This window comes from Streptomyces sp. NPDC001070 (assembly GCF_053598835.1).
In genome coordinates this window covers 1-48,392 of record NZ_JBSFLB010000047.1, presented here as the reverse complement: position 1 = coordinate 48,392, position 48,392 = coordinate 1, and the positions used below count along the sequence as shown (strand labels likewise).

The window sequence follows — 48,392 nt, the reverse complement described above, 5'->3', positions numbered from 1 at the left end:
CGGCGGTCAGCCGCAGGGCGGAGGTCAGGGGCGCCGAGTCGAACGCCGCGCGCTGCCCGGGGAAGTCCAGGGTCTGCGACAGCCCCTGGCCGAACATGGCGCGGTGGTTCCCGCCCCCGGCCCCCCCGGCGCTCGGCGAGCGCCCCGCAGACCGCGCGGCGGGTCAGCGGCCCCGGCCGCGACCCGGGCGCGGCCGGGGGCGGGGGCGGGGGCGGAGGGCGGTCTCCAGGTCGGCCAGGGTCTCCAGGAGCAGCTCGGCGCTGCGCCGCACGATGCGGTCGGCCTCCGAGGGCGGCCAGTCGTCGAGCGTCGCGCGGAGGGGGGAGAAGTCCGGCGGGCGGCGTTCCCGGACCGCGGTCGCCGCCTCCACCGTGCTCGTGCGCAGGTGGTGGGCGAAGGGCGCGGCCGCCGGGACGGGAGGGGCGTCGGGGGCCGGGAGGTGGGCCTCCATCAGCATGGGGACGCGGCCCATGGCCGACAGGGCCGCGTCCGCGCCGTCCGCCGCGCGGCGGGAGAGGCCGCGGCCCCGTACGGGTTCGGCGTCGGCGCGGGCGACCGCCTGGTCCCAGGCGACGGCGGCCGCGCGGGCGTCCAGCAGGGCCGCCCGCACGGCCTCGCGGCGGCCCTTGGCCGGGGCGGCGTGGGCCTCCATCGCCGCGGCGGCGTAACGCCCGGTGGCCTCGATGCGCTCGGCCAGCCGGTTCCGCAGCCGCGGGGTCTCCCAGGCGGGGAACACGGCGTACGCGACCATTGCCAGCACCCCGCCGAGCAGGGTCAGCAGCACCCGCTCGGGCACCGTCTGCGTCCAGCTGGAGCCGGCCATGCCGAGCAGGAAGACCACGTACGCCGACACCGCCACCTGGGAGACCAGGTACCCGGTGCGCATGAGCAGGTACATCAGGGCGACCGAGACCACCGCCAGCACCGCGCAGGGGTACGGCCCCGGCGTCAGGGACTGCATCACGGCGGTCGCCACGATGACGCCGGCGAGGGTGCCGACGAAGCGGGCCACGCCGCGCGCGTACGTCTGCGAGAAGTCAGGGCGCATCACCATGACCGAGGTCAGCGGCGCCCAGTAGCCGTGGCCGAGCGGAAGCGCCGCTCCGAGCGCGTAGCCCGCGGGGGTGACCGCGGCCAGCCGCAGCGCGTGCCGGAAGACGGGCGAGTCGAAGCGGACCTCCCGCCGCACGGTGCGCGCCGTGAGCGGCAGGAGTTCGGCCAGGCTCGGGCGGCGCAGGTGAGCGGTGTCGGCACTGACGGAGCCGCCGCGGCCGGTGGCGGCGGAGACCGCCTCACTGAGCAGCGCGACGAGCCGCAGCGCGGTGCGCCGCGCGGGCCCGGTCAGGCGGTCCTCCGGATCGGGTTCGAGGAGGACCACGGCCTCCGCCTCCGGCGGTACGCGCACCGGCTCGGCCTCGCGCACCGCGCGCGCCACCGCGTCCAGCACGGCGGCCGCCGCGGCCAGGAGTTCGCGGGCCCGGTCGCGTTCCGGGCCCTCGGCGGCGGCGCCGACCGCGGGATCGGCCAGGGAGGCCAGCACCGGGCGGATCCGCTCGGCCAGCACCCGCTTGCCGCGCAGCGCGGCGGGGCGCCGCCGCGCCTGCCGGTCGGTGATCACGGCGGCGCTGCGCGCGGTCATCAGCGGTTCGGGGTCGAACGGCGCCACCGGGTCGTGCCGCAGCCGCCGCGCGTAGTCCGCCTCCGCCGCGAAGGCGTCGGCCAGCGCGTCGCGTTGCCGTCCCCAGCGGCGCACCGGGAAGAGCAGGATCAGTGCCGCCTGCACGACCCCGCCGCCCGCGATCACGACGGCATGGCCGAACGCGCCCAGAACCGACGTCGGCAGCGTGATCACGACCAGCATCACGGCGACGGTCAGGGACGAGACGATGCCGGCCGCGGCCCCCAGGGCCCAGGCCATGCCGGCCAGGAACGCCCAGACCGCCAGCAGTGCCACGAACAGCACTCCGTGCGACCCCGCGAGGTAGCCCAGGAAGGTGCTGACCGCGAGACCCCCGCCGGCGACCAGCGCCAGCACCGGCCGGGGCCGCCAGCTGCGCTGGAAGGTGGCCATGCCCGAGGCGAAGGCGCCGAAGGCGGAGGAGGCGGCCACCGCGGGGGAGGCCAGCCACAGCGAGAGGCCGATGACGATCGCGACGCCCGCCGCGGCACGCAACGCCACCAGCGGCTCCAGCCTGGCGCGCTCGATCCGCAGCCCTTCCCGGGCGCTGCGGCGCAGGGCGCGCAACCAGGTCATGAGCCAGAGGATAGGACGGGTAGGACGGGGAGGTCCGGGTAAGCGCAGCGCAAGATCCGTTCCGGTGAGTCCCGAGGAGGCAGACCGTCATGACCGTTCCAGCGCGCCGCGCCACCGTGCCGCCCGTGCCCCCCGCCCCGAGCCCGGTGCCGCCCTTCCCGCCCGACCCCGTGCCGCCCGCCCCGCACCCCGTACCCGGTCCGACCCCCGACCCCATGCCGGTGCCGCCCCCGCAGCCGGAGCCCGAGCCGGAACCCCAGCCGGAGCCGCAACCGCTGTAGCCCGTCCCGGTGAGGGCGCTCGGGACGCCCTCTCTGTCCCGGCGGGCGCCGCGTCTGGTTCAATGGGTGCCATGGCCAGCCTCACTGACACCGCGACGGGTCGCAGCGACCTCGAGCCGTTCTGGCCGTCCAGGCAGGAGTACCAGTTCGACCGGGAGTGTTGTCGCGCGGTCCCCGCGCGGACCCCGGCCCACAGCTGACGTCGTCCCTCTCCGTCGCCGCCCGCTGCCGGCCTCCCGGCGGTCCCGCGCAATACGTCGTCCCACGACCCTTCGCGCGAGAGCCGAGTCCTCCATGTCCTCCAGCACCCAGCCGTTGTCCCTGCCCGCCGTCAACCGCCAGCACCTGCGCGCCGTTCGGGCCGGTGACGTCCCGCCGGTACCGGACTTCCTGCCGCCCGGCGCGACCTGGCTGCCCGCCCCCGGCCACCTGATGCCCACCGGGTTGGGCGGGCCGCCGATGGTGGGCTACCTCGTGCTCGTCCCCGTCGAGGGCCGGGCGGTGCCCGAGTCCCCGGTGGCCGCCGCCGATGTGCCGGTCAGCATCGACACCGAACGCCGCGTCGCCCAGGTGTGGGGCCGCACGCTCGACCTCACCTACCTCGAGTTCGAACTGCTCGCCCACCTGGTCGCGCACCCGCACCGGGTGCACACACGCGACCAGCTCGTCACCACGGTCTGGGGATACGGCCATGTCGGTGACGGACGTACCGTCGACGTGCACGTCGCCCGGCTGCGCCGCAAACTCGGTCCCGAACACCGAGGCAGCATCGTCACCGTGCGCCGGGTGGGCTACAAGTACGCGCCGCCGGCGGCCCGCTGAGCCGTAGGACGGCGGAAGGAGGGGCGGGCGGCCGCCGGGAGGGAGCGTCCCGGAACCCGGCGGAAGCCCGCCTTCCCCATGCGTCACGTCTGTAGCATGTCCCCCCACCGGTCTATGGGTACGCTGTCCCCATTCCGGTGCGGCTCGGCGCGGCGGAGGCAGGTCCGGAGGGCGTGATGGCTGATTCTCGTCAGTGGACGCCTCCTGCGCCCGCCCCGGTCGCCTGGCCGGCTCCCGCCGCCGCCCACATGTCGCTCAACGACGTAGGCGGCTTCGACTGGGACCTCGACCGCGACCGCATGCACCTGGACGACCACGCCCTGCGGACCGTCGACCTGCGCCCCCAGGAGTTCGACGGCGACCCAAAGGCGCTGTTCTCCCGGCTGGCGCCCGACGAGGCCGCCGCCGTCACCCGCACCGTCACGCAGGCCCTCGGCGAGGGCCACTCCTCCTTCCGCGCCTTCAGCCGGCTCACCCGGCGCGACGGCCGCCGCGGCTGGATCCGCTTCCAGGGCCGCATCGTGCGCGACGCCACGGGCCGGGCCGGCCGGGTGATCGGCATAGTCAGCGACGCCACCGACGAGCTCGCCCAGGCCGCCGAGTGCCTGCGCGAGGACGAGGACCGCCCGACCGAGAGCAACCTCGTCATGGAGGTCACCGCGTCGCTGGCCAGGGCCGTGACCGTACGCGACGTCACCGCCGCCCTCACCGGCAACCGCAGGATGGACCGGCTCGGCATAGCCAGCCTCTTCCTCGGCCAGGTCGAGGCCGGCCGGGTCCACGTGGTGAGCGACGCCAAGGCCACCAGCTGGGTCCCGTCACTGCAGTACACCCGCATCGACGACGACTTCCCGATGAGCGAGGTGGTGCGGACCCTCGTCCCGCGCTTCATCACCTCCCCCGAGGAGTTCGCCCGGCGCTACCCCAAGCTGTGGCCGCACATCGAGCCCCTGGGAGCCTCCGCCGCCGCGTACCTCCCGCTGATCGCCCAGGGCAAGCCCATCGGCGCCCTGGGCCTGCTCTACCGGCACAAGCAGGGCTTCTCCCCGCAGGAGCGCAATCTGCTGATCGCGCTCGGCGGCAGCATCGCCCAGAGCCTGCAGCGCGCCATCCTGTTCGACCAGGAGCACGACATCGCGCAGGGACTGCAGACCGCGATGCTGCCCCGCACGATCCCGCGGATCCCCGGTGCCGAGATCGCCGTGCGCTACCGCTCGGCCCGGCTGGCCAGGGACATCGGCGGCGACTGGTACGACGTCGTCGCGATGCCCGGCGGCCGGGTCGCCGTCATCATCGGCGACGTCCAGGGCCACGACACCCACGCCACGGCCGTGATGGGCCAGCTGCGCATTGCGCTGCGCGCCTACGCGGGCGAGGGCCATCCGCCCGCCAGCGTCATGGCCCGGGCCTCCGCCTTCCTGTACGAGCTGGACACCGACCGCTTCGCCACCTGCCTGTACGCCCAGGTCGACCCCTCCACCGGTTCCGCCCTCCTCGTCCGGGCCGGCCACATCGATCCGCTGGTCCGGCAGGCCGACGGCACCGTCCGCGTGCTCCCCACCGCGGGCGGCCTCCCGCTCGGCCTGTCCGCCCAGTTCGGCAGGCCCGACTACCCCGTCACGCCCGCCGAACTAGAGCCCGGCGAGACCCTCCTGATGTTCAGTGACGGACTCGTGGAACGACCGGGCGCCGACCTCGACGACGGCGTACGGCGGCTGTCCGAGGCCCTGCGCGACGGCCCGCGCGGGGTCCAGAACCTCGCCGACCACCTCACCACCGTCATGGGTGAGCAGGCCACCGACGACGACATGGCCCTGCTGCTGCTCCGGCGCGACACCGACGCGTCCCCGCACCCGGCGCGCCGGCTGCACCAGCACATCGCCCCCGGCGACCCCAGGGCGCTGTCCGAGGCCCGGGCCATGGTCCGCGACGCCATGGCGGGCTGGGGCATGCGCGACCGGGTCGACGAGGCCGAACTCGCCGCCGACGAGCTGATCACCAACGCGCTGGTGCACACCGACGCCGGCGCCGTGCTGACCCTGCGCATGCTCCCCGACCCGTCCCTGGCCCATGTCACGCCGGACTCCACCCGGCGGCTGCGGATCGAGGTGCACGACCTCGCCGCGAACTGGCCGCGCCGCCGCCAGCCCGGCGAGCGCGAGGTGTCCGGACGGGGTCTGCTCCTGGTCGACCGGCTCGCGGACGCCTGGGGCGTGGAACCGCACGGTTCGGGCAAGGCAGTGTGGTGCGAATTCCGCGACCGCAGGAGCGGTACGGAGCCCACCCGGCACTGACCGCCGGGGTCGCTCGTCATGCCGTTCCCGCCGGTCACGCACCGTGGATTCACCCGGACGGCTCACCCGCCACGACACACCGCCCGATCGGACGCAGGCTGTTCGGTGAGGAGCCAAGAAGGAACTCTGCTCACATGCTGGCCGCGCCGGCACCGGGGAGGTCTGCGATGCCGACGGTGTCTACGAGCGTGATCGTCACCCGTACCGTGGAAGAGGTCTTCGACTTCCTGGCCGACCCCCGCAATCTCGCGTCGTGGAGCTCCGGGATCGCCGCCGTGGCGGCGGACTCCGTGGCCCCCGGCGAGCGGGCCGTCTACCGCTACCACTATCCGGGCCGCCACCGGGAACACCGGCTGGTCTGCTCGGTCTACCAGCCCTGCCGGCGGATCACCTACCGCGGCCGGCGGATGTGGAGCCCACTGGGCACCCAGACCCCCGAGTTCGCGTTCCGGATGCTGCCGCACTCGCGCGGAGCGTTCGTCCAGCTCCAGGTCACCTGCACGCTCGGCGGCGGCATGCTGCTGCTGGGCCCCTTCCTGGGCTGGGCCTGGCGCCGCGACCTCCCGGAGGACGCGCGGCGGCTGCGCGAGGCCCTCGGCGACCCCATGGTGGCGCCGCCGCTCCCGCCCCCGCCCGCGCCGCCCCCCGCGGGGCCGCTCAGGCCGGCCCAGGCCCAGGCCCGGGCCCCGGCCCAGGCGACCGACGTCGTCGGAGCCGTCCCCGCGCCGCCGGGCGGGCCACTGCGCGGCGGGGTGCCCCGTGTAGCAGGTCAGGGCCGCATAGGCACGGGCACCTGACGGATCCGGCCGAAATTCCGGCCGCCCGGCCGCTTCGCTGAGAGGCTGGACGCCGTACGTGCCCCCCGCACCACAGAACAGAGAGGAACCGCAGATGGCGGAGCAGGCCCGCATCGGCGTCACAGGACTCGCGGTCATGGGCCGCAACCTGGCCCGGAACCTCGCGCGGCACGGCCACCCGGTGGCCCTGTACAACCGCACCCCGGCCAGGACGCGTTCCCTGGTGGAGCAGTTCGGCGGCGAGGGGGAATTCCATCCGGCGGAGTCTCTCAAGGAGTTCGTCGACTCACTCGAACGGCCCAGGCGCATCATCATCATGGTCAAGGCCGGTGCCCCCACCGACGCCGTGATCGACGAGCTGGTACCGCTCCTCGAGCCCGGCGACATGGTCGTCGACGGTGGGAACGCCGACTACCGCGACACCCGGCGCCGTGAGAAGGCCCTGCGCGAACAGGGACTGCACTTCGTCGGCAGCGGCATCTCCGGTGGTGAGGAGGGCGCCCTCAACGGCCCGTCGATCATGCCGGGGGGCTCGGCCGAGTCGTACGAGTCCCTCGGCCCGATCCTGGAGGACATCGCCGCCAAGGTCGACGGGGTGCCCTGCTGCACCCACGTCGGCCCCGACGGTGCCGGACACTTCGTCAAGATGGTCCACAACGGCATCGAGTACTCCGACATGCAGCTCATCGCCGAGGCCTACGACCTGCTGCGGCACGCCGCGGGCAAGCGGCCGGGCGAGATCGCGGAGATCTTCCGCACCTGGAACTCCGGTCGCCTGGAGTCGTATCTCGTCGAGATCACCGCGGAGGTGCTCGCCCACACGGACGCCGAGACCGGCAAGCCGTTCGTCGACGTGGTGCTGGACCAGGCCGGCCAGAAGGGCACCGGCAGCTGGACCGTGCAGAACGCCCTGGAGTTCGGCGTCCCCGTCTCGGGCATCGCCGAGGCCGTCTTCGCACGCTCGCTGTCCGGCAGCGCGGAGCTGCGCGAGGCCTCCCGCGGCCTGCCCGGACCGGCGGAGACCTGGCTGGACAGCGCGGCGAGCGACCGTTTCGCCGACGACGTGGAGCAGGCGCTGTACGCCTCGAAGATCGTCGCCTACGCCCAGGGGTTCAACCTGATCCAGGCGGGCAGCGCGGAGTTCGGCTGGGAGGTCGACCCCGGTGCGATGGCCACGATCTGGCGCGGCGGCTGCATCATCCGGGCGCGGTTCCTCAACCGCATCAAGGAGGCCTACGACTCCGATCCGGGCCGTGCCACCCTGCTGACGGACGACCACTTCGCCGAAGCGCTCGGTTCCGCCCAGGCGGCATGGCGGCGGGTCGTCTCCACCGCGGCGCAACTGGGGGTCCCCGCGCCCGGGTTCTCCGCGGCGCTGGCGTACTACGACGCCCTGCGCGCGGAGCGGCTGCCCGCCGCGCTGATCCAGGGGCAGCGCGACTTCTTCGGTGCGCACACCTACAAGCGGGTGGACAAGCCGGGCTCCTTCCACACGCTCTGGGGCGGTGACCGCACCGAGATCCCCGCGGACTGACGCCGGCCGGGCGGGTGGCGAGGGCGTCGTCCCCGTCACCCGCCCGGCAGGCTAGGCGGCGGCCGGCGGGGTGATGGCCTGCTCCGCCCAGACCGTCTTGCCCGTGGCCGTGTACCGGGTGCCCTGGGCCTCGGTCAGCTGGGCGACGATCGACAGCCCCCGGCCGTCCTGGTCGCTCGGCGCCGCGTGGCGCGGATGCGGGGCGGCGCTGCAGGAGTCCGACACCTCGCAGACCAGGGCCCGGTCGCGAATGAGCCTCAGCTGGATCGGCCCGGTGGAGTACCGGATCGCGTTGGTGACGAGCTCGCTGACGACGAGGGTGGTGGTGAAGACCAGCTCCGGGAGCTTCCAGTCGGCCAGCAGGCGGTCCGTCCAGGCGCGCGCGTCGGCGACGGCCGCGGGGTCGTTGGGCACCTCGCGGGTGGCGACGTCGGTGACGTCCAGGGCGCGGGTGCGGGCCGCGAGGAGCACCGGTTCCGAGCCGGGCGCGGCGGAGCGCAGGACGCCGTCCAGTACCGTCGCCGCGTCGGCGTCGGCGTCGCCGGTCACGACGCGGAGCCCGGTGGCCTGACCGGCGCCCTCCTCCGCGGGCCGGTCCTCGTCCGTGCCGCAGCTCAGCAGCAGCACGCTGCCCGGCGGTACGTCGATGTCGGTGACCACGGGCTCGCCACGCCGGAGGGCGTCCTCGTCCCCCGCCTCCGGCGGCGCGGGCAGGGTCGCGACCGCGGCGGAGTACGCGGCGCACGCCGTGGTGCAGCGGCAGTTCACCGGGTCGTAGACGACGATCAGGCACTGATCGGCCTCGTCGCCGACGGGGGGCGCGGTGGGGCGGTGGAGGCGGGCGATCACCTCTGCGGGGCTCATGTCCAGCAGCACCAGTGCCCGGACCGCGGCCTTGAGCTGACTCATCGCCGTCGCGGCGGCGAGGCCCTGGCCGCCCGCCGAACCCGCCACCAGGGCCACCCGGGCGCTGGGGAGCGGAATGACGTCCACCCAGGCCCCCGGGACGGCCGACCGCGGCAGATGCCCCCGGGCGTCCTCGATCGCGTTGACCGGCGGGCCCTGCGGCGCCAGCAAGGCCTCCTGCAGGATGCGGCCGGCGGCGTTCTCGACGAGACGCCGGCGGGCGCCGTCCAGCAACCGGGCGGCCCTGCGGGCCAGGCGGCCGGCCGCCACCAGGTCGGCCCGGGAGAAGGCGGGGGAGCCGGCCGTCCGGTAGAAGGCCGCGACCCCGAGGACCACGCCGCCCACGTCCAGCGGTACCACGAGCAGGGAGTGCGTCCCGGTGATCCGCATCAGGGGGGCGCGCACCGGGTCGCGGGTCAGCCACCCCGTCTGCGGGCGCAGGTTGAGCACCAGATGCGGCCGCAGGTCGATCAGCGACGCGTGGTACGGCGTCCTGGCAGGCAGACTGCTGATGTCGCCGACCTCGTAGGCACGCGGGATCGCGGCTCCCCGGGCGGCCCGGAAGGCCCCCCGGCGGAAGGCGAGCCCGGTGGCGGGGAGCCCGGACATGGCGGCCTGCTCGGTGACGGTGGCGTCCGAGACCTCGACCGCGGCGAAGTCGGCCACGGCCGGCACGGCGGAATCCACGAGCTGCTGGGCCGCGTCGTAGGACCACGGCCGGTCCACAGGGGCGGCCTGGGGCGGGAGGGTGGCACTGAGCATGGCGGTCGCCTCGGGTGAGGTGTACGGGTCATCGGTCTTTAGTGGGGATTTCAAACACTTTCTTCGAGCGTGCCTTCCCGGCGCAGGGATCGCATCCCCGCGGATCCGCAGAGGCCATCAGGGGTTTACCGCAGATGGGACTGCGGGTTTCCCGCAACAGTGGCGACGCGGGCTGCCCGGCGCGCGCGTCGGATCTACCGTGGCAGCTATGGAGGTCCTCAGCCGTACCCACGGAAGGCAGCCGCACCCGGCCATCACGGTCGTGCTCGCCGACGACCACCTGGTGGTGCGGGCGGGCATGCGGCTGCTGATGGCCGCCGATCCGGCCTTCGAGATCGTCGCCGAGACGTCCACCGTCCCCGAGACCCTCGACGCCGTCCGGCGGCACCACCCGCGGGTGCTCGTCCTCGACCTGACCATGTCCGGCCGGTCGAGTCTGCCGACCCTCCCGGCGCTGCTGACCGAGTCGCCCAGGACGCGCATCCTGGTGCTCACCATGCAGGAGGACCCGGCCTTCGCCCGGGAGGCACTGCGCACGGGCGCGGCCGGCTACCTGCTGAAGGAGGCCGCGGCCGAGGAACTGCTCGCCGCCGCCCGCCAGGTCGCCGGGGGCGCCACCTACGTCCAGCCCTCGCTGGGGGCCCGGTTGGCCGTCGAGGACCTGGGCCTGGCCGAGCGGCACCACGAGGAGCCGCTCACCGACCGCGAGGCCCAGGTGCTGACCCTGCTGGCCCTGGGGCACACCAATCAGGAGATCGCCCGCCGGCTGTTCGTCTCCGTCCGGACCGTCGAGACCCACCGGTCGCGGCTGCGCGACAAACTCGGCAAGGAGAGCCGGGCCGAGCTGATCGCGGCGGCCCGAGAGCGCGGACTGGTGGCATGACGGCGTCCGGCCCTGGACGGACCGGGACGCGCCTGGTTCTCGAGGGGCTCGGCACCTGCCTCCTGGCGGCCGCCGTCGTCATGGAGGTCACCGACCGCTCGCAGAGCTGGGAGCTCGTCCTCGCCCTCGCCGCAGCCGTGTGCTACCTGCTGCTCACCCCTCTGGTGGCGCCGCGGCAGCGGCTCTGGCTCGTGGTGGCCATCGCCGTCTCCCTGATGCTGACCGTGGCCGGGACGGTGCGCGTCGCCCAGCAGCCGTCGCTCAACGTCCTGCATGTGCTGCCGCTGCTGCTGGTCGCCTACGCCCTCTTCGCCGTCCGTTCGGCCTCGCGCAGGGAGGCGCGGCTGCGCCGGGAGCGCGTCAGGGCCCGGCACGACGGCGAGGAGCGCGAGCGCCGTCGCTGGGCGCGCGAACTGCACGACGACACCCTGCAGGAGCTGGGTGCGGTCCAGGTGGTGCTCTCCACCGCCGCGGCGGACGGCCGGCCCGAGGCGATGCGGGAGGCCATCGACCAGGCGCGCGGTCTGGTCGGCAACCAGATCGTCTCGCTGCGGCACCTGATCGTCGACCTGCGCCCTGTGGTGCTGGACGAACTCGGGCTGAGCCCGGCGCTGCAGGCGCTGTGCCGGCGCACCTTCGAGACGTACGGCATCCGCACCGAGCTGCGGCTCGGCCCGCACGCCGACGCCCTCGGCCGGCAGCTCACCCCCGAGACGCAGGCGCAGATGTACCGGATCGTCCAGGAGGCGATCACCAACGCGGTCAAGCACGCCGAGCCGACCCGTGTCGTGGTGAGCCTGGAGACCGATCCGCGGTCCGTGCACGTGTCGATCACCGACAACGGGCACGGCATGGCCCCGGCGACCGCCGCGGGCCGGGGCACGTTCCGCGCGGCCGAACCGCCCTCCCCGCAGACCCGGGGCATGGGCCTGTCCGCGATGCGCGAGCGCGCCGGGCTCATCGACGCGCGGCTCACCGTCCGCAGCGCCCCCGGCGAGGGCACGACCGTCGACCTGCGGGTGCCGTGCCCGCCCTGCGACGGCGCCGGCGGGGAGTAGCCGCGGACCGCCCGTCGCGGGCCGTGTGCCGCGGCGAGGGCCGCCTGCGCGGGCGGAGATCCCGGCGGGCAGTATGGAGGGCGTGCGACTGACCCCTGTGACCTGGGAACGGCTGACCGAGGCCGTCGCGGACCGCGTGGTGGAACTGAAACCGGGCGGCGGCGGGGAACGCCCACGGGTGGCGATCGACGGGGCACCCGCCGCGCGTCCCGGCGCACTGGGGGAGGCGCTCGCGGAGGCGCTGCGGCTGAGGGGCCGTCCGGTCGTACGGGTGCGGGCGGAGACCTACTGGCGGCCCGCCTCGCAGCGGTACGAGCTGGGGCGCCGGGACCCGGACGCGTACTACGAGCGCTGGCTGGACACCGGGGCCCTGTGGCGGGAGGTGTTGGACCCGCTCGCCTCCGGGGGGAGCGGGCGCGTGCTGCCGTCGCTGTGGGACCCGGCGACCGACCGCGCGACGCGGGCGGAGTACCGGGAACTGCCGCCCGGGGGCGTGCTGTTGCTGGAGGGCGCGCTGCTGCAGGGCTACGGCTTCCCCTTCGACCTCTGCGTCCACCTGCGGATGTCGCGGGCGGCACTCGCCCGCCGCACCCCGGAGGAGGAGCGCTGGACGCTCCCGGCGTACGCCCGCTACGAGGACGAGACGGCACCCGGGGATACCGCGGACATCCTCGTGCATACCGACGACCCGCGGCACCCGGCTTGGACGGGCTGACCCGGCGGCGCTTGCCGCCGCCCCGCCGGGACCGTTAGCGTCGCGGTCCACCATGACTGTCGCCATCGCTCCGCTGACCACCGAGCACGTACCCGAGGCAGCGGCCCTCCTCGACCGCTGGCACACCAGGGCCCGCAAGGCCCTGCCCCACCAGTCGGGCCGGACCACCGCCCCGCCGGCGGGGGAGGAGCTGCTGAGCGGGATCCTGGCCGAGCCGCGCGTGGAGGCGGTGCTCGCCCGGGGTGGGGACGGGGCGCTCACGGGCTATCTCGCCGCGACCCCGCTCGACCTCGCCGACGACGACCGGGCGGTGCTGCGCGCCCATCCGCGCTCCGCGCTGGTGTCGTACGGCGGGCACGCCCTGCGTGGCGGACGCGAGGGTGTGCGGGAGGACGTGCTGCGGGGCCTGTACGCGGCGGTGGCCGGACGCCTGGTCGCGGAGCGGCGGCCGGTGCACTACGTGGACCTGCCCGCCGACGAGGACGTCGCGTCGGCCTGGTTCCGCACCGGTTTCGGCCTGGAGCGGGTGCGGGGACTGATGGCGGTGCGCCCGCGCGGCCGGCAGCCGCGCGGTGTGGACGCGCTGTCGGTCCGCCGGGCCGGGCCCGGTGACCTGGACAGGATCGGGCGGATGGCGGTCGAGGCGGCCCGCGCCGACCGGGGGACGGCGGTGTTCCGGCCGCAGCCCGAGGAGGCGCTGGCGCGCCTGCGCACGCACTACGCGGGCGCCCTGGCCGACGCGCGCTGCGGGGCGTGGGTCGCGGCCCGGCGGGGCGAGGAGATCGGCATGGTGGTGCTGACCCCGGCGGCGCCGGGTCCGGTCCTGCCCGACGGGTGCGTTGAGCTGGTCGAGGCGTACGTGACCCAGGCCGCGCGCGGCGAGGGGATCAGCCGGGTGCTGCTCGCGACGGCGCTTGCGTGGGCGTACGACAACGGCTACCGGCACATCACGGCCAGCTGGCCCGCGGGTTCGCCGGTGGCGGCGGGGCACTGGCCGGCGGTGGGCTTCCGGCCGGTGGCCTACCGGTTGCAGCGGGTGCTGGACCCCCGCTTGTGCGGGATGCCACAGCGCGGACGGGTTTGAGTGGCGCGAAGCACTCCTCATTCACTGTTAAACTAAATTCAGATCGCCCGGCGGACCCAGGAGCGTCCGCGGCGAACTCCCTTGCTGCCCCGGCCAGATCCCCCCGTCCTGGCCGGGGCTTCTCCTTTGTTTGGTCTAGACATGACCAACTCATGCGAGTACCTTCGCTGTTGGTCTAGACCTAGTGCCTGCAGGCTGCGCACTGCTCTCAGAACTCCCCCACGTTCTCCGAGGGGCGAAGCATGCACAGGAGATTCGGCGCCGCCGTGGTCGGCCTGGGCCTCGCCGGGTTCTTGGTGCTCGGCACCGGCAGCGCCTGGAGTCACCGCTACACCGACGCCCCCATCAGCCGCCAGAAGCTGTGTGCCAACGGCACCGTGGCCAACTGCGGCGACATCCAGTGGGAGCCCCAGAGCGTCGAGGACCCCAAGGGCTTCCCGTCCTCCGGTCCCTCCGACGGCACCATCTGCGCCGGCGGCAACAGCCGGTTCGCCCAGCTCGACGACCCGCGCGGCGGCGCGGGCTGGCCGGCTACGAAGGTGACGGGCGGCCAGAGCCACAGCTTCCGCCGGCAGTTCACCGCGCCGCACGCGACGAGCGACTTCACGTACTACATCACCAAGCAGGGCTTCGACCCGAGCCGGCCGCTCACCCGCTCCGCGCTCACCCTGACGCCCTTCCTGACGGTCGACTACAACGGCGCCAGGCCGCCGGCCACCGTCACCCACCAGGGCACCATGCCCACCGGCCGGACCGGGCGGCACATCATCCTGGCCGTCTGGAGCGTCGCGGACACGGGCAACGCCCTCTACGCCTGCTCCGACGTGCAGCTCTGACCACCCGGGTCGGGTCCGCGGGCGAGCAGGCGCTCGCGTACGGCGTCGGTGACCGTTCCCTCCGCACCGGCCGGGCGGGCGGCGCGGACCCGGGTCCCGCCGTCCACCACCAGCTCGGTGCCCGTGATCCACGCCGCCTCGTCCGAGACGAGCCAGCGCACGGCCCGGGCCACGTCGCCGGGCTCGCCGATCCGTCCCATCGGCAGTCCGGCGGCGATCGCGCCCTCCGCGTCCTGCCACACGAAGCGCGCCATCTCGGTGCGCACCAGGCCGGGGGAGACCGCGTTGACCCGTACGGCGGGGGCGAGCTCGCCCGCGAGCTGCATCGTCAGGTGCAGCAGGGCCGCCTTGCTCGTGCCGTAGGCGCCGACGTTCGGCCCGACATGCGCGGCGCCCTCGGTGCAGATGTTGACGATCGCGCCTCCGTGCCTGCGCATCCAGGCCCGCCACGCCAGCTGGGCCAGCCGCAGCGGCGCCTCGACGTTGACCGTGAAGGCCGTGCGCCACAGGTCGGGGTCGATCTCGGCGAGCGGGCCGTACGGGGCGTTGGTGGCCGCGTTGTTGACGAGGATGTCGAGGCCGCCCAGCTCGTGTACGGCCGTCGCCACGCACTCCGCGAGATGGCCGGGATCGGCGACGGTCCCGGCCAGCGCGGCCACCGTGTGCCCGGCGGCCCGCAGCCGGGCGGCGGCCGCGTCGAGCCGGACGGGGTCGCGGGCGGTGAGCAGCGTGCGCGCGCCGGCGGCGGCGAGTTCCCGGGCGACGGCGAGGCCGATCCCGCCGGACGCGCCGGTGACCAGCGCCGCGCGTCCGGCGAGGGGGAGGGGTTCCGTCATGGCGTGACGGTCTCATGACGAGCCGTCAGTCACCAGGCACCCCGGCATTGTCACCCGAAGTCGCCGGAGACCGGGCGCCGGGGGAATCAGGGTGTCAGCGTCCACTTCTGGTTGGCGGCGCCCGTGCAGGTCCACAGCTGCAGCCGGGTGCCGTTGGCCGAGTTGTTGCCGGTGACGTCCAGGCACTTGTTCGCCTGCGGGTTGACGATGTCGCGGGCCCCGGTCAGGACCCACTTCTGGTTGGTGCTTCCCGCGCAGTCCCACAGCTGGAGCTGGGAGCCGTCGGCGGTGCCGAAGTCCTTGACGTCCAGGCACTTGCCCAGGGCGCGCAGGGTGCCGTCGGAGGCCGCGGTCCACTGCTGGGCGGCGGTGCCGTTGCAGTCGTAGAGCTGGACGGGGGTGCCGTTGGCGGGGTTGGCGCCGGCGACGTCGACGCACTTGCCGGCCAGACCGGTGATGCGGCCCGTCGTACCACCGCCCCCGCCTCCGTCGGAGGTGGTGACGCGGACGTAGTCGACGACCAGCTGCTGCGGGAAGGAGGTGCTGGCGTCGGGGTCGCCCGGCCAGTAGCCGCCCACCGCGAGGTTGAGGATGACGAAGAACGGCTTGTTGAACACCCACTGGAGACCGCCGAGGTCGGCGGGGGTGCGCCGCTGGTAGACGGTGCCGTCGACGGACCAGCTGATGGAGTCCGGGCTCCAGTCGACGGCGAAGGTGTGGAAGGCGTCGGCGAAGGCCTGGCCGCCCGGGAGGGTGTAGCCGGCGCCGATGCCCCCGGAGCCGGAGTAGCCGGGGCCGTGGAGCGTGCCGTGGACGGTGCCGGGCTCGAAGCCGACGTTCTCCATGATGTCGATCTCGCCGCTGGCGGGCCAGCCGATGTCGCCGATGTCGTTGCCCAGCATCCAGAAGGCGGGCCACATGCCCTGGCCCCGTGGGATCTTCATCCGGGTCTCGACGTGGCCGTAGGTGGTGGTGAAGCGGCCGGCGGTGTTGAGGCGGGCGGAGGTGTACTGGCAGCTGCCGTACCAGCACTGGTATCCGGCGGGGTTCTCCTTGCGGGCGGTGATGACGAGGTGGCCCTGGCCGTCGAGGGCCGCGTTGCGGTTGCCTGCGGTGTAGTACTGCCGCTCGTGGTTGTTGACGTTGTCGCCGGTCTCGATCTGCCACTTGCCGCCGTCGACGGCGCTGCCGGCCGGGCCGTCGAACTCGTCCGCGAAGGTGGTGACGGCGGCGGTGGCGGCGGGGGCCGCGGGGAGGGGGCTGCCGGCGGGTGCCGCGGTGGTGAGCGCGGCGAGGGCGAGGAGTCCTGCGGCGCCGGCGGCGAGCAGGCCGCGGGCGCGGAGACGTGGGCGAGGACGTGGGGGGAGTGCCTTCACAGGGCGCTGCCTTTCGGGGCGGTCGTGGGGATGCGAAGGTCATGCACCTGACATAAACGGGAGGCGCGGCTGTGGGGTGCGAAGATCCCACCCGTCTTTGTTCAAGGCTTAGTTCACGCCGTGATTGAACTGCCGCCCCTCGACCCCGTCAAGAGGTCTGGACCAAGAGAAGGGCGGGCCCCCGCGGAATTCCGCCCGGGCCCGCCCGCACCTGCCCGCGCCGCGGCGCGTCACGTACCGGGCTTGCGTCCGTACACGTACACGTCGTCACCGTTCTTCAGCAGGTTCCAGTACGTCTTGGCGTCCCCGCTGCGCATGTTCACGCAGCCGTGCGAGCCCGGCGGCGACCACACGCTGCCCGCGATCGAGTGGAACGCCTGCCCCCCGTCGAAGAACTGGCTGTAGGGCATGGCCACGTTGTAGAGCGTCGACCAGTGGTCCTTGTGGCGCCAGTAGATCTTCTTGGCGCCGGTGCGCGTCTCATAGCCGTTGCGGCCCGTCCGCACCGGGACCGGGCCGAACTTCAGCGTCTTTCCGTCCTGTATCCAGCTCAGCTGCCGCGTCAGGTCCACGCACGCGATCCGCCCCTTGTTCGTGGGGCACTTGCCGGCCTTGTTGGGATTGCTGCCCGCGGCCTTCTGGGCGTTCATGATCTTCATGACGCCCCAGGTCACGGGCCCCGCGTAGCCCGCGTTCGGGGATATCCCGTACTTCGTCTGGAAGGCGCGTATCGCCTTGCAGTCGGCCGTCGACTGCTTCCCGTCCACCGGCCGTCCCAGGAAGTTCTCCACTTGCTTCTGGTACGGCCCCGTGCCCGCCGTGCACGCCGACGCGGCCTGCGCCGTGCCGCCCCCCGCGACGACCGGTGTCACGGCCATCACGGCCACCGCGAGGGCGGCCCCCGCCCGTCGTCCCGCTGACGCTCCCGCTCTCATCGCATCCCCTTCCCCGATGAGGCCGTCGAATGACGGCCTCACCCCCTAGGACAACCGGGAGCCACCGGAGGTTGCGGAACAGGGGGCACGGGAAAGCGAAATGGCGACTCGTCAGGAACGCGGGGCCGCCGCTTGGCGGCGGCAGCGGGACGAACCGTCGGGAGCGCTGCGCCCCGTCAGCCGAGCGGCGCGGCGCCCAGGGTGTCGCGGACGATGCGCACCGCCGCCTCCGTGTCGGCGCGCGACACATCCACGTGGAAGACGAACCGCAGCCGCCCCGGGTAGCCGGCGCAGCGCAGCCCGCGCCGCTCGAGCCGTTCCTGCACCTCCTCGGCGGACAGCCCCGGCGCCGGTTCCGCGAAGACCATGTTGGTCCGGGAGCCGCCCACGACCAGCCCGGGCACGTCCTTGATCCCCTCCGCGAACAGCGCGGCGTTGGCGTGGTCCTCGGCGAGCCGCGCCACCTGGTGCTCCAGCGCGTACAGCGCCCCCGCCGCCAGGATCCCCGCCTGCCGCATGCCGCCGCCGAGCGCCTTGCGCCAGCGCAGCGCCCGCGCCACGAACTCCCGCGTGCCCAGGAGCGCGGAGCCGACCGGGGCGCCCAGGCCCTTGCTGAAGCAGACCGAGACGCTGTCGAAGTGACCGGCGATCAGCCGCGCCTGCTCGTACGGGTCGCCGCCCGCGGCCACCGCCGCGTTGAACAGCCGGGCCCCGTCGAGGTGCGTGGCCAGCCCGTGCTCGCGCGCCAGACCGGTCGCGGTCCGCAGGTAGTCCACGGGGACGACGCGGCCGCCGATGGTGTTCTCCAGGCACAGCAGCCGGGTGCGCGGGAAGTGCGGGTCGTCGGGCTTCACCGCCGCCGCGATCTCGGCCGGGTCCAAGGTGCCGTCCGCCCGGTGCGGCAGCGGCTGCGGCTGGATCCCGCCGAGCACGGCCCCGCCGCCGCCCTCCCAGCGGTACACATGGGCCGACTGCCCGGCGATGTACTCGTCCCCGCGGCCGCAGTGGGTCAGCAGCGCGCACAGGTTGCTCTGCGTCCCCGACGAGACGAACAGCGCGGCCTCGAAGCCGAGCCGCTCCGCGATCCGGTCCTGGAGGGCGTTGACCGTGGGGTCGTCGGCGAAGACGTCGTCGCCCACCTCGGCCTCCGCCATGGCGCGGCGCATGGCCGCCCCGGGCCGGGTGACGGTGTCGCTGCGCAGGTCGATGATCCGCCCGGGGTGCTCATCGGTGACATCAGAGATCGGCATGCGTTCACCCTGCCATGCCCCGCCGGCGGTAGGATCGTCGGGTGAATTCCTGCTGGCACGTCGTTCTGCCGCCGCTGTGCGCCTGACCGGGCGCACTCACTGACGGCTCAGACCCCCGCCCCCGGCAGGCCGCCCGGCCGCCCGGGGTTGTTGCGGTGCGCCCGTTCCGGATCCGCTTCTTCCGATTCGTAACGAAAGGCCGCCCTCGTGCCGGAACGCACTCCCGCCCTCGCCTCCGCACGCCCGCTCGCGCCCGAACCCGTCGCCCCCCGGCCGCGGTTCGCGCACGGCGCGCTGCCGATCCTCGCCGCCGCCCTGCTGTGGGGCACCACCGGCACCGCCGCCTCATTCGCGCCCGCCGGGGCGCCGCCCGCCGCGGTCGGCGGCGCCGGACTGCTGCTCGGCGGGCTCCTGCTGCTGGCCTGCGCGCGGGGCGTGCCGGCCCTGCTGCGCCCGGCCGGCCGTGCCGGCCGGCCGCTGCTGGCGGTCGGCGCCCTCGCCGTCGCGGGATATCCGCTCTCCTTCTACCCGGCGGTCTCCCGTACCGGCGTCGCGGTCGCCACCGTCATCGCGCTGGGCAGCGCGCCGGTGTTCACCGGGCTGCTGGCCTGGGCGGCGGGCCTGCACCGCCCGAGCCGCCGGTGGGCCGCCGCCACCGCCGTGGCCGTCCTCGGCTGCGGGCTGCTCGCGCTCGGCGGCGCGGACGCGGGTCCCGCGGCGCGCACGGACGCCGCGGGCGTGGGGCTCGCGGCGCTGGCCGGGCTCTCGTACGCCGTGTACTCCCTGGTCGGCGCTCACTTCATCGGCCGCGGGCAGGCGCCGGGCGCCGTGATGGGGGTGCTCTTCGGCGCCGCGGGACTGCTGACCCTGCCCGTGCTCCTCGCGACCGGCGTGACGTGGCTCGGGACGGTGCGGGGAGCCGGGGTGGTCCTGCACCTCGCGGTGCTGACGACCTTTCTGGCGTACCGGCTGTTCGGCCGCGGCCTGCGGCACACGCCCGCCTCGGTCGCCACCACGCTGACCCTCGCCGAACCGGCGATGGCCGCGCTGCTCGGGGTCGCCGTCCTCGGGGAGCGGCCCTCGCCGCTGTCGTGGGGCGGTCTGGCCGTACTCGCCCTGGCCCTGGCGGTGCTGTCCCGCAGGGATCACTGAGGGCCGGACGGGCGCGGCCGTCCGGTCACCGGGTCACAGGGCCACCGGGTCACTGGGGCGGGATCTCGTCCGTGCGCTCGCCCTCCGCCTGGGACGGGGTCGTGCGGGGCACGTCCGGGTGGATCTCCATCGTGCTGCGCTCGGTGGCGTCGTAGATCCGCTCGCCCTCCGCCTGGGAGGGGGTTTCCGCGTAGAGGTACGGATCGGCGTCCGAGTCCTTCGACTTCATGGCGGACCTCCTACGGTCGCTGCCTCCATGGTGCGCCTTCAGGCCCGGCGGGGCGAGACCAGCAGGAAGGCCCGCCGCCTGCGGTCGTGATGGAGCGTGCACTGCCAGCCGTGCGCCTCCAGCACGGCCTGGCACCCGGCCAGCGCGGACTCGGCGGCGCCCGGTGCCGCGCCGGCGGGGACGTGCCAGGAGACCTCGGCGACCCCGCTCTGGGCGGAGGGTGTGACGGCGTACCCGATGACCGACGGACGCCCGGCCGCGTCGCGCGCGGACGGGGGCCGGCAGGCGGCCTCCAGGGCCAGCGCGACGGCGTGGACGTACCGTTCGCGCTCCCAGGGTGCCGGCCGCGTCGCGTCGCCGTCCTGCAGGACGCGGCGGATCTCCAGCAGGCCCGACCAGGCGGCGGCGACCTCGTCGGCGCGGCCCCGGGGCGCCGTCCCCGTGCCGCGGCCGTCGTCGGCCGCGAAACCGCGCTCCGGGGCGGGTGGGGGCGAGGGTGAGGGTGCGGCCGGTTCCGGGCGCTCCGGGTGGGCGGGTTCGATCCGGGCCAGGTCGGTGCGGACCCGGCGGCCCTCCTGGGTGAGGTAGTAGCCGCCGGCGCGCCCGTACCGCACCGCGAGGCCCTGCCGGGCCAGCGCGGCGCAGGTCGCCTCGCGCGCGTTCAGCTGACCGGTGTTCGCGTCGGACTCCAGAAGGGCTCGGCGTTGCACGGCGGTCAGGGTCATGCGACGCACCCTATGAGCCGGACGCGGGGCCCCGGAATGCCCTACACTCGAATTCGAGCAGTTGTTCGAACAAAGGTGGAGGCGGGCAGACCATGGTCGAGGCCGAGCCGCACCAGGACCCCGGGCCCTGCGTGCTCTACATCCGCTGCGGCGGGACCGATCCGGCGACGCTCGCCGCGCTGGCCGGGCTCGTCGGCCAGTTCACCCCCGTCGTACGCGCCGAGCCGCCGGACGCGGTCGTGGCCGACGTGCGCTCCGCGGTGAGCTTCTACGGGCTGCTGCCCGAGCAGCTCGCCCTGATGATCAGCACCCGGGCCTCGGCCCTGTACGACGTGAGCCTCACGATCGGAGTCGCGGGCAGCCGGACGGTCGCCGCCATGGCTTCGTACGACGTCCTCGTCGGCCGCATCCGCGCCGTCGACGCGCACCCGCGGGCCGTCGCCGACTTCCTGCGCGCCAAGCCGGTCGCGGCCCTCCCCGGGATCACCCCGGAGGCCGTCCGCGCGCTGGTCGCGGCCGGGCTGGAGACCGCCGGCAAGGTCGCCGCCGCCCCCCTGCCCGACATCCAGGCGATCCTCGGCGCCGCCCCCGGGCGCGGTGTCTGGGAGCGCGCGCACGGCCTCGACCCCGCCCCGATCACCCCCGAGCATCCACCGGGCTCGCTCGCCGCCGACCGCCTCTTCACCGCGGACGCCACCGACCGGGGCGCGCTGAGCCGCGCCGTCCTCGAACTCGGCCTCGGCCTCGGCGACCGGCTGCGCAGCACCGGCCGGACGGCGAGCGGCCTCACCCTGACCATCCGGCTCGCCGGAGGGTCGTCCGTCAGCCGCAGCCGGACCCTGCCGGAGCCCACCTCGGACCCGGGCGAGCTCGCCGAGGCCGCCTATGCGATGCACGAGGCCCTCGGTCCGCACGGCGCCCCCGTGCGGGCCGTGGCCCTGCGCGCCGAGGGGCTGTCCGCCGCCGACCCGCACCGGGCCCGTTCCGTGCCGGTCGGGGCGGGCCGCGCCCGGGCCGTGTTCCCCTCGACCTTCGCCGATCCGCCCGCCCCCGCTCAGGAGGAGCGGCGGCTGTCCTCGTGAAGCGCCTCCAGTACGGCGGCCATCACCTCCCCGCCGTCCAACGGACGCGGCAGCGGGCCGCGCCGGGCCCGCGCCATGTCCGCGAAGCACGCGTCGCACACGGCGAGCGGGAGATGGCGAATGCCGCAGTCGCGGACGGTCTCGTCCTCCCGCCCGCAGACATCGCAACCCGAGGATGGCGCCATGTGTTCGATGGTGCCCCGTTCCGGCCTTTCGCGACAGGGCGCGACCGGTTCACGACGCGCCGTCAACACCCCTTGTGCCGCCGCAGGTCGGCGACGGCCGGGCGTACCCCTCCGGCCGTCCCCCGGTACGCGGAGCGTCTGCGCCCGGAGCGCGCACGCCTCCAGGCCCCCGCGGGTGCGCCGCGGGTGCGGCTCCGTCGCCCGATGCCGCGTGGAGATCAGGTCGACGGTGCGGTACGCCGTCTCCTCGTCCTCCGCCGCGATGCACACCAGCACCGTGCCGCCGTCCGCCACCGGCGCGCTGTCCGCTCCCTCGGCCATGGGTGCCTCCTCCGTCGTACGGCCGTCCCCGTGGACGCGGCGGAAGACAGCGCGGCGCCCGCGGCGGTTCTGCCGCGGGCGGCCTTTCACCCGCACGAAGCAGTGCTGGGTGCGCCGGGCTTACGATGAGTGGCCGGCAGCCCGTACCCGGAGGAAGCCTTGGCCAAGCAACGGATTCCGGTCGTCGTCCTCGCGGGATTCCTGGGCTCGGGAAAGACCACGCTCCTCAACCACCTGCTGCGCAACAGCGGTGGCACCCGCATCGGCGCGATCGTCAACGACTTCGGCAGCATCAACATCGACGCGCTGTCCGTGGCCGGCCAGGTCGATTCCATGGTCGCCCTCGACAACGGCTGCCTGTGCTGCGCGGTGGACGCCACCGAGATGGACGACATGCTCGCCCGGCTCTCCCGGCCGCAGGCGCGGATCGACGTCATCGTCATCGAGGCGAGCGGTCTGGCCGAACCCCAGGGCATGATCCGGCTGCTGCTGGCCAGCACCAACACCGCCATCACCTACGGCGGGCTCGTCGAGGTCGTCGACGCCGCCGAGTTCGAGGCCGTCCGCGCCCGGCACCCCGAACTCGACCGCCATGTGCGTGCCGCCGACCTCGTCGTCCTCAACAAGACCGACCGGGTCGGCGCCGTCGCCCGCGACCGGGTCCGCGGCGCACTGGCGGCCATCGCCCCCGGCACCCCCCTTGTCGAGGCCGCCCACGGGTGCGTCGACCCCGCCCTCCTCTTCGACCCCCGGCCGCGCCCGGCGGACGACGCGGCCGCCCGCCAGCTGTCGTTCGAGGAGCTGTACGCGGACGACGACCACGAGCACGAGGACGACCACGGCCAGGAGCACGACCACGGGGCCGGAGACCACTCCGGCCACCTCCACGCGGCCTACGAGAGCGTCGAGTTCACCTCCGCCGCGCCGCTGCACCCGCGCCGGCTGATGGACTTCCTCGACAGCCGGCCCGCCGGGCTCTACCGGATGAAGGGCTTCATCCGCTTCGCCGCCCCCGCCCACCGGCAGAAGTACACCCTGCACGCAGTCGGGGGCTTCCTGCGCTTCCTGCCCTCCGTCTGGGCCCGCGGCGATTCCCGCGCCACCCGGCTGGTCATGATCGGTTCCGGGCTCGACGCGGACGCCCTGCGCAAACAGCTCGACGCCTGCGTCGCCGACCCGGAGGACGACCTCCCCGAGAACGCCATGCTCGGCGTCCTGCGCTACGTCCGCCCCTGACGCGCCGCGCCGCGTGCCCCGCCACGCGCCGCTCCGCGCGCCCGCCGGACGGCGGCACAGCCGCACACCACGGCCGTGGTGAACGGCACCAGCACGGCGAGGACCGCCGTCGCCCGGGCCCCGGAACCCCGGTCCGTCGCCATGTACGTTCCCCACGCCGTCCGTACCACGTCCACCACCTGCCCCGGCCTGCCCGCGTACCGCACGGTCACCGGGTCCGGCGACGGATCCCGCGCCGCCGCGGCGCCCAGCGGCCGTCCCGTGCACTGCATGGGGGCGCGACCGCGTTCGGGGTGTTCGTCGCACTCGGTGAGCAGGACCCGCGCCTCACGGCCGATCACCCCGGTCTCGTACGCGCCGTGAGCCGCGGTGAACGCGGTCACCGCCAGCAGGAACACCGCCAGCAGCGACCACGCCACGGCCGGGACCGCGGCCGCGGGACCGTGCCGCTGGGTGATCACACCCTCAGCGTAGGACGCCCCGGCGTCAGTCGAAGGCCACGACCAGCCGGACCCCGTCCGCGCCGAAGCGGCCCGCGAGGGCTTCCATGACGGCGAACACATGCGGCCAGTGCGTGCCCTCGCCGAGGACACTCCCCGCGGTCAGCGGCTCGTACCGCCGTTCCCCATCAGGGGTGGACCAGGTGAAGGGCCGGGCGGCGCTGTCGAGTTCCGCCGGCCGCGGCCCCACCGCCGCGACCACCTCCGGGGGCCACACGGCCGGTACGAGGCACTGCCGCAGCAGGCTCGGTCTCGACGGCCGGGACCAGGTCAGCCGCCCGACGAAGTGCGCGGGGGCGGAGGCGGGGTCGAGGGCGGAGAGCTCGGCCCAGCCGACCCAGCTCGCCCCGTTCATGTGCCCGGCGGCCACCGGCTCCGCCAGGTGCTCCCGGAGCCCGCCGGACAGGTCCGGCGGCAGGCCACGGCCCGCCGCCAGGGGCCGGAACCCGGCGTCGTTGCGCACCCCGAACAGACAGCCGAACGCCGCGTAGTCGGTCTCGTCGTACAGCGGCCACAGGTCCATCGCCGCGATCCACGGTTCGCCGTCGTAGAACTCCGTACCGGCGAGCGGATGCCGGAACTCGATGCCGCCGTAGATGTCCGTGCCCACGGTCCCGCACCGTACAGGCGGGCCCGTGGGAACCGCGCGTCAGCAACCGCCGCATTCGGCGGGCTACCGGCCGCGCAGGGCGCCGGCGGTCGTGCCCGCGCGGTCGCGGAGCAGGACGCGCAGGGTGTTGGCGTGCTCGTAGCCGACGCGCCGGGCGACGACCTCGACCGGGAGGTCGGTGGTGCGCAGCAGGTGCGTGGCCTGTTCCACGCGCAGGTCCTGTACGAAGCGGACCGGGGAGACACCTAGGACCCGCCGCACCGCGCGCTGCAGGGTGCGCTCGCCGACGCCCAGGGCGCGGGCGGCCTCCGCGATGCTGAGCGGCTCCTCCAGGCGCAGCCGCACCCACCGCTCGAAGGCGGCCACCGTCGGATCGCTCTGCGCCAGCGCGCTGGGGATGGTGTACGCCGACTGCGACGGGCGCTCGTCGACGACCAGGTAGCGGGCGACGAGATCGGCCAGTGCCGGGCTCGTCATACGGACCACCGCCAGGGCGAGGTCGACGTGGCCGAAGGCAGCGCCCGCCGTCGTGACGCCGTCGCAGCTGGTGACCATGCGGGTCTCGTCGACCGTGACGGCCGGGTAGCGCTGCCGGAAGACCGGGGCCAGCCACCAGCTGGTCGTCGCGCGCCGTCCGTCCAGCACGCCGGACTCCGCGAGCAGGAAGGTGCCCGTGCAGGCCGAGGCGACCGGCGTGCCGCGCTCGCGGGTGGCCGCGACCAGACGCCGCACAGCGGCCGTCTCGCGGCCCGACACCCGTTCGACGAGGGCGTCCGGCCGCCGCTCCGCGAGGGCCGGGACGAGCACCAGGTCCGCGCCCTCGGCCTCCGCGACGGGAGCCGCCGCCACGAGGTGCCCGGCACCGGTGCGGACCCGGCGGCGCGGGCCGACCGTCGTGACGTTCCAGGCGGGCGGGGGCTGCGGGAGCTCACCGCGCATGGCGTTCGCCGCCTCGACCACGTCGAGGACCGCCGAGAGACCCGAGTCGAACACACCGTCGTAGGCCACCACCGCGATATCCATGACGGAAACGGTATCCAACGTGTCGTTTCCGACGCTGGGGGGAGGGCCGTCGCGCCGCATAGGTTTCCGGTGTCAGGACGGATCACACCCACCACCACACGGAGCACACACGATGACGAAGATCGGCCTGCTGGCCCGCATCGAGGCCAAGCCCGAGCACGCCGAGGAGGTCGCGGCCATGCTGCGCGACGCGCTGGCGGCGGCCCGCGAGGAGGAGCACACGGTCACCTGGTTCGCGTTCCGCGAGGACGCCACCACCTTCGGCGTCTTCGACACCTTCGAGGACGAGGCGGGCCGCACCGGCCACCTGCGGGGCCGCATCGCCGCCGCCCTGATGGCGGCGGCCGCGACGATGCTCCGGACGCCGCCGGACATCCGTCCCGTCGACGTGCTCGCGGCAAAGCTCCCCTGACGGCTGTCGGAGCCCCGGACCCGGGAAGGAAGAGGGCATGAGCCAGACCCAGGACAGGACCACCGTCGTCAATCTGAAGGGTCACCGCGACGACCCCGAGTACGCGGACGTCGTCTACGTGGGCCGCCCGATGCACCGCGGCGGATGGCACCTGGCCGGCTCCCCGCTGGCCAGCCCTTACCGGCCCGGGCCCGACGGCACCCGTCAGGAGGTCCTCGACAAGTACCGCGAGCACCTCCTGGGCCGCCCCGACCTGCTCGCCATGCTGCCCGGACTGCGCGGCCGCAGACTGGGCTGCTGGTGCGTGCCCGAACTGTGCCACGCACAGGTCATCGCGGAACTCGCCGACGAGTCCTGAGCCCGCCCCGCCGGAGACGGCCGGGCGCGTGTCCCGTTCCGAGGGCCCCGCGTCCGTCCGGCATCCGGCGGGGCCCGCGGCCACGCCCGAGGATGGGTCCATCGGTGCCGGGCGCCCGTCCGGGCGCCGGCGGAATCCGGAGAATCCGTCAGGAGATTCGACGTGGCTGAAATCATCGCGGACATCGAGGTACCCCAGACCCGGCTCGTGGCGGAGGCCACCGCACTGGTGCGCAAGGCCGCCGACGACGTGGTCTTCCACCACTCCCGCCGGGTGTTCTTCTGGGCGTCGATACGCGGCCGCAACCGCGGCTGGGACTACGATCCGGAGCTGCTGTACGTCGGCGCCCTCTTCCACGATCTGGGGCTGACCGAGGGCTACGCCCGGACGGACCAGCGCTTCGAGATCGACGGCGCCGACGAGGCCCGCCGCTTCCTGCTGGACCACGGCGTGCCGGAGGACGGGGCCCGGCTGGTGTGGGAGGCGATCGCCCTGCACACCACGCCGGAGATCCCGTGGCACATGGCGCCCGAGATCGCGCTGGTCACCTCCGGTGTCGAGGTCGACGTCCTCGGCTTCGGGTACGACGAGATCACCCCGGAGCAGCGGGAGGCGGTCGTCGCGGTCCACCCCCGGCCCGACTTCAAGAACAACATCCTCAAGGAGTTCACCCACGGCATCGCGCCGCGCCCCGACACCACGTTCGGCAACGTCAAGGCCGACGTCCTGGAGCGCTTCGTGCCGGGATTCGTCCGCGGGAACTTCGTCGACACCATCCTCCGGTCCCCCTGGGCGGAGTAGTCCCCGGTGGTCCCGCGCCCGGTCCCCCGCCCCGCCCCGTCACTCCGCGGGGGTGCCGTGCGGCCGGGTGGTGCGGAAGCGGTCCCGGTACGCGCCCGGGCTGACGCCCAGCCGGCGCCGGAAGGCCCGCCGCATGGTCTCCTCCGAGCCGAAGCCGCTGCGCCGTGCCACCGTGTCGAGGGCGTCGTTGCCGGCCTCGAGCAGCGCCTGTGCGGCCTCGACCCGGATGCGTTCGACGTATTCGGCGGCCGTGCCGCCCGTCTCGGTGCGGAAGAGCCGGGTCAGGTGGCGTGAACTCACCCCCGCCCGGGCCGCCAGGGCGGGCAGGCTGTGGTCCCCCGACGGCTCGGCGGTCACCTGGTCGAGCACCTCGCGCAGCACCGAGTGCGCGGGGTGCTTCGGGCTCTGCCGCACGCTGAACTGCGACTGCCCGCCCGGCCGGGCCATGAAGACGACCAGGAACTTGGCGGCCTTCCGCGCGACGTCCGGTCCGAGGTCGGACTCGACGAGGGACAGCGTCAGGTCGATGCCCGCGCTGATGCCCGCCGAGGTGATGAAGCGGCCGTCCCGTACGAAGATCGCGTCGCAGTCCACCTCCACCTCGGGGTAGCGGGCGGCGAGATCGTCCGCCAGCCGCCAGTGCGTCGCGGCCCGCCGCCCGTTCAGCAGTCCCGTGGCGGCCAGCGGGAAGGCGCCCGCGCAGACCGAGGCGACGGTGCGGGAGCGGTCGGCCAGGCGGGTGATGCCCTCGACGAGCGCGGTGTCGGAGACCGCCGCCCACCAGTCGGGGCGCCCGGGGATGACGAGGGTGTCGACGGCGAAGTCCACCTCGTCCAGCGCCAGGTCCGGCACCAGCCGCAGCCCCGCGGTGGTGGTGACGGGCTGCCCGTCCGGCGAGACGGTGTTCATCACGTAGTTCGCGCCGTACTCGTTGGCCGCCGCGTACACGTCCAGCGGACCTGTCACGTCCATCAGCTGCAGCCCTTCGAACAGCAGGACCAGGACGCGGTGCGGCGGTACGGAGGGGGAGGTGCCGGAGGGCTTGTGGGGGTTCACGCGGAGGGTCACTCTCATTCCTTCGTTCCGGCGGCCGTGACCGGCCGTACGCGCAGGGACAGCCAGGTGGACACGAGCGGCGCGCCGAAGGCGAGCGCTCCCGTCCCGCCGGCGATCGCCAGGTAGGCGAGCGCCGGCACGTGCGGCACCGGCGAGCCGGTCAGCGCGTAGGAGACCAGGACCAGAGGCAGCGCGGCGGCCGCGGTGCCCAGGCCGACACCGGTGAGGACGACGGCCCCGCTCTCCCAGCGCATCATGCGCCGCACCTGCCCGGGGGTACCGCCCACCAGTCGCAGCAGCGCGAATTCGCGGCGGCGGACCGAGGTGTTCATGGCCAGAGTGTTCACCACGGTGATGCCCGTGTAGACGATCACCATGCCGGCCAGCAGGTAGTTCACCCACGCGTTCGCCTCCTGCTCCTCCAGCCGGTCGTGGAGGGCGAGCCTGTCCTGGACGCCGGTGCCGGGATAGCGCCCGGCGAGCGCGGCCAGCTCCGCCGCGAGCCGGGTGCCGGACACGCCGGGGGCGCCGCGTACCAGGACGGACTCGTCCATGCCCGCGGTGGTGTGGGGGAGCAGCTGCTCATGGGCGAGGGTGAGGTCGGCGAAGCCGAGGCCGCGGCCGTACACCGCCACGACCTTCGCCTTCACGGGCGTGCCGTCGCCGAGCCGCAGCTCGGCGGTGTCGCCGAGGCCCAGGCCCAGCCACGAGGCGGCGGTGGTGCTCATGGCCACGGTGCCGGGGCCCAGGCGCGTTGTGCCGCCCTCGCGGACGTCCAGGTCGAGCGTGTGACGCAGCCCCCGCGGCGATACGCCCTGCGCGGACAGCGAGATCGCCGACTCGCTGCCCAGCTGCCTGCTCCGGGCGACGACCTTGGACCGTACGAGGGCGGTGGCGGCCTCCACACCGGGCAGCCGGCGGGCCCGCTCGGCCACCTCGGGCGGGAGCCCGTGCGGCGAGGTGACGACGTGGTCGGCGACCGTGCCCGCGCGGGTCTGCCGGGCGGCCGCGTCCAGCGCGGTGGTCTGGGCGAACACGACGGTGGCGGCGAAGGACACCGCCAGCACCAGGGGCGTGACGGCTCCGGCCAGCCGGACGGCGTTGGCCCGGGTGTTCGCCGCCGCCAGGTGACCGCCGACCCGCGACACGCGCATCACGGGGCCGAGCAGCCGCATCGCCATACGGGCGACGGCCGGGCCGAGCACGGCGAGGGTGATCACCAGCAGCAGCACGAGGGTGTTGGCCAGATTGGCGAGCGTGGCGAAGTCGCCCCGCTGACCGAGACCGGTGGCGAAGGCGCCCAGCGAGAGCACCAGCAGTACCGCCCCTGTGATCGCGCGGCCCCGGCCGAGGACCGGACGCTCCACCGCCGCCTCGCCGAGGGCCTCCGTCGGGCGGATGCGGCTCGCCCTGCGCGACGCCGACACCGCAGCCACCAGGGCGGTCAGCACCGTGACGACCAGCGCGCCGACCGCGGGGAGCGGCCCGACGACCGGCTCGAAGCCGGGCGGGACGATCCCGTGGCCCGCGAAGCGGTCACGCATCCACCGCACCACGACCGGCACCAGGGGCCAGCCGAGGACTCCCGCGACCACCGCCACGGCCGTAGCCTCCAGGCCGACCATGCGCCGTACCTGGCCCGGCGTCGCGCCCACGGCGCGGAGCAGGGCCACCTCGCGCTTGCGGTGCTGTACGGACAGGGCGAGCGTGCTCGTGACGACGAGGACGGCGACGATGAAGACCGTGCCCCCGAAGGAGCCCGCCAGCAGGGTCAGCGCCGAGCCGGCTGCCACCGTGTCGAGGAACTCCGCCCGGCCCCGGCCCTCACCGGTGCGCACCGACAGGGACGGGTCGTCCAGCGCCGTGCTGATCCGGTCCGCCAGCTCGTCGGCGCCCGGTCCGGAGCTCGCGGCCGGCACGCCGAAGGCGTCGACGGCGCCCGGGTGCCCGGCCAGCCGCGCGGCCGTCGCGTCGGTGAAGAACAAGGCGGACTGGCGCGCCGTCCGGACACCCGGGCCCGGATCCACGACGCCCGCGACCCGGTACCGCCGGGGAGCGGACCGGGTCGCCAGCGTCACGGTGTCCCCGGCGCCGACCCCCGAACGCCGGGCCAGGGCCCTGTCCAGGACGACGTCCCCGGCGTCGCGCGGCGCGTGGCCCGCGACCAGGGTGAAGGGGCCCAGCCGGGCCCCGGACCAGTTGTGCCCCAGCTGGGGCGGCCCGTCGGCGGCGGCCTGGCCGCCCCCGACGACCCGGGCGGGGAAGCCGATGTCGGCCACGACGCCGTTCGCGCCGGGCACGGCCGCGATCCGTTCGCGCAGCCCCTCCGGTAGGCGGACGCGTTCGGTGAGCGGCTGCGACGCGGTGCGGTCCCCGCCCCCCGCCGTGTGCACCCGTATCTCGGCGCGGTCGCGGCCGGAGACGACGACGGACGCCCCGGCGTAGCGCTCGGCGGGCGGGGTCGAGCGCAGTCCCGACTCCAGCAGGACACCGCAGGTGCCGAGCATCGTCGAGGCGAGCAGCAGGGCGACGAAGGTGCCGGCGAAGCCGCCGGCGCGGGCGCGCAGGGTGCGCAGGGCGAGGATGATCACCGGACGGCGCTCCGCAGTCCGGAGAGCCGCCGGGCGACCTCGTCGGACGTCGGCGCCGCCAGGTGCCCGGCGATCCGCCCGTCCGCGAGGAAGACGGCGGCGTCGGTGTGCGCGGCGGCGACGGGATCGTGCGTCACCATGATCACCGTCTGACCGAGCTCGGCCACCGCCGTCCGCAGCAGGCCGAGGATGTCGCGGGCGGTGTCCGGGTCGAGGGCGCCGGTCGGCTCGTCCGCGAAGATCACGTCGGGCCTGGTCACCAGGGCCCGCGCGATGGCGACCCGCTGCTGCTGCCCGCCGGACAGCTCGGCGGGCCGGTGGCCCGTGCGGTCGGCGAGGCCCACCCGGTTGACGATCTCCTGGAGCCAGGCACGGTCCGCCCGCCGGCCCGCGAGGCGCAGCGGCAGGGTGATGTTCTGCCCGACCGTCAGCGAGGGCATGAGGTTGAACGCCTGGAAGACGAAGCCCACCCGCTCCCGGCGCACCTTGGTGAGCTGCGTCTCTCCCATGCGGGTGAGGTCCGCGGTCCCCAGGCACACGGTGCCCGAGGTCGGCCGGTCCAGCCCGGCGGCGCAGTGCAGCAGGGTGCTCTTGCCGGAGCCCGAGGGGCCCATGACCGCGGTGAACGTACCGCGCGGGAAGGCCGTGCTGACGTCCCGCAGGGCGTGGACGGCACCGGCCCCGCGGCCGTACGTCCTGCCGACCCCGGACAGCCGGACGGCCGCCTCGGGTGTCTCGCCGGGCGCCTGCCGGGTCGCCCGGTCCACGGCGCTCACCGTGCCCCCCGAGGAGTCCCCGCGGCGCCCCGGCGGGCGGTCGCGGGGCCGCCCACCCGTGCGGCAGGGCAGGCCCAGGGGAGTCGCCGGTCCGGTACGCACGCGCTGGGGAGGTCCGCCGCCTGTCCGTCGGGCGCGGTGGCGGGGGCGGTGACGCTGGCCGTACGGCGGAACCGGGGCATGTGCCGGTGCTGCATGGTGGTGCTCCTTCTGGCGGTGTGTTTCGGATCTCCCTGGGCCCGGCCGTGCTCAGCCGCGCCCGTATTCGGCCAGGGCCCGCCGCAGCAGCCAGCCCGCCTGGGCCGTGGCGGCCCGGGCGGCCGGGCTGCCGGCCAGCGGGTCCTGGGCGGTGAAGGAGTGGACGGTGCCCAGGTAGCGGACGGCCGTCACCTCGACACCCGCCGCCATGAGGGCCCGCGCGTACGCCTCGCCCTCGTCGCGCAGTACGTCCGCCTCCGCCGTGACGATCAACGTCGGCGGCAGTCCCGCCAGGTCCCGGGCCGTGGCCCGAGCGGGCGCCGCGGTCGGCTCGGTGCGGACGGGGGCGTCGGCGGTGTACTGGTCCCAGAACCACCGCATCTGAGACTCCGTCAGGAAATAGCCCTCGGTGAACTCCCGGTAGGACGGGGTGTCGAAGCCCGCGTCCAGCGCGGGGTAGAACAGCACCTGCGCCCGCAGCTCCGGACCGCCGCGCCGGGCGGCCAGCATCGCCGCCGCGGTCGCCAGGTTGGCGCCCGCGCTGTCACCGGCGACGGCCAGCCGGGTCCCGTCCAGGCCGAGGACCGCACCGTGCCGGGCGAGCCACGCCACCGCGGCGTACACCTCGCGCAGCGCCGTGGGGTAGCGGGCCTCGGGGGAGCGGCTGTACTCCACGAAGACGACTGCCGCGCCCGAGGCGTGGGCGAGTTCGCGCACCGCGCGGTCGTAGGTGTGCCGGTCGCCGAGCACCCAGCCGCCCCCGTGGACGTACACCACCACGGGCAGCGGGCCGCGTACGCCGCCCGGCCGGACGACCCGCAGCAGCACCGACCGGCCCGGCCCGGCGTCGATCTCCCGTTCGTCGATGTCGGCGGGCGGCATGTCGGCGGGCGCGTCGCCGCCGGCCGCGGCACGGGCCCGCGCCTCCTGGGGGCTCAGCGTCTCCAGCGGTGGGCCGCCGGCCGCGTCGATGGCGTCGAGGAAGCGCCGGGCGTACGGGTCGAGCCGCACGGCAGGGGCGGTGCCGGTGCCCGTTCCCGTGTCGCCGGGGCTGTCCGCGGCCGAGGGCGGGCGGGGTGCGGGGGTGGTCATGGTGGTGTCTCCGTGGGGTGGTTCGGGGGTGCGGCTCCCGCCGCTCAGGGGCTCGTGGACGGGGTGCCCGGAGGTCCCGTCAGGGCCGGCGCGCAGGGCAGCCGGTGGATCCGGCACCTGCTCGACGAGCACCTCGGGCACGGAGGCTCCGGAGGTGACGCCGACCGTGGTGACGCCGTCCAGCCAGGCCTCGTCGATCTCCTCGGCGAAGTCCACCAGGTACGCCGCGCGGGCGCCGGCCGGCTTGGCGACCTCCACGAGGCGCACGGAGTCGGAGGAGTTGCGCGAGCCGGCCGCGCCGTTCGGCCCCCGTCGGCTCCGGCTCGCCGTGGACGAGCCGGAGCGGATGACGCCGCCCTCCCCGTGCGCTCATGGGGGCGGCCGGACACATCACGGCTTGCCGGGGACGAGCAGGACGGCGATCCGGGTGTTGTGCACCACCGCGTCGGTGATGCGGGGCGAGAGCCAGGCCCCCAGGCGCGTGCGCGGGTGCGGGCCGAGGACGATCAGATCGGCGTCGTATCTACGGGCGGCGTCTGCGATGGCGCCCGCGATGTCGGACAGCAGACCGTCGACGAGCTCGCCGTCGGCCGTGACCCCGCGCCCGCGCACGGTCTCGACGGCGTCGTCGAGCACCTTGTGGGCGGTCGCGTCGTCCTCCATCCCGACGACCGCGTCGTAGACGACGTCGGACGGGTCGACGTGCAGGACGCGGACCGACGCGCCGGTGAGCGCGGCCAGTTCGGTGGCGGTGAGGACGGAACGGTGGTCGGCGCCGCTGTTGTCGACGGCGACGATGATGCGTCGGTACATGGTGGAACTCCTGGTCGGCCCGGGCCGGTCAGCGGCCCGGGGTGGGCTGGGCGGCCGGGGTGGCCGCCGGGTCGATGTGCGGCTGGGCGACGTGCGCCCGCTCGCGCTGGGCGAGGGCGACTGCGGCGGAGACGGCGAGCAGGATCACCGACAGCCACAGCCCCTTGGCGATGCCGCCGGAGGAGTCGGACATCAGGCCGGAGATCAGCGGGCCCACCGCCTGGCCGACGCTGAACGCCACGGTCAGCAGGGCGATTCCGGATGTCCAGGCGTGCGGGGGCAGCATCCGCCGGGCGATGACGGTCACCGCCGTGGGACCGGCCATGAAGCTGCCGCCGAAGATCACCGCCGAGACGATCGCGGCGACCTGGCCGTGCCACAGCAGGACCGGCAGCACGCCGACGAGCACCACGACGGAGACCGCCGCCGGGGCGAGTCCGCCCTTCAGCCGGCCGATGACCCGGCCCCACACGAGCAGGGTCGCGATCGCCGAGGCCGCGCCCAGCACGATGAAGAACGCCGCGGTGGACCAGGTCCCCAGGCCCTGGCTGTGCAGCAGGGCGATGACGAACGTCATGTACGAGACGTAGCCGGCGCCGAACAGCACGTACCAGGCGAAGGTGGGGGTCAGAAACCGCAGGCTCGGCCGCTCCCCGTGGGCAGCCGGCGCGGGTGCCGCCGGGACGTGCCGGGACGCCCAGGCGGCGGGACCGGTGGCGAGCAGCGCCAGGATGCCCATCAGCAGCCATCCGCCCTGCCAGCCGGAGGCACCCCAGGCGGTCAGCGCCGAGGGCACCACGACTCCGGACAGGACGACGCCGATGCCGACGCCCGCCATGTAGGTGCCGACCATCATGGCCGAGCGCGCCTGCCTGCCGCCGGTGTGCACCCGGGAGGCGAGCGCGGAGCCGACGACGAAGGTCGCCGCGGTGGCGAGCCCACCGACGAAGCGGAACAAGGACAGCGCGACGAAACCGCCGGTGGTGGCCGACGCCAGCAGCGCGGCGGCGCTGATCACCATGCCCCACACGAAGACACGGCGGGGGCCCAGGCGGCGCGACAACCAGGCCGCGCTCCCGGCGCCGAGGATGTAACCCAGCGCGTTGGCGGTGTTCATGGCGCCCGCGGCGGCGTAACTCCAGCCCAGGGTCTCGCGCATGGCGGGCAGGAGCAGCGCGTACGCGAAACGGGTGAAGCCGAGCGCCACTACGGGCCCGGCTGCGAGGCCGAGCGCGATGAGCGGTTCGGTCGCAGCGGCGCGGGTCGGGGCCGATTTCTCGGTCATTGCACACTCTCCCGTGGGACGAGGGGGACGTGGGGCCCGCCGCGGCGGAAGCGCCGGGGCGGGGGCGCGGGGGAGCGCCTGATGGGGGTTTCAACCGGCCCCGTGCGCGGGCCGATGCCTGCCGGAGGGGACCACTCACCCTCGGATCGGGTCATCGCGGTGCCCCTCCGAACTCCATCCGGGGCAGCGGGGGCACCCCGCGCAGCCGGGAGCGGACGGTACCGAAGACCACCGCCGCGGCGAGCGGCGCCGAGGCGTACACCCACAGCCACCGCGTGTCGCCGGCGAAGAGCTCCGGGCCGAACTGCCGGGCCGGGTTGAAGCTGCCGCCGGCCCACCCCCCGGTGAGGAGGATCAGCGCCGCGACGGCCGCACCTGCCGTCAGCGGGACGCGGGACGCGGAGCCCGGCCGTGCGGAGACGTGGGTCACGGCGGCGAGCAGCAGCGCGGTGGCCGCGGCCTCCGCCAGGAACACCCCCGCGGCCGGTACCCCTTCGGCCGCCCGGACGGTCGCGAACCCCGCCTCGGGACCGCCCAGCGCGGTCCCCCACGCCAGCCGTCCCACGGCGACTCCCGCCACGGAACCGGCCAGTTGCGCCGCCCCGTAGGCGACGAGGTCCCGTCCCGGCAACGCGCCCATCAGCCAGAACGCCACGGATACGGCGGGATTCATGTGCGCGCCCGAACGCCGCCCGAGCGGCGAGAGGATGAGCAGCCCGACGGCCGCACCGCTGACGACGGCGTCCACCACGAGGCGGCCCCCGGCCGAGGGGACCGCCCGCGCGAGCGGGCTCCCTGGCACGGCCAGCCACCGGAACAGCGTCGCCATGGCGAACAGCAGGACGGCCGTCGCGGCGAACTCGGCCAGCCACGCGAACCAGTGCGCGTCGCCGCAGGGCTCCTCCCGCTCCGGCAGCGGTGCGGGTCCGTCCTCCTCCGGTGTCCGCGTGTCCGGCGCCCGTGCGCCCATGACGGTCCTCCTGGTGGTGTGCGGTACGAGGCGGGCGGCCCCGGGGGCCTGTGCCCCGGCCGGGCGCCGACCGCTCGTCCCACGATCCGCCCCGGACTTGCACGGCCGTTGCACACCGCCGCACCGGGGCATGACGCTGCCGTTCGACCTCACGCGGTGTCAGGAGGTCCACCGCGTCCGCCCCCGGGGCCCGCGCGGCTCCCCGGCCGGCGTCCCGCGGGGCACGGGGGCACTCGCCAACACCCGCCTCGCTTAACGGATGTACGAGCAGGGGCCGGTGAGCCGCGAGCCCCGGCGCACGTCCACTGACGCGTGCCCCGTGCCCCCGCGTGTCCCGATGCGTGGGGGGTCTGTCCCATGGTCCCGTGGCGCGCCGTCCCGTACCGACCGAAGGTGGGGCGCGGGCGGTGACGTCCCGCCGCCCGCGTAGAACAGAGAGCCGTCCCATGTCATCCACCACCAGCGCGCTCGACGGTGTGCAGGCCGGGGGCCCGATCCGCCTGCGCCTGATCGGCCCCCTCGAACTCTCGGACCCCGCAGCCGAACGGCGGCCCACGATCCCGCGGGGCCGGGCCGCCCTGCTGCTGGCCCTGCTCGGCGTCCGCCGCAACCGGGTGGTCGCCCTCGACGAGGTCGTCGACACCCTCTGGCCGCAGGACCCGCCTCCCGCGGCGGAGCAGGTCGTCGCCTCCCTGATCAGCCGCCTGCGCAGGATCACCGGTCCCTGCCTGGAGCGCGTGGGTTCCGGCTACCGGCTGGACACCACGGCCTGGCGGGTCGACCTGGACGAGGCGGAGCGGCTGACCTCGGTGGCCGAACGCCATCTGGGCGCGGGGGAGACCGCCCTCGCCGACGTCGCCGTGCGCCGCGCCCTGGACCTGCTCACCACCGGGCAGCCGCTGGAGGAGTTCCCCGCCGGCGAATGGACCGAGGAACTGGTCCGCGTCGTGGACCGGCAGCTGCGCCGTACCCGCGAGGCCGCCTGGCTCGCCGCCGCCCGTCTCGGGGACCACCGGCGCTGCGCCGACGTCGCCTGCGCCGCCATCGCCGTCGACCCCTACGACGAACCCGCCTGGCGGGCGCTGATGGCCGCCGAGTACGGCCAGGGTTCGGCGGGTGCCGCACTGCGGACCTACGACCGGTTGCGCCGCAGGCTCCGCGCCGACCTGGGCACCGACCCCGATCCGCGGACGGCGGCCCTGCACGAGGCGATGCTGCGCGGCGGCGAGACGATGTGCCTGCTGAACCGCCCGCCGGTCCGGGCCCGGAGGACCATGACGGTGCCCCCCGGCCGGCTCGTCGGGCGCGACGCGGAGCTGCGGCAGCTGCACAAGGCCTGGCGCACCGCCCTCGGCGGACGGCCCGCGGGGGCCGTGGTCCGGGGCGCCTCCGGCATGGGCAAGACGGCGCTGATGGCCGCGCTCTGCAGGCACGTCGAGGACCACGGGGCCGTCGCGCTGACCGCCGGACACCCCGAACCGGGCCACGCGGCCGACGAACCCACCCTCGTGCGTGCCGTACGCGCTCACTGCCTCACCGCCCCGCCGGAGGAGGTGCGCGCCGCCGCGGGCGGTCTCGAACACCCCCTGCGCAGGCTCCTCCCGGAGCTCGGTGTCCTGCTCGACGGCGGCTGCCACGCCTCCGGTCCCGGTGCGGCGCCGCACCAGGACGAAGGGGCGGTCGATGCGGTCGCGGCCTTCGTCCTGCGCATCGCCACGCGGCGCCCCGTGCTGCTCGCAGTCGACGACGCGCAGCACGCCGACCGGGAGAGCCTGGACGCCATCCGGCGCATGACGTACGCGGCCACCGTGCCGCAGCGCGTCATGGTCCTGCTCACCGTCGGCGCGGAGCACCGGGCCTTCGGCAGTGCCCCGCTCCTCGGCGACCACGCGGAACAGCTCTGCCTGGATCCGCTTCCCGAGAGCGACGTCAGGGAACTCGCCCGCCGCCGCGGCCTGTCCGGCGCCGCGGACCAGGTGCACCGGCTCACCGGCGGCCGTCCCGGCCTGGTGACCGAGACCCTCCGTGCGGCCGCCGGCGGCGCCGACCTCACCGGACGGGATCGCCTGCCGGGCGCCCCGGTGGAGGCCGCCCTCGCTCTGGTGGACCGGGCGGGGCACGGCACCGCGGAGCTCCTGCGCTACGCCGCGATGCTCGGCCCCCGGTTCCGGCTCGGGGACGTCCTGGAGATCAGCGGCGTCGACGAGCGCGACGCCGTCGCACACGTGGAGACCGCCCTGCGGGCCGGGCTGCTCGCGGCCGACGGCGACGAGCTGGTCTTCGACACCCCCTTGGTGCACGCAGCGCTCCGTACCGCCGTTCCGGCACCGGTCAGGGCCGTACTGGAGCCGTCACGGCGGACCCGCGGGTGCGCCGGCTGCGGCGCCCCCGCGGACCGCCTCGCGGGCTGAACGGCCCAGGGACGACGCGGGCTCAGCCGGCGGAGCCCGCCGCCGGTGCGGCGCACGCGGCGGGCGCGAAGTTCCACGACAGCATGGCGCGCTTGCCGTTCCAGTCGCCGAGCAGGCTGATCGAGGCCGTCGAGAGGGTCAGCCGCGGCGCGGCGGCCGGCGGCAGGCCCAGCCAGCGGGTGGCCATGAGCCGGATGAGGTTGCCGTGCGAGACGACCAGGACGTCTCCGCCGGCCTCGACGTCCGGTGCGAGGCGTGCCAGGACCCGGTCGGCCCGGTCGGTGACCTCGCGCAGGCACTCGCCGCGGCAGTCCGCCGAACGCAGCGCGTGGTTCCACAGGTCGTGCCCGCACGGGAGCACCTCGCAGCCCTCGTCGGCGGTGTGCACGTCCTCCTCGGCGCGGCTCGCGCGGTAGCCCCACTCGACCAGCTCCGGGTCGATGTCCGGCCGCAGTCCGGCCAGTTGGGCGGTCCTGCGGGCGCGGGCGGCCGGGCTGCACAAGACGCGTGCGCAGCGGTGCCCGGCCAGGTACGGGCGGAGCAGGCCCGCCTCGCGCTCCCCGGTGGCGTTGAGCGGCGGATCCTGCGCCCCGTCGTAGTAGCGCTGTCCGCGGTTCCAGTCGGTCTCGCCGTGTCGTACCAGGATCATCCGGCCGGCCATGGGACTTCCTCTTCTCTGTCGTGCCCGGGCCCGCCGGCCCGTTCCTCGTTCCGCCCGTCCGCGGCGCACCCCCGCCCCGGGCGGCCCCCGGTCACGTTCGGCACGGCGAAAGACAGGGGCGGTACCGGCCGTTCTCCGGCCGGTACCGCCCCGATTCCACGGTCCGTCACGCCATTGCACGGCCCTTGCGCCGTACTGCGGTCCGGGTGTCAGGCCACCGTGCCTCCGCACAGCAGCCGGGTCAGCCGCGTCAGCCCGAGGACGCGGCGCACCGGGGCCGAGGCGGTCCCGATCGTGAAGGCGCGGCCATGCCGGCGGGCGGCGGCCTCGGCGTCGACGAGGGGCCGCAGCCCCGAGCAGTCGATGAAGCGCAGGTTCGAGAGGTCGACGGTGACGTCCTCGCGCCGGTCCGCGCAGTCCCGCAGGACCGCGCGGAGCCGGGGCGCGGTGGCCACGTCGAGTTCACCGCACACCATGACCAGCGCGCGGCCGTGGGCGCGCTGCACACCGATCCGCACAGGCTCCTCGTGCGCCGTCGCCAGGAGGGACGGCAGGCCCCTCGGGTCCGGTGTCGGTTCCGGGAAGATGACCGGGGTCATGGGTGGGTTCTCCGTGGATCTGTCGGTTCGGTGCGGTGCGTGCTCACGCACCGCGGGTGGTGTCTCCAGAATCAGGTCGGAATCGGCACGAACCCTCACTCCACCGGGCGAAACTCCGTGTAACCCGCAGGAATGAGGCGACGGTGGCCTCCGCCCCCGGGATGGCCCGCGCGGGTCCGCGAGGGCCAGAACGCCCGGTGCCCGGCGAGGGCCGTGACGGCGGGTATGAGCAGCCATGACGTGACGAAGGTGGCCAGGACGACGCCCATGGCGACCGGCAGTCCGACCGACGCGGTGGAACTGCTGAAGCCCAGCACTCCGAAGCTGGCGGCGAGGATGACTCCCGCCGCGGCGACCGAGGGACCGGCGTGGGTGACCGCGTAGCGCGCCGCCTCGCGCGGGGTGGACCCGCGCACCAGTTCCTCGCGGAGCCGGGCGATCATCAGGATGTTGTAGTCGGTGCCGATCGACGCGACGAAGAGGTAGACGATCAGCGGCACGGTGAAGCCCACACCCGGCTTGTGCTGGATGTGCTGGAAGAGCAGCACCGCCGAGCCGAGCGTCGCCGCGAAACCGAGGCCGACCGCCGCCATCAGATACAGCGGGGCGAGCACCGCCCGAAGTGTGAGCAGGAGGATCAGGCCGATCGCCACGGCGGCGATCGGGATGATCAACCGCAGGTCGTGGCCGACCACCTTGCTGGTGTCGGCGTACGCGGCGGTCAGGCCGCCCACCGCGACCGAGGTGCCGCGCGGGGCCAGGGAGTGCGCCTTCGGGGCGATCACGTCGGTGTGCGAGCGCAGCGCCCGGGTGCCGGTCGGGTTGATGGTGAGGGCCATGTCGACCTGTGCCACCTTCTTGTCGCCGGACACGCGTACGACCCGCGCCTCGCCCACATTCGGCAGGTGCGCGAGCCGCGCCGTGTACGGCTTCAGACGGGCGGCGGAGAGCGTGCCGTGCTCGGCGGTGACCATCACCTGCGTCGGGGTGAGCATGCCCGCGGGGAACGCCGATGTCAGCTCGGCGTAGCCCTGGGCCGCGTGACTGCCCTTCTGGTACGGCGACAGGTCGTAATCCGCCTTGTAGCCGAACGCGAACGAGGCCAGCGCCGCGAGCAGCAGCGTCGCGGCACCGGCGACGGCCGCCGGGCGCCGCGCCACGAGACGCGCCACCGGCCCGGCCACCCGCGGCGCCGGGGCGCGCCGCCACGACGGCCGGCGGGACAGCCGCTTGCCGAGCACCGTGAACAGCGCCGGGACCAGCGTCAGCGAGGCGAGCAGCATCACCAGGACGGACACGCCGAGCGCCGGGCCCAGGACCCGGAAGTCCGGCATCTGCGAGGCGAGCAGCGCCACGAACGACACCGCGACCGCCAGGGCGGAGGACACCACGGCCTCGCCCACCCGGCCCACGCCGCCGCCCATGGCCGGGCGGTGGTCCTGACCGGCGCGCAGCCGCTCGCGGTAGCGGTGGAGCAGGAAGACGATGTAGTCGGTGCCGACGCCGAACAGCACCACCGGCAGCAGGTCGGTCGCCGTCCCGCCGATGCGCACGCCCGCGGCGTGCGCGCCGATGTTGAGCAGGCCGGTCACCCCGAGCCCGACCAGGGCGATCGCGACGAGGCTGACGACCGCGATCAGCAGGCTCCTGAAGAGCGCGATCAGCAGCACGAAGACCACCGCGATCATGGCGTACATGACGACCGCGCTCATCCGTGCGTCGTCGGCCATCGCCGCCGTCTCACCCGTCAGACGGCCCCGCAGGGACGTGCCCTCGGTCGCCTCGGCGAGGTCCTTGTCGAGCCCGGTCGCCGCGGTCTGCGCGCGCCGGTCGTCGGACGGACGGTCGAACACCGCCTGGGTCAGCAGGACCTTGCGGTCGGGTGACAGCTGCCCGGGGCCCGGGGCCAGGCGTACGGCGGCGGGGTCCGTGCGCCCGGCCGCCTTCCGTTCGACGGCCGTCACCAGCCGTTCGGCGCGGGCCACGTCGCCGCGCGTCAGCGGCCGGTGGTCGGTGCGGGTGACGACCACGGTGGCGGTGCCGCTGTCGTCCTCCTTCCCGAAGGCCCGGTCGGCGATGTGCTGCGCCCGGACCGACTCGTACCTAGGCGGCAGGGCGCTGCTCTGACGCGTGTCGGTGTCGTTCCAGTGGTGGGAGCCGGCATAGCCGACGCCCACACCGGTCAGGGCGAGCAGCACCGCCGCCCAGACGAGGATGACGAGGACGGGCCGCCGGGTGACGGCTCCGCCGAGACGGTCGAACACGGAAGTTCCCTTCGCGGGGCGCAGACGGCTCCCGCCCGCTGCGGAAACCACTGCCGTCCAGCCTTCGGCCGCCCTGCCGCGGGACCCTCGCCCGCGATGCGGAACTGTCCGCTCATCAGGGCGGCGGAGCGCGGTACGGCCCTCGGCCCCATGGCGGACGGCCCGGCCCCTGCGGGTGCGGCCCGTCTCCTCCGGAAGGATGACAACAGTGCGGATGACCCGGCCGGGCAACCTCGTGATCGGGGCCGAGGTGGCGCCGGGCGGCCCGGTTTACCGTGGGTTCATGACCTTCTTCGACACGATCGCCAGGCGGCGAGTACCGAGTGCCGTGGTCGACACGGCGCTCGCGGTACTTCTCTCGCTCGGCTCGCTGTCGAGCGTGGTCAAGACCATGACGACGCCCGGCGGGCCGGGTCTGCCCGCCCTCGGGATCGCCCTCGCGCTGCTCACCGGAGTGCCGCTGATCGTGCACCGGCGGTGGCCGGTGCCGGTGCTGGTCGTGGTCTCGCTCGCGGCCGCCGCCCTGCAGGGGCTCGACTACGTCCCCCAGCCCGTCGGGCCGCACGGCGTGGCGATCGGTCCGGTCTACGTGGCGGTGGCGGTGGCGGTGTTCCTCACCGCGCTGCGGATCTGCCGGCCCTGCTCGCTCAGGCTGCTGGCAGCGGTGATCCTGGCCACCACCCTGGCCGAGATCGAACTCGGCCAGGGGTACCGGCTGTCCGCGGCGGTCACCATGAACGTGCTGCTGGTCGCGGCCTGGGCGCTGGGCGAACTCGCCCGGGCCCGGCGGGCGCTCGCGGCGGACATCGTGGAGCGCGCCGCCGCCGCGGAGCGGGAGAAGACCGCCAACGCCCGGGCCGCCGTGGCCCAGGAACGCGCCCGGATCGCCCGCGAGCTGCACGACATCGTCGCGCACAACGTCAGCCTGATGGTCGTGCAGACCATCGCCGCCGACCGCGTGCTGGACCGCGACCCGGGCAAGGCGCACGAGCTGCACGCGGGCGTGGAGCAGACCGGCCGGGCCACCGTGGTGGAACTGCGGCGGCTGCTGGACGTGCTGCGCACCGACGAGGACGAGGAGCCCGCCCGGCGTCCGCCGCAGCCGCACATCGACGAGATCCCCGGACTGCTCGCGGCGGTCGGCGACGCGGGGCTGCGCGTGCGGTCCGCCACCCTGGGCAGCCCGCGCCCCCTGCCCGCGGGAACGGAGCTCACGGTCTACCGCGTCGTGCAGGAGGCACTGACCAACACGCTCAAGCACGCGGGCCGCACCGGGGCGACGGTCACCCTGGACTGGGGCCCCGCGGAGCTGGTCGTCACCGTCAGCGACGACGGGCGCGGAGCCGACGCCGGCCTGGTCGCGCCCGCCCCGTCGGCCGGCGGCGGCCACGGACTGGTCGGCATGCGCGAACGCGTGTCGGCCGTCGGCGGGCGGCTGGACACCGGCCCGCGCCCCGGCGGCGGATACGTCGTCCGCGCCGTCGTACCCGCCCCGCTGCCGGAGGACGGCGGCGAAACCGAGGAAGGAACGGTGGGCCATGGGCGCGATACGCGTGCTGCTCGTCGATGACCAGCCGATGATCCGTACCGGGTTCCGGTTCATCCTGGAGGCCGAGCCGGATCTCAACGTGGTCGGCGAGTCGGGTGACGGGGCCGCCGCCGTCGAGGACGCCCGGGCCCTGCAGCCCGACGTCATCCTGATGGACATCCGCATGCCCAGGATGGACGGCGTCGAGGCGACCCGGCTCATCGTCCGCTCCGGACTGCCCGCCAAGGTCATCATCCTCACCACGTTCGACCTGGACGAGCACGTCGTCGACGCGCTGCGCGCCGGCGCCAGCGGCTTCCTCGTCAAGGACGGCCCGGCCGCCTCCCTCATCGACGCCATCCGCGTCGTGGCCTCAGGCGAGGCCGTCATCGCCCCGCGTGTCACCCGCCGGCTCCTCGACCGCTTCGCGCAGCTCGACGACGGCACCGAGGAGAGTGCACCGCCCGCGCTGGACCGGCTGACCGGACGTGAAATGGACGTACTGCGGGCCCTCACCCGGGGACTGTCGAACGCCGAGATCGCCGCCGAACTCGTGGTCAGCGAGGCCACCGTGAAGACCCATGTGGCCCACATCCTGGAGAAGTTCGGCCTGCGCGACCGCGTCCAGGCCGTGATCCTCGCCTACGACGCGGGGCTGGTGACCCCCGCGACCGACCGCTGAAGCGGGGCGAGGCGGCGCGTGGTGACCACGCGGCGGCCGCGTTCGTCGTCATGGATGCAGGTGGACCCGGCCAGCCGGCGCACGATCTCCAGACCGCGGCCGTGTTCGTCCGGCGGTGTGCAGTCGGGGGCGTCGCCGTCGTGATGCGGGGCCTCGCCGCTGTCGGTGACGGTGATGACCAGGCCCTGGTCGCGCATGGCCAGCCGGATCGACATCTGCGCCCGCCCGTGGCGCGCGGCGTTCGCCGCGAGCTCGTCGACGATCAGCTCGGCGGCGATGCGGTCGTCCGCGGCCAGTCCCCAGAGCCCAAGCAGTTCGGCCGTGAAGTGCCGGGCGGCGCCCACATACGCGGGTTCCGCGGGCTGCACCAGTTCCGCCGATCGGGTGGGGGTCGTGTCACCGCACATGACGTGGGCCCTTCATCGATGAGGCCCGCGGTCCCGCTGACCACGGGGTCGCCCCACCGGCCACGCCGCCCCGCGCGGCACGCCGTGACGTCGGCCTTCCTTCCGGCCGCCGTGCCCGGCGCCGCTGCCGTCCCCCGCGCGGATAGCGTGGACGTGTGCGTCTTCTTGTGATGTCCGATACACACCTGCCCAAACGTGCCAAGGAGCTTCCGGACGAACTCCTGGGCCGGATTCCCGAGGCCGACGCCGTGATCCACGCGGGCGACTGGGCCGACGCCGCCACGCTCGACCTGCTCCAGGCGCGGGCCCGCCGGGTGATCGGTGTGTACGGCAACAACGACGGCCCCGACCTGCGAGCGCGGCTGCCCGAGGTCGCGCGGGCGGAGCTGGGCGGGCTCCGCTTCGGCGTGATCCACGACAGCGGCCCGGCGCAGGGACGCGAACGCCGTTGCGAGGAGCGCTTCCCCGACCTGGACGTGCTGGTCTTCGGGCACAGCCACATCCCGTGGGACAGCACGGCGCCGGGCGGGCTGCGGCTGCTCAATCCCGGTTCGCCGACCGACCGCAGACGTCAGCCGTACTGCACGTACCTCATCGCCGAGGCGGCCGGCGGCGCGCTGACCGAGGTGCGCCTGCACCGGCTGCCGCCGCGCCGCTGACGGCCGCCGGCGGCCGCACGACGATGGCGACGGCGGCGGCGGTGCCGGTCAGTGCTCCAGCGCCGGACCGCCGGCCGGCCGAACGGCGCCGGAGGGCTCGGAGACCTTGACCACCCCGGGGGCGTCGGCGGTCTCCCCCGCCCGCTCCCGCGTCTGCGCCGCCGGGGCCGCGTCCGCGGACGGCAGCAGCGCCAGAACCGCCTGGCGGTGCCCGTCGCTGGCGTCCTCGTCGAAGGGGTCCGGGGTCGCCGGCACCTGTACGCGGAGCACCGGACCCGAGCCCAGCCGGACGTAACCGCGGCCCGGCGGCACCTCCGCCGCGGACGTCGAGCACTGCGGCGCGCCGAGCACCGCCTGGGTCTGCTCGGCGGTGACCGCGCCCAGCAGCAGCCGGGCCCTGGTCTGCGCGATGACCACCGGGGAGAGCGCTTCGGCGCCGTCGAGATGGTCGGCGACGGCGACGGTCACCCCGGCGGCGCGGCCGTGCCGCAGCGGGATGTCCAGCAGTTCCTGCGGGTCGGGCCGGTTCTCGGCGTGGGCGAGCTGGCTGAGCACGGTCGGCCGGTCGACGAGGATCCACAGCGGGCGCCGCACGTCCTCGGGGGCGGCCCGCCCTGCCTGCCGGGCGCGGTTGACCGCGATCAGGCGCCGCTCGGTCTCGTGCGCCGCCCATTCCAGGGTGGCCAGCGTTCCCGCGAGGCCGCTCTCGACGGCCAGGACGCCCGGCCGTCCGGACAGGCACGCGTACTCGCCGGTCCCGCTCCCGTCGACGACCAGGACGTCGCCCTCCGGCAGCGCCTGGAGGGCGATGGAACGCAGCAGCGTGGTCGTGCCCGTACCGGGCTGGCCGAGGGCGAGCAGGTGCGGCTCGGTGGAGCGCGGTCCGGTGCGCCACACCACCGGCGGCGCGTCCCTGAGCTCCTCGCCGTCCTCGACGGGCACGGTCCGCTGCACCGCCTCGGGGTCGGTGAAGCCCAGCACCGTCTCGCCGGGGGAGGTGACGAAGCGCTGGGCGGCGATGCCCGTGGGCAGCGGGGGGAGCGCGGTGAGGGTGAGGTGGTTCTCCTCCTCGTTCCACTCGAAGCGGTACTCGCGGCCGCGTCCCACCTTGGCGTGCAGCACGTGCTCGACGCGGGTGCGGGCCGCGGCCTCGCCGTCGGTGAAGTAGGCGGGGTACTTCAGGTGCAGGCGGGTGAGCCGCCCGTCCTCGAACTCGTAGTCCCCGAAGGCGTTCTCCCAGCTGCCGTCGTGGGCGTAGATCGGGCTGGGGTCGTTGGGGTCGGACAGGTACGGCACCAGCGCCTCGTACAGCGCGGTCAGCCGGTCGTTCTCGGCGCCGCTCGGTCCCGTCGGAGCGGGGGTGCGGTTCCGTCCCATCCAGCCCGCGGAGCCCATCAGCGCGGCCACCATCAGGTACGCGCCGTACGGCAGCAGGACCAGGACGAGGAAGCCCACCCCCACCGCCGCCATCATGGCCGGTCCGCGCCGGTCCTTGGGCGTCCTGCCCCACCACTCGCGCGCCCACCCGGCCTGGCGGCGCATCCCGCGCATGATGACCAGCAGCGGGTGGAGGACGTCCGTGGCGCTGTCGACGGCGGTCCGCGCGAGTTCACGGCCGCGGGCGAGCGAGGGGCGGCAGCTCAGGAGGGTGGAGAGGGGGCGCCGGACCACGGGGAGCTCCAGAGGATCGTTGCGGGACGGTACGACGGAACGGAACGGGAAGGGCCCGGTGCGGAGCGGCGCCGGGCCCGGTGGATCGGCCGTGCGGAACGGCCGCGCTAGAACTTGATCCCGCCCAGGAGGCTCGCCAGGCTCGCCCCGCCGGCCTTGATGCTCGGGGCGATGGCGGTGCCCGCGAGGTAGAAGCCGAAGAGGGCGCAGACGAGCGCGTGGGACGCCTTGAGTCCGTCCTTGCGGAAGAACAGGAAGACGATGATGCCGAGCAGGACGACGCCTGAGATGGACAGGATCATGGGGGTTACTCCTGTGTGATGGGGACTGTCACCATGAGTTGTTCCAGAATTACAGATAGTAATATGTTCTGAAAAGAGGCGAATGGGTGATTTGTCGATAAGTTCACCTGATCGGCTCTGCTGAACTGTTTCTCCGGGCGTGATCCTCGCCGTTCGCCCGGCGTGTCATGTGGCAGGCCCCGCCGACGGAGCAGTGAAGTCGCCCGTTCGAGTGATCAAAATCGTTAAGGTTCGGGCCATGGCTTCTCGCACCGTCCATGACCCGCGACAGCGCCGCCGACCGCGACCGGTGATCGCGCCATCGCCGGCGACCGGTCCGTCGTGCGGACTGCGACGCGGCGGGAGGCCGGCCTCCGCGGGGGGCGGCGCACACCACCGTGAGGGACGCCGGGCATGCGGAGGAGGTCGCGGTGGTTGAGTGCCCATAGAGTGGATCACGAGCGGTTCCGCCCGTGCACGGCAACCAGCCACTCCGAGTGAGGAACGATGAGCGAGCCGACCCCGCAGACCGACCCGGCCCAGGACCCCGAGGTCCTGCGGCTCGCCGCCGAGGTCTTCGACCTGGCCCGCCGGGGCGGGACCGAGACCCTGTCGGCCTACGTGGACGCCGGCGTGCCCGCCAACCTCACCAACGACAAGGGCGACACCTTGGTCATGCTCGCCGCCTACCACGGCCACGCCGCGACCGTCGCCTCCCTGCTCCAGCGCGGCGCGGACCCCGACCGCGCCAACGACCGGGGCCAGACGCCCCTCGCCGGTGCCGTGTTCAAGGGAGAGGACGAGGTGGTCGGCGTCCTCCTCGACGGCGGCGCCGACCCCGCCGCCGGCACCCCCTCGGCCATCGACACCGCCCGCATGTTCGGCAAGGACCGACTCCTGGAACTCTTCGGAGCCGCATGACATCGGCCGCGCCACGAATACCGCCACAAGCACGATGAAGAGAAGTGGACCCATGACGGAAACCGACAGCTGGATCAATCCGCTGCGCGATCCAACCGACCGGCGGCTGCCGCGTATCGCGGGGCCGTCCGGCCTGGTGATCTTCGGTGTGACGGGTGACCTGTCCCGCAAGAAACTGATGCCCGCTGTCTACGACCTCGCCAACCGCGGGCTGCTGCCGCCGGGCTTCTCGCTCGTCGGCTTCGCCCGCCGCGACTGGGCGGACGAGGA

The 48,392-nt window shown here is 74.7% G+C and carries 47 protein-coding genes and 1 pseudogene; 23 read left to right on the top strand and 25 right to left on the bottom strand.

All coding sequences use genetic code 11. The annotated features are described in order from the left end of the window. Positions 1-163: 163 nt before the first annotated feature. Positions 164-2,254 (bottom strand): FUSC family protein, encoded by a 2,091-nt coding sequence (locus ACWDAS_RS37575; RefSeq protein ID WP_450399944.1) that lies wholly within the window; start codon positions 2,252-2,254, stop codon positions 164-166. An 89-nt stretch (positions 2,255-2,343) separates the two neighbouring features. Between ACWDAS_RS37575 and ACWDAS_RS37570 the strand changes: the two genes are divergently transcribed. The 6 genes from ACWDAS_RS37570 (at position 2,344) to gndA (ending at position 7,982) form a co-directional block, all read left to right on the top strand. Next, positions 2,344-2,535, top strand: a complete 192-nt coding sequence (locus ACWDAS_RS37570; protein ID WP_450399942.1) for a hypothetical protein — start codon at positions 2,344-2,346, stop codon at positions 2,533-2,535. 71 nt (positions 2,536-2,606) lie between these two features. After that, positions 2,607-2,735, top strand: a complete 129-nt coding sequence (locus ACWDAS_RS37565; protein WP_450399940.1) for a hypothetical protein — start codon at positions 2,607-2,609, stop codon at positions 2,733-2,735. 94 nt (positions 2,736-2,829) lie between these two features. Further along, on the top strand, positions 2,830-3,357 hold the full coding sequence (locus ACWDAS_RS37560) for a winged helix-turn-helix domain-containing protein (RefSeq protein ID WP_450399937.1): 528 nt from the start codon (positions 2,830-2,832) through the stop codon (positions 3,355-3,357). A 176-nt stretch (positions 3,358-3,533) separates the two neighbouring features. After that, entirely contained in the window at positions 3,534-5,651 is a 2,118-nt protein-coding gene (locus ACWDAS_RS37555) for a SpoIIE family protein phosphatase (protein ID WP_450399935.1), read from the top strand. 167 nt (positions 5,652-5,818) lie between these two features. After that, positions 5,819-6,448, top strand: coding sequence for an SRPBCC family protein (locus ACWDAS_RS37550; RefSeq protein ID WP_450399933.1), 630 nt, complete (start codon positions 5,819-5,821; stop codon positions 6,446-6,448). 94 nt (positions 6,449-6,542) lie between these two features. Then, the gene (gene gndA, locus ACWDAS_RS37545; protein WP_450399932.1) at positions 6,543-7,982 is read left to right on the top strand and encodes an NADP-dependent phosphogluconate dehydrogenase; all 1,440 of its coding nucleotides are present in this window, start codon (positions 6,543-6,545) and stop codon (positions 7,980-7,982) included. Positions 7,983-8,033: 51 nt separating this feature from the next. Here gndA and ACWDAS_RS37540 read toward each other — a convergent pair whose 3' ends face one another. Next, positions 8,034-9,650, bottom strand: coding sequence for an ATP-binding protein (locus ACWDAS_RS37540; protein WP_450399929.1), 1,617 nt, complete (start codon positions 9,648-9,650; stop codon positions 8,034-8,036). A 208-nt stretch (positions 9,651-9,858) separates the two neighbouring features. Here ACWDAS_RS37540 and ACWDAS_RS37535 point away from each other — a divergent pair, with 208 nt between their 5' ends. The 5 genes from ACWDAS_RS37535 to ACWDAS_RS37515 all read left to right on the top strand — a co-directional run bounded on the left by ACWDAS_RS37535 (position 9,859) and on the right by ACWDAS_RS37515 (position 14,226). Beyond that, positions 9,859-10,533, top strand: coding sequence for a response regulator (locus ACWDAS_RS37535; RefSeq protein ID WP_450399928.1), 675 nt, complete (start codon positions 9,859-9,861; stop codon positions 10,531-10,533). Continuing rightward, positions 10,530-11,591, top strand: coding sequence for a sensor histidine kinase (locus tag ACWDAS_RS37530; RefSeq protein WP_450399925.1), 1,062 nt, complete (start codon positions 10,530-10,532; stop codon positions 11,589-11,591). Before ACWDAS_RS37535 ends, ACWDAS_RS37530 begins: the two co-directional genes overlap by 4 nt. An 82-nt stretch (positions 11,592-11,673) precedes the next feature. Next, on the top strand, positions 11,674-12,306 hold the full coding sequence (locus ACWDAS_RS37525) for a uridine kinase (RefSeq protein ID WP_450399921.1): 633 nt from the start codon (positions 11,674-11,676) through the stop codon (positions 12,304-12,306). 52 nt (positions 12,307-12,358) lie between these two features. Continuing rightward, positions 12,359-13,390 (top strand): N-acetyltransferase family protein, encoded by a 1,032-nt coding sequence (locus tag ACWDAS_RS37520; protein ID WP_450399919.1) that lies wholly within the window; start codon positions 12,359-12,361, stop codon positions 13,388-13,390. A gap of 242 nt (positions 13,391-13,632) precedes the next feature. Next, entirely contained in the window at positions 13,633-14,226 is a 594-nt protein-coding gene (locus tag ACWDAS_RS37515) for a lytic polysaccharide monooxygenase auxiliary activity family 9 protein (protein WP_450399916.1), read from the top strand. Here the strand turns inward: ACWDAS_RS37515 and ACWDAS_RS37510 are convergent. From ACWDAS_RS37510 to ltaE, 4 genes are all read right to left on the bottom strand, one after another. Then, positions 14,199-15,062: an SDR family oxidoreductase gene (locus tag ACWDAS_RS37510; protein WP_450399913.1), complete on the bottom strand. Its 864-nt coding sequence runs from the start codon at positions 15,060-15,062 to the stop codon at positions 14,199-14,201. The genes ACWDAS_RS37515 and ACWDAS_RS37510 overlap by 28 nt on opposite strands. Positions 15,063-15,148: 86 nt before the next feature. Further along, positions 15,149-16,438 carry an RICIN domain-containing protein gene (locus tag ACWDAS_RS37505; RefSeq protein WP_450399910.1) on the bottom strand — a complete coding sequence of 430 codons (1,290 nt, stop codon included), beginning with the start codon at positions 16,436-16,438 and terminating at the stop codon, positions 15,149-15,151. 230 nt (positions 16,439-16,668) lie between these two features. Beyond that, the gene (locus tag ACWDAS_RS37500) at positions 16,669-17,316 is read right to left on the bottom strand and encodes a L,D-transpeptidase family protein (RefSeq protein WP_450399907.1); all 648 of its coding nucleotides are present in this window, start codon (positions 17,314-17,316) and stop codon (positions 16,669-16,671) included. Positions 17,317-17,549: 233 nt separating this feature from the next. After that, positions 17,550-18,623, bottom strand: a complete 1,074-nt coding sequence (ltaE, locus tag ACWDAS_RS37495) for a low-specificity L-threonine aldolase (RefSeq protein ID WP_450399905.1) — start codon at positions 18,621-18,623, stop codon at positions 17,550-17,552. Between the two features lie 207 nt (positions 18,624-18,830). On the opposite strand from ltaE, the gene ACWDAS_RS37490 reads away from it, so the two are divergent. After that, the gene (locus ACWDAS_RS37490) at positions 18,831-19,775 is read left to right on the top strand and encodes a DMT family transporter (protein WP_450399903.1); all 945 of its coding nucleotides are present in this window, start codon (positions 18,831-18,833) and stop codon (positions 19,773-19,775) included. Between the two features lie 49 nt (positions 19,776-19,824). Here the strand turns inward: ACWDAS_RS37490 and ACWDAS_RS37485 are convergent, their stop codons facing one another. After that, positions 19,825-20,004: a hypothetical protein gene (locus ACWDAS_RS37485; RefSeq protein ID WP_450399901.1), complete on the bottom strand. Its 180-nt coding sequence runs from the start codon at positions 20,002-20,004 to the stop codon at positions 19,825-19,827. Between the two features lie 38 nt (positions 20,005-20,042). Continuing rightward, the gene (locus ACWDAS_RS37480; RefSeq protein ID WP_450399899.1) at positions 20,043-20,729 is read right to left on the bottom strand and encodes a hypothetical protein; all 687 of its coding nucleotides are present in this window, start codon (positions 20,727-20,729) and stop codon (positions 20,043-20,045) included. A 92-nt stretch (positions 20,730-20,821) separates the two neighbouring features. On the opposite strand from ACWDAS_RS37480, the gene ACWDAS_RS37475 reads away from it, so the two are divergent. Beyond that, complete coding sequence (locus ACWDAS_RS37475) at positions 20,822-21,811, top strand: DNA polymerase Y family protein (RefSeq protein ID WP_450399896.1); 990 nt, start codon at positions 20,822-20,824, stop codon at positions 21,809-21,811. Here the strand turns inward: ACWDAS_RS37475 and ACWDAS_RS37470 are convergent. Next, the gene (locus tag ACWDAS_RS37470) at positions 21,784-22,317 is read right to left on the bottom strand and encodes a hypothetical protein (protein ID WP_450399893.1); all 534 of its coding nucleotides are present in this window, start codon (positions 22,315-22,317) and stop codon (positions 21,784-21,786) included. The genes ACWDAS_RS37475 and ACWDAS_RS37470 overlap by 28 nt on opposite strands. A 159-nt stretch (positions 22,318-22,476) precedes the next feature. Here ACWDAS_RS37470 and ACWDAS_RS37465 point away from each other — a divergent pair, with 159 nt between their 5' ends. After that, a complete protein-coding gene (locus ACWDAS_RS37465; RefSeq protein ID WP_450399890.1) occupies positions 22,477-23,553 on the top strand; it encodes a CobW family GTP-binding protein in 1,077 nt (358 codons plus the stop codon). Here the strand turns inward: ACWDAS_RS37465 and ACWDAS_RS37460 are convergent. From ACWDAS_RS37460 to ACWDAS_RS37450, 3 genes are all read right to left on the bottom strand, one after another. Next, positions 23,538-24,014 carry a hypothetical protein gene (locus tag ACWDAS_RS37460; RefSeq protein WP_450399888.1) on the bottom strand — a complete coding sequence of 159 codons (477 nt, stop codon included), beginning with the start codon at positions 24,012-24,014 and terminating at the stop codon, positions 23,538-23,540. The genes ACWDAS_RS37465 and ACWDAS_RS37460 overlap by 16 nt on opposite strands. A 25-nt stretch (positions 24,015-24,039) precedes the next feature. Continuing rightward, positions 24,040-24,663: a hypothetical protein gene (locus tag ACWDAS_RS37455; RefSeq protein WP_450399887.1), complete on the bottom strand. Its 624-nt coding sequence runs from the start codon at positions 24,661-24,663 to the stop codon at positions 24,040-24,042. A gap of 63 nt (positions 24,664-24,726) precedes the next feature. Beyond that, positions 24,727-25,686, bottom strand: a complete 960-nt coding sequence (locus ACWDAS_RS37450) for a GlxA family transcriptional regulator (RefSeq protein ID WP_450399885.1) — start codon at positions 25,684-25,686, stop codon at positions 24,727-24,729. Positions 25,687-25,798: 112 nt separating this feature from the next. On the opposite strand from ACWDAS_RS37450, the gene ACWDAS_RS37445 reads away from it, so the two are divergent. The 3 genes from ACWDAS_RS37445 to ACWDAS_RS37435 all read left to right on the top strand — a co-directional run bounded on the left by ACWDAS_RS37445 (position 25,799) and on the right by ACWDAS_RS37435 (position 27,257). Next, the gene (locus ACWDAS_RS37445; RefSeq protein ID WP_450399882.1) at positions 25,799-26,098 is read left to right on the top strand and encodes a putative quinol monooxygenase; all 300 of its coding nucleotides are present in this window, start codon (positions 25,799-25,801) and stop codon (positions 26,096-26,098) included. Between the two features lie 37 nt (positions 26,099-26,135). After that, a complete protein-coding gene (locus tag ACWDAS_RS37440) occupies positions 26,136-26,456 on the top strand; it encodes a DUF4326 domain-containing protein (protein WP_450399880.1) in 321 nt (106 codons plus the stop codon). 162 nt (positions 26,457-26,618) lie between these two features. Then, entirely contained in the window at positions 26,619-27,257 is a 639-nt protein-coding gene (locus ACWDAS_RS37435; protein WP_450399877.1) for an HD domain-containing protein, read from the top strand. Positions 27,258-27,296: 39 nt separating this feature from the next. On the opposite strand, the gene ACWDAS_RS37430 is transcribed toward ACWDAS_RS37435, so the two are convergent. The 7 genes from ACWDAS_RS37430 to ACWDAS_RS37400 all read right to left on the bottom strand — a co-directional run bounded on the left by ACWDAS_RS37430 (position 27,297) and on the right by ACWDAS_RS37400 (position 36,038). After that, positions 27,297-28,325 carry a GlxA family transcriptional regulator gene (locus ACWDAS_RS37430; RefSeq protein WP_450399875.1) on the bottom strand — a complete coding sequence of 343 codons (1,029 nt, stop codon included), beginning with the start codon at positions 28,323-28,325 and terminating at the stop codon, positions 27,297-27,299. 2 nt (positions 28,326-28,327) lie between these two features. Continuing rightward, the gene (locus ACWDAS_RS37425) at positions 28,328-30,904 is read right to left on the bottom strand and encodes an FtsX-like permease family protein (protein WP_450399874.1); all 2,577 of its coding nucleotides are present in this window, start codon (positions 30,902-30,904) and stop codon (positions 28,328-28,330) included. Next, on the bottom strand, positions 30,901-31,671 hold the full coding sequence (locus ACWDAS_RS37420; RefSeq protein ID WP_450399871.1) for an ABC transporter ATP-binding protein: 771 nt from the start codon (positions 31,669-31,671) through the stop codon (positions 30,901-30,903). The genes ACWDAS_RS37425 and ACWDAS_RS37420 overlap by 4 nt, the downstream gene beginning before the upstream one ends. Before the next feature lie 258 nt (positions 31,672-31,929). Continuing rightward, complete coding sequence (locus ACWDAS_RS37415; protein WP_450399947.1) at positions 31,930-33,318, bottom strand: alpha/beta hydrolase fold domain-containing protein; 1,389 nt, start codon at positions 33,316-33,318, stop codon at positions 31,930-31,932. Positions 33,319-33,360: 42 nt separating this feature from the next. Continuing rightward, entirely contained in the window at positions 33,361-33,783 is a 423-nt protein-coding gene (locus tag ACWDAS_RS37410; protein ID WP_450399868.1) for a universal stress protein, read from the bottom strand. 28 nt (positions 33,784-33,811) lie between these two features. Continuing rightward, positions 33,812-35,068, bottom strand: coding sequence for a YbfB/YjiJ family MFS transporter (locus ACWDAS_RS37405; RefSeq protein ID WP_450399866.1), 1,257 nt, complete (start codon positions 35,066-35,068; stop codon positions 33,812-33,814). A 151-nt stretch (positions 35,069-35,219) separates the two neighbouring features. Beyond that, positions 35,220-36,038, bottom strand: coding sequence for an aquaporin (locus tag ACWDAS_RS37400; protein WP_450399863.1), 819 nt, complete (start codon positions 36,036-36,038; stop codon positions 35,220-35,222). Positions 36,039-36,484: 446 nt separating this feature from the next. Here ACWDAS_RS37400 and ACWDAS_RS37395 point away from each other — a divergent pair, with 446 nt between their 5' ends. Continuing rightward, a complete protein-coding gene (locus ACWDAS_RS37395) occupies positions 36,485-38,449 on the top strand; it encodes a BTAD domain-containing putative transcriptional regulator (RefSeq protein WP_450399861.1) in 1,965 nt (654 codons plus the stop codon). 22 nt (positions 38,450-38,471) lie between these two features. On the opposite strand, the gene ACWDAS_RS37390 is transcribed toward ACWDAS_RS37395, so the two are convergent. The 3 genes from ACWDAS_RS37390 to ACWDAS_RS37380 all read right to left on the bottom strand — a co-directional run bounded on the left by ACWDAS_RS37390 (position 38,472) and on the right by ACWDAS_RS37380 (position 41,973). Further along, positions 38,472-39,110: a histidine phosphatase family protein gene (locus ACWDAS_RS37390; protein WP_450399860.1), complete on the bottom strand. Its 639-nt coding sequence runs from the start codon at positions 39,108-39,110 to the stop codon at positions 38,472-38,474. Between the two features lie 209 nt (positions 39,111-39,319). After that, positions 39,320-39,709 (bottom strand): STAS domain-containing protein, encoded by a 390-nt coding sequence (locus tag ACWDAS_RS37385; protein ID WP_450399858.1) that lies wholly within the window; start codon positions 39,707-39,709, stop codon positions 39,320-39,322. A 95-nt stretch (positions 39,710-39,804) separates the two neighbouring features. Further along, complete coding sequence (locus ACWDAS_RS37380; protein WP_450399856.1) at positions 39,805-41,973, bottom strand: MMPL family transporter; 2,169 nt, start codon at positions 41,971-41,973, stop codon at positions 39,805-39,807. A gap of 283 nt (positions 41,974-42,256) precedes the next feature. On the opposite strand from ACWDAS_RS37380, the gene ACWDAS_RS37375 reads away from it, so the two are divergent. Both ACWDAS_RS37375 and ACWDAS_RS37370 read left to right on the top strand, forming a co-directional pair. Continuing rightward, positions 42,257-43,543 (top strand): sensor histidine kinase, encoded by a 1,287-nt coding sequence (locus tag ACWDAS_RS37375; RefSeq protein ID WP_450399854.1) that lies wholly within the window; start codon positions 42,257-42,259, stop codon positions 43,541-43,543. Further along, positions 43,512-44,183, top strand: a complete 672-nt coding sequence (locus tag ACWDAS_RS37370; protein WP_450399853.1) for a response regulator — start codon at positions 43,512-43,514, stop codon at positions 44,181-44,183. Before ACWDAS_RS37375 ends, ACWDAS_RS37370 begins: the two co-directional genes overlap by 32 nt. Here ACWDAS_RS37370 and ACWDAS_RS37365 read toward each other — a convergent pair. After that, positions 44,144-44,590 (bottom strand): ATP-binding protein, encoded by a 447-nt coding sequence (locus ACWDAS_RS37365; RefSeq protein WP_450399851.1) that lies wholly within the window; start codon positions 44,588-44,590, stop codon positions 44,144-44,146. The two genes, ACWDAS_RS37370 and ACWDAS_RS37365, sit on opposite strands and share 40 nt — an antisense overlap. A gap of 155 nt (positions 44,591-44,745) precedes the next feature. Here ACWDAS_RS37365 and ACWDAS_RS37360 point away from each other — a divergent pair, with 155 nt between their 5' ends. Beyond that, the gene (locus ACWDAS_RS37360) at positions 44,746-45,249 is read left to right on the top strand and encodes a metallophosphoesterase family protein (RefSeq protein WP_450399849.1); all 504 of its coding nucleotides are present in this window, start codon (positions 44,746-44,748) and stop codon (positions 45,247-45,249) included. 48 nt (positions 45,250-45,297) lie between these two features. Here ACWDAS_RS37360 and ACWDAS_RS37355 read toward each other — a convergent pair whose 3' ends face one another. Continuing rightward, positions 45,298-46,920 (bottom strand): hypothetical protein, encoded by a 1,623-nt coding sequence (locus ACWDAS_RS37355; RefSeq protein WP_450399848.1) that lies wholly within the window; start codon positions 46,918-46,920, stop codon positions 45,298-45,300. A gap of 107 nt (positions 46,921-47,027) precedes the next feature. Continuing rightward, complete coding sequence (locus ACWDAS_RS37350; protein ID WP_018534760.1) at positions 47,028-47,222, bottom strand: hypothetical protein; 195 nt, start codon at positions 47,220-47,222, stop codon at positions 47,028-47,030. 486 nt (positions 47,223-47,708) lie between these two features. Here ACWDAS_RS37350 and ACWDAS_RS37345 point away from each other — a divergent pair, with 486 nt between their 5' ends. Together ACWDAS_RS37345 and ACWDAS_RS37340 are read left to right on the top strand one after the other, a co-directional pair. Continuing rightward, a complete protein-coding gene (locus ACWDAS_RS37345; protein WP_450399846.1) occupies positions 47,709-48,122 on the top strand; it encodes an ankyrin repeat domain-containing protein in 414 nt (137 codons plus the stop codon). Positions 48,123-48,174: 52 nt separating this feature from the next. Next, positions 48,175-48,392 (top strand): annotated as a pseudogene (locus ACWDAS_RS37340) (glucose-6-phosphate dehydrogenase); the annotation flags it as partial.

Bases quoted from the DNA above. Each gene is read 5' to 3' on its own strand.
- ACWDAS_RS37575 (WP_450399944.1), bottom strand. From the start codon at position 2,254: ATGACCTGGTTGCGCGCCCTGCGCCGCAGCGCCCGGGAAGGGCTGCGG.
- ACWDAS_RS37570 (WP_450399942.1), top strand. From the start codon at position 2,344: ATGACCGTTCCAGCGCGCCGCGCCACCGTGCCGCCCGTGCCCCCCGCC.
- ACWDAS_RS37565 (WP_450399940.1), top strand. From the start codon at position 2,607: ATGGCCAGCCTCACTGACACCGCGACGGGTCGCAGCGACCTCGAGCCG.
- ACWDAS_RS37560 (WP_450399937.1), top strand. From the start codon at position 2,830: ATGTCCTCCAGCACCCAGCCGTTGTCCCTGCCCGCCGTCAACCGCCAG.
- ACWDAS_RS37555 (WP_450399935.1), top strand. From the start codon at position 3,534: ATGGCTGATTCTCGTCAGTGGACGCCTCCTGCGCCCGCCCCGGTCGCC.
- ACWDAS_RS37550 (WP_450399933.1), top strand. From the start codon at position 5,819: ATGCCGACGGTGTCTACGAGCGTGATCGTCACCCGTACCGTGGAAGAG.
- gndA (WP_450399932.1), top strand. From the start codon at position 6,543: ATGGCGGAGCAGGCCCGCATCGGCGTCACAGGACTCGCGGTCATGGGC.
- ACWDAS_RS37540 (WP_450399929.1), bottom strand. From the start codon at position 9,650: ATGCTCAGTGCCACCCTCCCGCCCCAGGCCGCCCCTGTGGACCGGCCG.
- ACWDAS_RS37535 (WP_450399928.1), top strand. From the start codon at position 9,859: ATGGAGGTCCTCAGCCGTACCCACGGAAGGCAGCCGCACCCGGCCATC.
- ACWDAS_RS37530 (WP_450399925.1), top strand. From the start codon at position 10,530: ATGACGGCGTCCGGCCCTGGACGGACCGGGACGCGCCTGGTTCTCGAG.
- ACWDAS_RS37520 (WP_450399919.1), top strand. From the start codon at position 12,359: ATGACTGTCGCCATCGCTCCGCTGACCACCGAGCACGTACCCGAGGCA.
- ACWDAS_RS37515 (WP_450399916.1), top strand. From the start codon at position 13,633: ATGCACAGGAGATTCGGCGCCGCCGTGGTCGGCCTGGGCCTCGCCGGG.
- ACWDAS_RS37510 (WP_450399913.1), bottom strand. From the start codon at position 15,062: ATGACGGAACCCCTCCCCCTCGCCGGACGCGCGGCGCTGGTCACCGGC.
- ACWDAS_RS37500 (WP_450399907.1), bottom strand. From the start codon at position 17,316: ATGGCCGTGACACCGGTCGTCGCGGGGGGCGGCACGGCGCAGGCCGCG.
- ltaE (WP_450399905.1), bottom strand. From the start codon at position 18,623: ATGCCGATCTCTGATGTCACCGATGAGCACCCCGGGCGGATCATCGAC.
- ACWDAS_RS37485 (WP_450399901.1), bottom strand. From the start codon at position 20,004: ATGAAGTCGAAGGACTCGGACGCCGATCCGTACCTCTACGCGGAAACC.
- ACWDAS_RS37480 (WP_450399899.1), bottom strand. From the start codon at position 20,729: ATGACCCTGACCGCCGTGCAACGCCGAGCCCTTCTGGAGTCCGACGCG.
- ACWDAS_RS37475 (WP_450399896.1), top strand. From the start codon at position 20,822: ATGGTCGAGGCCGAGCCGCACCAGGACCCCGGGCCCTGCGTGCTCTAC.
- ACWDAS_RS37470 (WP_450399893.1), bottom strand. From the start codon at position 22,317: ATGGCCGAGGGAGCGGACAGCGCGCCGGTGGCGGACGGCGGCACGGTG.
- ACWDAS_RS37450 (WP_450399885.1), bottom strand. From the start codon at position 25,686: ATGGATATCGCGGTGGTGGCCTACGACGGTGTGTTCGACTCGGGTCTC.
- ACWDAS_RS37445 (WP_450399882.1), top strand. From the start codon at position 25,799: ATGACGAAGATCGGCCTGCTGGCCCGCATCGAGGCCAAGCCCGAGCAC.
- ACWDAS_RS37440 (WP_450399880.1), top strand. From the start codon at position 26,136: ATGAGCCAGACCCAGGACAGGACCACCGTCGTCAATCTGAAGGGTCAC.
- ACWDAS_RS37410 (WP_450399868.1), bottom strand. From the start codon at position 33,783: ATGTACCGACGCATCATCGTCGCCGTCGACAACAGCGGCGCCGACCAC.
- ACWDAS_RS37405 (WP_450399866.1), bottom strand. From the start codon at position 35,068: ATGACCGAGAAATCGGCCCCGACCCGCGCCGCTGCGACCGAACCGCTC.
- ACWDAS_RS37400 (WP_450399863.1), bottom strand. From the start codon at position 36,038: ATGGGCGCACGGGCGCCGGACACGCGGACACCGGAGGAGGACGGACCC.
- ACWDAS_RS37395 (WP_450399861.1), top strand. From the start codon at position 36,485: ATGTCATCCACCACCAGCGCGCTCGACGGTGTGCAGGCCGGGGGCCCG.
- ACWDAS_RS37390 (WP_450399860.1), bottom strand. From the start codon at position 39,110: ATGGCCGGCCGGATGATCCTGGTACGACACGGCGAGACCGACTGGAAC.
- ACWDAS_RS37385 (WP_450399858.1), bottom strand. From the start codon at position 39,709: ATGACCCCGGTCATCTTCCCGGAACCGACACCGGACCCGAGGGGCCTG.
- ACWDAS_RS37375 (WP_450399854.1), top strand. From the start codon at position 42,257: ATGACCTTCTTCGACACGATCGCCAGGCGGCGAGTACCGAGTGCCGTG.
- ACWDAS_RS37370 (WP_450399853.1), top strand. From the start codon at position 43,512: ATGGGCGCGATACGCGTGCTGCTCGTCGATGACCAGCCGATGATCCGT.
- ACWDAS_RS37365 (WP_450399851.1), bottom strand. From the start codon at position 44,590: ATGTGCGGTGACACGACCCCCACCCGATCGGCGGAACTGGTGCAGCCC.
- ACWDAS_RS37350 (WP_018534760.1), bottom strand. From the start codon at position 47,222: ATGATCCTGTCCATCTCAGGCGTCGTCCTGCTCGGCATCATCGTCTTC.
- ACWDAS_RS37345 (WP_450399846.1), top strand. From the start codon at position 47,709: ATGAGCGAGCCGACCCCGCAGACCGACCCGGCCCAGGACCCCGAGGTC.